General features: G+C 62.0%; 51 protein-coding genes, 1 tRNA gene and 1 pseudogene (2 of these 53 only partly in view). 26 read left to right on the top strand and 27 right to left on the bottom strand.

What is annotated here, in order from left to right; all coding sequences use genetic code 11:
• Positions 1–693 carry the 5' portion of a type II secretion system F family protein gene (locus tag HAQ05_RS04160; RefSeq protein ID WP_190417697.1) on the bottom strand. It extends 525 nt beyond the left edge of the window, so the window shows 693 of its 1,218 coding nt (coding positions 1–693); it begins with the start codon at positions 691–693; its stop codon lies off the left edge, out of view.
• Between the two features lie 3 nt (positions 694–696).
• Entirely contained in the window at positions 697–2,394 is a 1,698-nt protein-coding gene (pilB, locus tag HAQ05_RS04155; protein ID WP_190417695.1) for a type IV-A pilus assembly ATPase PilB, read from the bottom strand.
• 218 nt (positions 2,395–2,612) lie between these two features.
• Here pilB and HAQ05_RS04150 point away from each other — a divergent pair, with 218 nt between their 5' ends.
• The 5 genes and pseudogenes from HAQ05_RS04150 (at position 2,613) to HAQ05_RS04130 (ending at position 6,375) form a co-directional block, all read left to right on the top strand.
• The gene (locus HAQ05_RS04150) at positions 2,613–3,008 is read left to right on the top strand and encodes a pilin (protein ID WP_190417693.1); all 396 of its coding nucleotides are present in this window, start codon (positions 2,613–2,615) and stop codon (positions 3,006–3,008) included.
• Positions 3,009–3,251: 243 nt separating this feature from the next.
• A tRNA-Thr gene (locus HAQ05_RS04145) sits at positions 3,252–3,327 on the top strand.
• 637 nt (positions 3,328–3,964) lie between these two features.
• Positions 3,965–4,231, top strand: coding sequence for a hypothetical protein (locus HAQ05_RS04140; protein ID WP_190417918.1), 267 nt, complete (start codon positions 3,965–3,967; stop codon positions 4,229–4,231).
• Entirely contained in the window at positions 4,228–4,518 is a 291-nt protein-coding gene (locus HAQ05_RS04135) for a DUF3077 domain-containing protein (RefSeq protein ID WP_190417689.1), read from the top strand. Before HAQ05_RS04140 ends, HAQ05_RS04135 begins: the two co-directional genes overlap by 4 nt.
• Positions 4,519–5,151: 633 nt before the next feature.
• Positions 5,152–6,375: pseudogene (locus tag HAQ05_RS04130) on the top strand (IS3 family transposase).
• 132 nt (positions 6,376–6,507) lie between these two features.
• On the opposite strand, the gene HAQ05_RS04125 reads toward HAQ05_RS04130, so the two are convergent.
• The gene (locus HAQ05_RS04125; protein WP_190417691.1) at positions 6,508–7,569 is read right to left on the bottom strand and encodes a hypothetical protein; all 1,062 of its coding nucleotides are present in this window, start codon (positions 7,567–7,569) and stop codon (positions 6,508–6,510) included.
• A 951-nt stretch (positions 7,570–8,520) separates the two neighbouring features.
• Between HAQ05_RS04125 and HAQ05_RS04120 the strand changes: the two genes are divergently transcribed.
• The 3 genes from HAQ05_RS04120 (at position 8,521) to HAQ05_RS29040 (ending at position 9,543) form a co-directional block, all read left to right on the top strand.
• The gene (locus HAQ05_RS04120) at positions 8,521–8,787 is read left to right on the top strand and encodes a hypothetical protein (protein WP_190417916.1); all 267 of its coding nucleotides are present in this window, start codon (positions 8,521–8,523) and stop codon (positions 8,785–8,787) included.
• A complete protein-coding gene (locus HAQ05_RS04115; RefSeq protein ID WP_190417689.1) occupies positions 8,784–9,074 on the top strand; it encodes a DUF3077 domain-containing protein in 291 nt (96 codons plus the stop codon). Before HAQ05_RS04120 ends, HAQ05_RS04115 begins: the two co-directional genes overlap by 4 nt.
• Before the next feature lie 337 nt (positions 9,075–9,411).
• Positions 9,412–9,543 (top strand): hypothetical protein, encoded by a 132-nt coding sequence (locus HAQ05_RS29040; RefSeq protein WP_274601971.1) that lies wholly within the window; start codon positions 9,412–9,414, stop codon positions 9,541–9,543.
• Positions 9,544–9,634: 91 nt separating this feature from the next.
• Here HAQ05_RS29040 and HAQ05_RS04110 read toward each other — a convergent pair whose 3' ends face one another.
• The 3 genes from HAQ05_RS04110 to nadC all read right to left on the bottom strand — a co-directional run bounded on the left by HAQ05_RS04110 (position 9,635) and on the right by nadC (position 11,665).
• On the bottom strand, positions 9,635–10,114 hold the full coding sequence (locus HAQ05_RS04110) for a GNAT family N-acetyltransferase (protein ID WP_190417687.1): 480 nt from the start codon (positions 10,112–10,114) through the stop codon (positions 9,635–9,637).
• 105 nt (positions 10,115–10,219) lie between these two features.
• Complete coding sequence (locus HAQ05_RS04105; RefSeq protein ID WP_190417685.1) at positions 10,220–10,765, bottom strand: cupin domain-containing protein; 546 nt, start codon at positions 10,763–10,765, stop codon at positions 10,220–10,222.
• A 51-nt stretch (positions 10,766–10,816) separates the two neighbouring features.
• Positions 10,817–11,665, bottom strand: coding sequence for a carboxylating nicotinate-nucleotide diphosphorylase (gene nadC / locus HAQ05_RS04100; protein WP_190417684.1), 849 nt, complete (start codon positions 11,663–11,665; stop codon positions 10,817–10,819).
• Between the two features lie 352 nt (positions 11,666–12,017).
• Here nadC and HAQ05_RS04095 point away from each other — a divergent pair, with 352 nt between their 5' ends.
• From HAQ05_RS04095 to ampE, 3 genes are all read left to right on the top strand, one after another.
• A complete protein-coding gene (locus tag HAQ05_RS04095; RefSeq protein WP_190417682.1) occupies positions 12,018–14,261 on the top strand; it encodes a DUF1631 domain-containing protein in 2,244 nt (747 codons plus the stop codon).
• 77 nt (positions 14,262–14,338) lie between these two features.
• On the top strand, positions 14,339–14,905 hold the full coding sequence (gene ampD / locus HAQ05_RS04090) for a 1,6-anhydro-N-acetylmuramyl-L-alanine amidase AmpD (protein WP_190417907.1): 567 nt from the start codon (positions 14,339–14,341) through the stop codon (positions 14,903–14,905).
• On the top strand, positions 14,902–15,735 hold the full coding sequence (gene ampE, locus HAQ05_RS04085) for a regulatory signaling modulator protein AmpE (RefSeq protein WP_190417680.1): 834 nt from the start codon (positions 14,902–14,904) through the stop codon (positions 15,733–15,735). Before ampD ends, ampE begins: the two co-directional genes overlap by 4 nt.
• Before the next feature lie 39 nt (positions 15,736–15,774).
• Here the strand turns inward: ampE and rhlB are convergent, their stop codons facing one another.
• Positions 15,775–17,217: an ATP-dependent RNA helicase RhlB gene (gene rhlB, locus HAQ05_RS04080; RefSeq protein ID WP_190417678.1), complete on the bottom strand. Its 1,443-nt coding sequence runs from the start codon at positions 17,215–17,217 to the stop codon at positions 15,775–15,777.
• 88 nt (positions 17,218–17,305) lie between these two features.
• Positions 17,306–17,962 (bottom strand): alpha/beta hydrolase, encoded by a 657-nt coding sequence (locus HAQ05_RS04075; RefSeq protein WP_190417676.1) that lies wholly within the window; start codon positions 17,960–17,962, stop codon positions 17,306–17,308.
• A gap of 455 nt (positions 17,963–18,417) precedes the next feature.
• Here HAQ05_RS04075 and HAQ05_RS04070 point away from each other — a divergent pair, with 455 nt between their 5' ends.
• From HAQ05_RS04070 to HAQ05_RS04035, 8 genes are all read left to right on the top strand, one after another.
• Positions 18,418–19,446 carry an amino acid ABC transporter substrate-binding protein gene (locus tag HAQ05_RS04070; RefSeq protein WP_190417674.1) on the top strand — a complete coding sequence of 343 codons (1,029 nt, stop codon included), beginning with the start codon at positions 18,418–18,420 and terminating at the stop codon, positions 19,444–19,446.
• 155 nt (positions 19,447–19,601) lie between these two features.
• Positions 19,602–20,780 carry an amino acid ABC transporter permease gene (locus HAQ05_RS04065; protein ID WP_190417672.1) on the top strand — a complete coding sequence of 393 codons (1,179 nt, stop codon included), beginning with the start codon at positions 19,602–19,604 and terminating at the stop codon, positions 20,778–20,780.
• 10 nt (positions 20,781–20,790) lie between these two features.
• Complete coding sequence (locus HAQ05_RS04060; protein WP_190417670.1) at positions 20,791–21,888, top strand: amino acid ABC transporter permease; 1,098 nt, start codon at positions 20,791–20,793, stop codon at positions 21,886–21,888.
• An 11-nt stretch (positions 21,889–21,899) separates the two neighbouring features.
• Complete coding sequence (locus HAQ05_RS04055) at positions 21,900–22,658, top strand: amino acid ABC transporter ATP-binding protein (RefSeq protein WP_190417668.1); 759 nt, start codon at positions 21,900–21,902, stop codon at positions 22,656–22,658.
• Between the two features lie 86 nt (positions 22,659–22,744).
• The gene (locus HAQ05_RS04050; protein ID WP_190417666.1) at positions 22,745–23,410 is read left to right on the top strand and encodes a FadR/GntR family transcriptional regulator; all 666 of its coding nucleotides are present in this window, start codon (positions 22,745–22,747) and stop codon (positions 23,408–23,410) included.
• Between the two features lie 26 nt (positions 23,411–23,436).
• Positions 23,437–24,681, top strand: a complete 1,245-nt coding sequence (locus HAQ05_RS04045; protein WP_238936454.1) for a CynX/NimT family MFS transporter — start codon at positions 23,437–23,439, stop codon at positions 24,679–24,681.
• Positions 24,674–24,958: a GIY-YIG nuclease family protein gene (locus HAQ05_RS04040; protein WP_190417662.1), complete on the top strand. Its 285-nt coding sequence runs from the start codon at positions 24,674–24,676 to the stop codon at positions 24,956–24,958. Before HAQ05_RS04045 ends, HAQ05_RS04040 begins: the two co-directional genes overlap by 8 nt.
• Positions 24,959–25,069: 111 nt before the next feature.
• The gene (locus HAQ05_RS04035) at positions 25,070–26,005 is read left to right on the top strand and encodes a glutathione S-transferase family protein (protein WP_190417660.1); all 936 of its coding nucleotides are present in this window, start codon (positions 25,070–25,072) and stop codon (positions 26,003–26,005) included.
• A gap of 23 nt (positions 26,006–26,028) precedes the next feature.
• On the opposite strand, the gene yejK is transcribed toward HAQ05_RS04035, so the two are convergent.
• The gene (gene yejK, locus HAQ05_RS04030; RefSeq protein WP_190417658.1) at positions 26,029–27,033 is read right to left on the bottom strand and encodes a nucleoid-associated protein YejK; all 1,005 of its coding nucleotides are present in this window, start codon (positions 27,031–27,033) and stop codon (positions 26,029–26,031) included.
• A gap of 384 nt (positions 27,034–27,417) precedes the next feature.
• On the opposite strand from yejK, the gene HAQ05_RS04025 reads away from it, so the two are divergent.
• Positions 27,418–27,699 carry an HU family DNA-binding protein gene (locus HAQ05_RS04025; RefSeq protein ID WP_190417656.1) on the top strand — a complete coding sequence of 94 codons (282 nt, stop codon included), beginning with the start codon at positions 27,418–27,420 and terminating at the stop codon, positions 27,697–27,699.
• A 78-nt stretch (positions 27,700–27,777) separates the two neighbouring features.
• Here the strand turns inward: HAQ05_RS04025 and rlmF are convergent, their stop codons facing one another.
• The 5 genes from rlmF to HAQ05_RS04000 form a co-directional block, all read right to left on the bottom strand.
• Positions 27,778–28,695: a 23S rRNA (adenine(1618)-N(6))-methyltransferase RlmF gene (gene rlmF, locus HAQ05_RS04020; protein WP_190417654.1), complete on the bottom strand. Its 918-nt coding sequence runs from the start codon at positions 28,693–28,695 to the stop codon at positions 27,778–27,780.
• 49 nt (positions 28,696–28,744) lie between these two features.
• Positions 28,745–31,591 carry a valine--tRNA ligase gene (locus tag HAQ05_RS04015; RefSeq protein ID WP_190417652.1) on the bottom strand — a complete coding sequence of 949 codons (2,847 nt, stop codon included), beginning with the start codon at positions 31,589–31,591 and terminating at the stop codon, positions 28,745–28,747.
• A gap of 314 nt (positions 31,592–31,905) precedes the next feature.
• On the bottom strand, positions 31,906–32,370 hold the full coding sequence (locus HAQ05_RS04010) for a DNA polymerase III subunit chi (protein WP_190417645.1): 465 nt from the start codon (positions 32,368–32,370) through the stop codon (positions 31,906–31,908).
• Between the two features lie 10 nt (positions 32,371–32,380).
• Positions 32,381–32,809 carry a DNA polymerase III subunit chi gene (locus HAQ05_RS04005; RefSeq protein WP_190417643.1) on the bottom strand — a complete coding sequence of 143 codons (429 nt, stop codon included), beginning with the start codon at positions 32,807–32,809 and terminating at the stop codon, positions 32,381–32,383.
• 40 nt (positions 32,810–32,849) lie between these two features.
• Entirely contained in the window at positions 32,850–34,337 is a 1,488-nt protein-coding gene (locus HAQ05_RS04000) for a leucyl aminopeptidase (protein WP_190417641.1), read from the bottom strand.
• 256 nt (positions 34,338–34,593) lie between these two features.
• On the opposite strand from HAQ05_RS04000, the gene lptF reads away from it, so the two are divergent.
• Together lptF and lptG are read left to right on the top strand one after the other, a co-directional pair.
• Positions 34,594–35,706 (top strand): LPS export ABC transporter permease LptF, encoded by a 1,113-nt coding sequence (gene lptF / locus HAQ05_RS03995; RefSeq protein WP_190417639.1) that lies wholly within the window; start codon positions 34,594–34,596, stop codon positions 35,704–35,706.
• Complete coding sequence (gene lptG / locus HAQ05_RS03990) at positions 35,703–36,764, top strand: LPS export ABC transporter permease LptG (protein ID WP_190417637.1); 1,062 nt, start codon at positions 35,703–35,705, stop codon at positions 36,762–36,764. Before lptF ends, lptG begins: the two co-directional genes overlap by 4 nt.
• Positions 36,765–36,960: 196 nt before the next feature.
• Here lptG and HAQ05_RS03985 read toward each other — a convergent pair whose 3' ends face one another.
• The 13 genes from HAQ05_RS03985 to gap all read right to left on the bottom strand — a co-directional run bounded on the left by HAQ05_RS03985 (position 36,961) and on the right by gap (position 52,485).
• Positions 36,961–37,173, bottom strand: coding sequence for a cold-shock protein (locus HAQ05_RS03985; protein WP_003227496.1), 213 nt, complete (start codon positions 37,171–37,173; stop codon positions 36,961–36,963).
• 289 nt (positions 37,174–37,462) lie between these two features.
• The gene (gcvT, locus tag HAQ05_RS03980; RefSeq protein WP_190417635.1) at positions 37,463–38,584 is read right to left on the bottom strand and encodes a glycine cleavage system aminomethyltransferase GcvT; all 1,122 of its coding nucleotides are present in this window, start codon (positions 38,582–38,584) and stop codon (positions 37,463–37,465) included.
• Between the two features lie 32 nt (positions 38,585–38,616).
• The gene (locus HAQ05_RS03975) at positions 38,617–39,993 is read right to left on the bottom strand and encodes an L-serine ammonia-lyase (protein WP_190417633.1); all 1,377 of its coding nucleotides are present in this window, start codon (positions 39,991–39,993) and stop codon (positions 38,617–38,619) included.
• Between the two features lie 136 nt (positions 39,994–40,129).
• Positions 40,130–42,985, bottom strand: coding sequence for an aminomethyl-transferring glycine dehydrogenase (gene gcvP / locus HAQ05_RS03970; RefSeq protein ID WP_190417631.1), 2,856 nt, complete (start codon positions 42,983–42,985; stop codon positions 40,130–40,132).
• Between the two features lie 10 nt (positions 42,986–42,995).
• Complete coding sequence (gene gcvH, locus HAQ05_RS03965) at positions 42,996–43,373, bottom strand: glycine cleavage system protein GcvH (protein ID WP_190417629.1); 378 nt, start codon at positions 43,371–43,373, stop codon at positions 42,996–42,998.
• Between the two features lie 234 nt (positions 43,374–43,607).
• Positions 43,608–45,116, bottom strand: coding sequence for a sigma-54-dependent transcriptional regulator (locus HAQ05_RS03960; RefSeq protein ID WP_190417627.1), 1,509 nt, complete (start codon positions 45,114–45,116; stop codon positions 43,608–43,610).
• Between the two features lie 58 nt (positions 45,117–45,174).
• Positions 45,175–45,534, bottom strand: a complete 360-nt coding sequence (locus HAQ05_RS03955) for a DUF5064 family protein (RefSeq protein ID WP_190417625.1) — start codon at positions 45,532–45,534, stop codon at positions 45,175–45,177.
• 331 nt (positions 45,535–45,865) lie between these two features.
• Positions 45,866–46,261 (bottom strand): YbaN family protein, encoded by a 396-nt coding sequence (locus HAQ05_RS03950; RefSeq protein ID WP_190417904.1) that lies wholly within the window; start codon positions 46,259–46,261, stop codon positions 45,866–45,868.
• Between the two features lie 52 nt (positions 46,262–46,313).
• A complete protein-coding gene (locus HAQ05_RS03945; protein ID WP_190417623.1) occupies positions 46,314–46,898 on the bottom strand; it encodes a biliverdin-producing heme oxygenase in 585 nt (194 codons plus the stop codon).
• 130 nt (positions 46,899–47,028) lie between these two features.
• Positions 47,029–49,530: a TonB-dependent receptor gene (locus HAQ05_RS03940; RefSeq protein WP_190417620.1), complete on the bottom strand. Its 2,502-nt coding sequence runs from the start codon at positions 49,528–49,530 to the stop codon at positions 47,029–47,031.
• A 315-nt stretch (positions 49,531–49,845) separates the two neighbouring features.
• Positions 49,846–50,784 carry a FecR family protein gene (locus HAQ05_RS03935; RefSeq protein ID WP_190417618.1) on the bottom strand — a complete coding sequence of 313 codons (939 nt, stop codon included), beginning with the start codon at positions 50,782–50,784 and terminating at the stop codon, positions 49,846–49,848.
• Between the two features lie 104 nt (positions 50,785–50,888).
• The gene (locus tag HAQ05_RS03930; protein ID WP_190417616.1) at positions 50,889–51,401 is read right to left on the bottom strand and encodes a sigma-70 family RNA polymerase sigma factor; all 513 of its coding nucleotides are present in this window, start codon (positions 51,399–51,401) and stop codon (positions 50,889–50,891) included.
• Between the two features lie 82 nt (positions 51,402–51,483).
• Positions 51,484–52,485 carry a type I glyceraldehyde-3-phosphate dehydrogenase gene (gene gap, locus HAQ05_RS03925; protein WP_190417613.1) on the bottom strand — a complete coding sequence of 334 codons (1,002 nt, stop codon included), beginning with the start codon at positions 52,483–52,485 and terminating at the stop codon, positions 51,484–51,486.
• Positions 52,486–52,764: 279 nt separating this feature from the next.
• Between gap and edd the strand changes: the two genes are divergently transcribed.
• The 4 genes from edd to HAQ05_RS03905 all read left to right on the top strand — a co-directional run.
• Positions 52,765–54,594 carry a phosphogluconate dehydratase gene (gene edd / locus HAQ05_RS03920; protein WP_190417605.1) on the top strand — a complete coding sequence of 610 codons (1,830 nt, stop codon included), beginning with the start codon at positions 52,765–52,767 and terminating at the stop codon, positions 54,592–54,594.
• Entirely contained in the window at positions 54,591–55,541 is a 951-nt protein-coding gene (locus tag HAQ05_RS03915) for a glucokinase (RefSeq protein WP_190417603.1), read from the top strand. The genes edd and HAQ05_RS03915 overlap by 4 nt, the downstream gene beginning before the upstream one ends.
• Before the next feature lie 99 nt (positions 55,542–55,640).
• The gene (locus tag HAQ05_RS03910; protein ID WP_190417601.1) at positions 55,641–56,360 is read left to right on the top strand and encodes a response regulator; all 720 of its coding nucleotides are present in this window, start codon (positions 55,641–55,643) and stop codon (positions 56,358–56,360) included.
• Between the two features lie 22 nt (positions 56,361–56,382).
• Positions 56,383–57,251, top strand: the 5' portion of a protein-coding gene (locus HAQ05_RS03905) for an ATP-binding protein (protein ID WP_238936458.1). The gene runs 550 nt beyond the window's last position; only the first 869 of its 1,419 coding nucleotides appear in the window; its start codon is at positions 56,383–56,385; its stop codon lies off the right edge, out of view.

Here is a 57,251-nt window from a genome sequence, read left to right as displayed (position 1 = left end):
ACCAATCAAAATAATGTACCACCAGGCCTGGATTACCTCGGACAAGTTGATGACCATCTGGGTAAACGCCGGCAGTTCTGCACCGAAGCCCTGGAAAACTGCCTTGAACTGCGGCACCACTTTGATCAGCAAAATACCCGACACGATCATGGCCACCACCAGCACGGCAATGGGGTAGGTCATGGCCTTCTTGATTTTCGACTTCAGCGCTTCGGTCTTTTCTTTGTAAGTCGCCACCCGGTCGAGCAAGGTCTCCAGCGCGCCGGCCTGCTCGCCGGCGTCGACCAGGTTGCAGTACAAATCATCGAAATACTTGGGGTGCTGGCGCAACGCGTGGGCGAAGGTGCTGCCGGAGGCGACTTCGTTCTTCAGCCCCAGCACCAGTTTAGTCATGTTCGGGTTATCCACCCCTTCGGCGATAATGTCGAACGACTGCAGCAGCGGCACGCCGGCCCTCATCATCGTGGCCATCTGGCGGGTGAAAAACGCGATGGCCAGCGGTTTAATGCGTTTGCCCTTGCCGAACAGCGGGGCGCTTTTTTTCTTGATCTTGCCTGGGTTGATGCCTTGTTTGCGCAATTGTGCGCGTACCAGTGCCAGGCTCTGGCTGGTCATCTCGCCGGTAACCTTGGTGCCCCTGCGGTCCAGGCCTTCCCAAGCGAAGGTGGTGATTTTTACTGCCTTTGCCGCCATGTATTAATCCTTGGTCACCCGGTTGACTTCTGCGAGGCTGGTAACCCCTTGCATGACCTTTGCCAACCCGGACATGCGCAAATCATTGAAGCCCTCTTTGCGCATCTGCGTTTCGATGTCGATGGCGTTACCGGCCTCCATGATCAGCCGTTGCAGGCTGGGTGTGACCCTGACCACTTCGTAGATACCCTGGCGCCCTTTGTAGCCCAGGTTGCACTGGTCACAGCCCACCGGTTCGAAGACCTTGAAGGTGCCAATCGTGTGCGCGGGGAAACCCTCGGCCAACAGCGCCTCGCGGGGGATATTCGCTTCTTTTTTACACTCCGGGCAGAGTTTGCGCGTCAGGCGCTGGGCAATGATCAGGTTGACCGAGGTGGCGATATTGAAGCTGGCCACACCCATGTTTTGCAGGCGGGTAAGGGTTTCCGCGGCGCTGTTGGTGTGCAATGTAGAGAGCACCAAGTGCCCGGTTTGCGCGGCCTTGATGGCGATCTCAGCGGTTTCGAGGTCGCGGATCTCACCGACCATGATCACATCCGGGTCTTGCCGCAAGAATGAGCGCAGCGCCGTGGCAAAGTCCATGCCCTGGCGCGGGTTCACGTTGACCTGGTTAACGCCTTCCATGTTGATTTCCACCGGGTCCTCGGCGGTGGAAATATTGATATCCACGGTGTTGAGGATGTTAAGCCCGGTATACAGCGACACCGTTTTGCCCGAACCCGTCGGCCCGGTGACCAGGATCATCCCTTGGGGCTGGCGTAGCGCCTGCAGGTACAGTTCCTTTTGCGCAGCCTCATAGCCGAGGGCGTCGATCCCCATTTGCGCGCTGGACGGGTCGAGGATCCGCATCACGATTTTTTCGCCCCACAGCGTGGGCAGGGTGTTCACCCGAAAATCGATGGCCTTGCTTTTGGAGATACGCAGTTTTATGCGCCCATCCTGGGGCTTGCGCCGTTCGGAAATATCCAGGCTGGCCATCACCTTCAACCGCGCGGCGATCCGCGCCGCCAAATTCACCGGCGGGCGGGCCATCTCACGCAAAATGCCATCGGTGCGAAAGCGCACGCGGTAGGTTTTTTCATAGGGCTCGAAGTGCAGGTCTGACGAACCGCCACGGATGGCATCGAGCAGCATTTTGTTCACAAAGCGCACCACCGGCGCATCGTCGGCGTCTTGCGTCACCGGCTCGTCACGGTCGATGCCGTTGGCGTCGATGTTTACCCCATCGAGGTCCGCATCGGCCAAATCTTCCAAGCCTGTAGCGTTGCTGTCGAAGTAGCGTTCGATGGCGTCGCTGAGCTTGTCGTCCTCGACCAGGATACTTTCGGCGGCAAGCCCGGTACTGAACTGGATATCCGTGATGGCCTGGTGGTTAGTCGGGTCCGCCAGGCCCACGAACAGCTTGTTGCCGCGCTTCCACAGCGGCAGCGCACGGTGCTGGCGAATCAGTTTTTCACTCACCGCAGCCTTGGGCTGCGCTTCGCGGTCGAGGCTGCTGAGGTCGAACAACGCCACCCCGAATTGGTCCGACGCCACCTCGGCCACCACCCGCCCAGGCACCACTTTGTTCTGCACCAAATAATGAACCAAGGACACGCGGCTGCGCTGCGCTTGCAGGTAAGCCTGCTGCGCGGCTTTTTCCGTTAGGAGCTGAGACACGACCAGTTGCCTGGCCAAGCCGCTAAGGGCGATATCGTTCATCTGAGGGTTCCGGGCTACGGCGTGTGGCGTGAGTTATAGCGTAGTCGAGCGGAAGTGCCAAATTGAGGGATGAGGTGACAAAATTTGTCAGACATGGCGCAGAGTTGCTAGCCAATAGGATATCCGAACCTAATAATGTGGGCTTTCCCGGTATGAGTGCGCTGGCACAGGCCTTGCTTTCTCCAGCGAAAGAGGCCCCATGTACCTAGGAGAGATAAATGAAACACCAAAAAGGCTTTACGCTCATTGAGCTGATGATCGTTGTCGCGATTATCGGTATTCTCGCGGCTATTGCTATCCCTGCATATTCAAAATACCAGGCTAGGGCAAAGGCTACTGCGGCCTTGGCGGAAGTTTCGGCACTCAAAACTAACTATGAAGATCTGTTAAATTCCGGAACTGCTATCTCAGCAACTGCAATTGGTGCGCAGGCAGACTCTGGAAACTGCACGTTCACCTTTACTACCGCTAACGCGATCGTTTGTACTGTGAAGAATCCGCCTACGGCGATTGCTGGCTCGACCATTACCCTCACTCGTGATGATACTAGTGGCTGGGCCTGTACGACTACCAATATGGGCGATGACTATCGTCCAAAAGCGTGCACTCAATAGTTAATTCTGATCCCGACCATTCGAAATTGCATAACTTAGCTCAACTGCCAGGTTGTGCACACTTTGAATAGAGGGGGGCGGTAGCCGGCAAGCGGCCAATTGAATTTGGAAACCAATAACTAATAGCCATCCTCTGTCAAGATGGGTGGCTATGGTCATAGAGCGCTAACGGGAATTTAAACCCTTGCCTGGACCAAGGCTTGCGTGCAGACGTCGGTGATGCTAGCTTTCGCTCCCGAAAACGCCGGTGTAGCTCAGTCGGTAGAGCAGCGCACTCGTAACGCGAAGGTCGCAGGTTCGATTCCTGTCTCCGGCACCATCACCCCCTCCGCAGCAAACCTCATTTAATTCGTCAGTACACCTCAAAGGTCCAGGCATACAGGCTCCGACCGGGTCTATGTCTTTTTGTATCGCAGAAAGCGTATTGCCCGCCTCATCAACCCAGCGCCGACCAGCAGATTAGCCGGCTGGGACCAGGACCAATTGACCAAGGCCGAACGCGATCTGGTATCGGCATTGGAGCTTCGCGACGTGCTGCTGGTGGACCAGGGCAAAATACGTTCTCCGAACGCAAGGCCGCGTTGGCTGGCGGCGTATTGGTAGCGCTTCACGGCCAAATGCTTTCAGGAGTGCCACCGCATGATGGCACCAATGAATCGCCCTAGGCGGCCGAAACCAGCGGTTGCAGGCCATCGCGATGCTCGGTATTGTTCACCCGTCACATTGCTGACAACGGGTTTAGCGGCCCGGGCAAATCAAGGCGCAACAGCGCCCAGACCACGACTGCGAGCGCTTTTTTTGCGTCTGCAGTCTCGTGTTATGGCGGCTGTGTGTGTGGGAGGCCTTCGGGTCTGCAGGTTTCCTTGATTCCCTGTCCGCTAACCCGCGCACATGGCTGCCACCCTATTCGTTTAGCGGCGAATCGTGGCAGCTCCCCAAATCAAGGAGCTATACCCATGACCCGCATCTTCGCGCCCAAAGTTCGCAAACTCACCCACCGCCGTATGGCATTGGCAGCCCTGCGAGCGAACAGCAGCCGTTCCGTTCTCCTTACCCGCTACAACGACCAAATGGCCCGCCCACACGCCGTGGCCTTCGCCTCGATGGCGAACTCGAAGATGCCCATCGAGAAGGTCCGCGAAACTCCCCACTTGGGCACCGCCAGCGCGACTGCTTACGCGGAGCTGATCGAAGCCCTGCTGGCCAAGGCGGGTGGCCAATGAGCACGCGCTTGGTCACCACCGAAAACGACTTCTGCCCAGTCGGCCCAGTTGATAAACGGCTGAATCTGTTCAAAGTGACCGATGGCATTGATGCCGAACAGGCGCTGGAGAAGGTATCCGCCCTGCTGAAAGTCATCGCGGGCAGCATCGAGGACGCGGCGATGGGCACAATCGAATTTGATGGGCAGCACGCCTGGCTCGCACTTCACGCTGCCGAAAGCGCCAAAGCGATCATTGATGCGCTGTGGTACGCCCTGCAATTTGACGCTCGGGAGAGCGGGCAATGATCACCTTCGCCACGCACACGCCGGGCGAGCTTCCCGTGGGATTGTCTGCCGTTTGTTCGGCAGGATCATGGGAAGCAAGGTGCTGGGGTGTACCGCTGACGCGGTGGATTCATCAGCGGCGGTGAGGCGGGCAACGCTATCGCGCAGATTGATCTACGATACTTTCGCGACGGGCGCGAAACCCAGTGGCACTTGGCGGGTTTTTGTTCCAATCGACCCTTGAAGCCCTCAAGGTGTGCGCAACCGCCGCGGAACGGGACGCGCTCAAAGGCCATGGGGCGGGGGGATCAAGGAGATTGATCGGCCGGCACAACAGGGGCATTCATAGCTCTCTGGGCCCGAGGCCGGGTCAGAGCCGCAGCTCATCAACCGAGCAAAAAAGTGAAGGGCCCCCGAGATGTCTCAGGAGCCCAGCGCCGGCCGCGTAGTCGCAACCCATTTAAGGGGAAATAAGCAAAAAGCCTTCGCATTGTCCATGCTCACGGTATCAGCGGTACCGCTCTTGCTTCGCCCCGCACGTCTCGCCCCACGATGCGGTATCTGCAAGACTCCCACGTGACCGCTGAACGAGCCCCTTGAAAGACAGGACACCGTCTCCCCCTTAGGATAAGGGGTAGGCAAACGGTTATGTTTATGACTAACAGCAACAATAAGGGTGGCGGGAAACTGCTTGGCCATGAGCGCCGGCGGCGCTGGAGCCTAGAGCAGAAACTGGCCATGGTTCGCGAGAGCCTGGAGCCGGGGCAAAGCGTCTCGGTAGTCGCTCGGTTTAACGGCATCAATGCCAACCAGCTTTTTCTGTGGCGCAAGATCTACCAGGGAGGCAGCTTGTCGGCGGGCAGTGCCGGCGAGGCTGTAGTTACGGCTTCTGAGCTCAACGACGCACTCAAGCAGATTCGCGAGCTTCAGCGAATGCTCGGCAAGAAGACCATGGAAGCCGAAGTGCTTAAAGAAGCAGTGGAGATTGCTCGCTCGCGAAAATGGATTGCGCACTCACCCTTGTTGCCGGGGGACGACCAGTGAAGCTGGTCAGCGAAGTCTCGGTGTGCCGCGCATTCAATTAACTGTTCGGCTCAAGCAGGTCACGCAACCACACGTTCGTTGCAAGCGACTACTGGACGATGTGGAGTTGGTGCCCGAGATTCGTGAACATCTCGGCGATTTGCTCACCTACGGTTATCGCCGGATGTGGGGCTTGTTGCGTCGTTCGCGAGAGCTCCTGATGCTTCCGGCGGTCAATGTAAAGCGGGTATATCGCGTGATGCGCGATCATCAGCTACTGCTCGCTCGTCGAGCTAAACAGCCGGGGGTTGCCCGCAAACACGAGGGGCGAGTCGCTGTTGCTACCAGCAGCACCCGATGGTGTTCAGATGGTTTTGAATTCCGCTGCGACGACGGCGCGAAGTTAAGCGTGAGCTTTGCCCTGGACTGCTGCGACAGAGAGGCGATTGGGTGGGTTGCCAGCTCGACGGGCTACAGTGGCGATGATGTTCGTGATCTGATGCTGGAGAGCGTGGAGAAGCGATTTGGCGATCAATTGCCCAACACGCCAGTGCAGTGGCTAACTGACAATGGTTCGGCATATACCGCAAAGCAGACCCGGTTCTTCGCATAACAGATCGGCTTGCAGCCTGTGACTACGCCAGTTTGCAGCCCACACAGCAATGGTATGGCGGAGAGCTTCGTGAAGACCATCAAACGCGATTACGTGGCGCGCATGCCACGACCGAACCGTGAAACGGCATTACGGAACTTGGCAATTGCCTTCGAGCACTACAATGAGCAGCATCCACACAGCGCACTAAAAAATACCGTTCTCCCAGAGAATTCAGGCGGATGAAAACGGCATCAAGTTAACGGGGTGTCGGTGTCCGATTTTGTAGGGGCCAGTCCATTTTCGAAGCGCCGCTATTATCCGGCGAGTTATGGACGGCTAGATCCAGTGAGTCGGTTCGACTAGTCCGAGGGCCCACGTTGAAATCAGTGCGGTCAAGGCGTTCTGTACGGAACTTTGGATAGGCTGACATTGGTGGACGTATAGCCTGCATGTCTAAGAAAAGTTTCCACGCTTTTTGCTACTAGCTCTTGATGTGGTGTAGGCCCGATAATAATTTCGCGCAGCGGTAGCAGACCCCCGTGCTTCTTCACAGCAAGATGGTCGCCGGTGCGGAGGTAGGGAATGATTCCGAGTGGGCTAACGCGAAATTTTAAGCCACCTTCATAACGTTTAGCTTGTTGATATGAGAGGACGATCCGAGCCTCGGATTCGTTTTTAAAGGCGCGATCTTTGAAGCCAAGTATGGAGCCAGAGATCTTCGAGTGAATTTGCTCAATGTAATCTTTGTCATGATCACATGGCCATGCAGTGCCCATTGCGCGGCGATCAACAGAGTACTCACGTTCAAAGCCTCTCAGCACTGATAGCAAAAGCACGCGCTTTGGTATTTCATCGTAGATCGCTTGGAATGGCATATGATCGGGCCCGAAAAACAGCGGGGCTTCTCTACCGGTAACCTCGCCCAAGCATATACATACACCGCCCGCACCATAACCACGCCATTGCCCAAGATCATCCCGAACGGTTGAGAAGCAGGTGACTAAATGACCATCCTGCCTTGGCGAGGCGAGCAGCTCATCGACCGCAAGGAGTACATTCGCAAAAGCAGCATCACTGGTGCGTCTCGCTTTATATTGTAAGATGTGGCCTGCCAGCCTACTTCCATTCAAGCTTTCTTCCGTGTCGTTCATGAATCGGTTGTCTGAGGCCCAAAAACCATTCTCTTCAATGATACCCTTAAGGCCAGCAAGCGACGTGTAGTGATGGAGGCTCCGCGAGCTAAAAAGAATATTTTCCCTTTTGGCGCGGAGCAATACTCGGGGGTCCTTGAAGTCGGCGTTACCCCAAAAAGCGTTCAGGAACCCAGTGCGGTAGGGTTTTCCACCGATGATCCTTACGTCGCCAATTTCTGAGTTTTCTGTGGGGTTTTCCGGAACCTTCGCCAATTCTTCCAGCCTTCCATGTGAGATGTTAAGTAAACGGGGGGCGTTCAAAAACTACCTTAAATGAACAAGTTCATGCCCGCAGTGCGTGCATCCGCTGACGTCGGTAGCACGATACCCAATCTTACTAGACTTGGGCGCTGGTCGACGAGTCTGGATCGCCCAATCGAACAACTGCCTGGTGTGGTCGCAGGGGCACGGCTTATACTGCGTCTTAGTGGAATTCAAAGCCGCCACGCTGCAAACCCCTGACCTCACCACTTTAGGCTTGAGTACCTCATTGAGTACCTTTAATTTTATAGAGATTGGAGTAATCATCTTATCGTAAGGCTTTGAGTGTTTAGGTTCTATTCCTGTCTCCGGCACCATCACCCTGCGCAGCAAACCTCATTTAACTCCTCAGTACGCCTCAAAGCCCCCAGGCATACGGGTTCCGACCGGGTCTATGTCGTTTTGTACTGTAGAAAGCGTATTGCCCGCCTCCCCACCCAGCGCCGACCAGCACGTTAGCCGGCTGGGACCAGGACCAATTGACCAAGGCCGAACGCGATCTGGTATCGCTGTTGGAGCTTCGCGACGTGCTGCTGGTGGACCAGGGCAAATACGTTCTCCGAACGCAAGGCCGCGTTGGCTGGCGGTGTATTGGTAGCGCTTCACGGCCAAATGCTTTCAGGAGTGCCACCGCATGATGGCACCAATGAATCGCCCTAGGCGGCCGAAACCAGCGGTTGCAGGCCATCGCGATGCTCGGTATTGTTCACCCGTCACATTGCTGACAACGGGTTTAGCGGCCCGGGCAAATCAAGGCGCAACAGCGCCCAGACCACGACTGCGAGCGCTTTTTTTGCGTCTGCAGTCTCGTGTTATGGCGGCTGTGTGTGTGGGAGGCCTTCGGGTCTGCAGGTTTCCTTGATTCCCTGTCCGCTAACCCGCGCACATGGCTGCCACCCTATTCGTTTAGCGGCGAATCGTGGCAGCTCCCCAAATCAAGGAGCTATACCCATGACCCGCATCTTCGCGCCCAAAGTTCGCAAACTCACCCACCGCCGTATGGCATTGGCAGCCCTGCGAGCGAACAGCAGCCGTTCCGTTCTCCTTACCCGCTACAACGACCAAATGGCCCGCCCACACGCCGTGGCCTTCGCCTCGATGGCGAACTCGAAGATGCCCATCGAGAAGGTCCGCGAAACTCCCCACTTGGGCACCGCCAGCGCGACTGCTTACGCGGAGTTGACCGAGGCCCTGCTGGCCAAGGCGGGTGGCCAATGAGCACGCGCTTGGTCACCACCGAAAACGACTTCTGCCCAGTCGGCCCAGTTGATAAACGGCTGAATCTGTTCAAAGTGACCGATGGCATTGATGCCGAACAGGCGCTGGAGAAGGTATCCGCCCTGCTGAAAGTCATCGCGGGCAGCATCGAGGACGCGGCGATGGGCACAATCGAATTTGATGGGCAGCACGCCTGGCTCGCACTTCACGCTGCCGAAAGCGCCAAAGCGATCATTGATGCGCTGTGGTACGCCCTGCAATTTGACGCTCGGGAGAGCGGGCAATGATCACCTTCGCCACGCACACGCCGGGCGAACTTCCCGTGGGATTGTCTGCCGTTTGTTCGGCAGGATCATGGGAAGCAAGGTGCTGGGGTGTTCCGCTGACGCGGTGGATTCATCAGCGGCGGTGAGGCGGGCAACGCTATCGCGCAGATTGGTCTACGATACTTTCGCGACGGGCGGCACTGCTACGGGTCAGCCGCCCAGCGCAATTGTGGTATCCGCAAGCGGCGCTTCCTGAGCCAGCTTCAGCAGTTCTTGATACCGCCCGACGGCTGCCCCCTTTAGCTGCTGCCGATGCAACCGATAACAGGGTGTTGAATCCACAGCCTCGGAGCAGGTCATGAAGAAAGCTATCATCGTGTGCTGGGTAAGCCTGTTGTCGGTCGCCGCTGTATCCGCCCAGGCCTGCCCCAAGGGCACGCACCCCGTTGGCGGTACCGGCTCACATCATAAGGGCGGCTTTTGCCAGTAACCCGCCGGAAGGCACTCGCGTCGGCGGGCTCTTCCAGTAACGCTTCGTACCGGCATGTACCGCCATTAACGGGGTTTTCGATGGCATACCCTCACCCCTGCGCAAAATCACGCAGCGCCTGCCCATCCAGCCGGTAGCGCACCCATTCATCCTGGGGTAGGGCGCCGATCTTGCGGTAGAAGCCGATGGCCGGCTCGTTCCAGTCCAGCACGCTCCATTCCAGGCGCCCGCAGCCGCCAGCGACCGCTTCGCGGGCGATGTGCTGCAGCAGGGCGCGGCCGGCACCGCTGCCGCGTTGTTCGGGGGTGATGTACAGGTCTTCGAGGTAGATGCCGTTGCGGCCGAGCCAGGTGGAATAGCTGTAGAAGTACACCGCATAGCCGATCGGCTGGCCGGCGCGTTCGCACATCAACGCCCGGGAGGGTGCCCCGGCCGCGAACAGGCTGTGGCGGACGTCGTCGAGGTTGGCCACCACTTCGTGCTCAGCCCGCTCGTAAATTGCCAGCTCCTTGATAAAGGCATAAATGCGTGGCGCGTCGTCGGCGTGGGCGGGGCGGATGGTCAGGGGCATGGGAATGTCCGTATAAAAGAAGGCGCGTATCCTAACGTGACCGCCACCCCCTAGCCAGCGCGATGCGCGGCTCGCCGCCAAGCCATGGCTGGCCTGTACAGGCGTTTAGAAATTCGCCGGGGTGTTGGCGCTGACGATCTCGGCCTCGTCCTGGCCGATGTTCTTGAAGCTGTGCGGCAATGTGGTGGGGAAGTAATAGCCGTCGCCCGCCTGCAGGATGCTCACCTCGCCGTTGATGGTGAGTTCGATGGTGCCACGGGTGACCAGCCCGCATTCCTCGCCTTCCGGGTGCACGATGGGCTCGCCGCTGTCGGCGCCGGGCGCGTAGAGTTCGCGCAGCATGCGCATGTGCCGGTCTTTCACGGTGGCGCCCACCAGCAACAGGCGCAGGCCGCGCCGGCCGAGGTCTGGCTGGTTGCCAGAGCGGTAAATGTAGGGGTTTTGCGCCGGTGTTTCATCGGTGGCGAAGAAGTCCGCCAGCGACATCGGGATGCCCTCAAGCAGTTTTTTCAGCGAGCTGACCGAAGGGCTCACACGGTTCTGTTCGATCAACGAAATGGTGGCGTTGGTCACGCCGCTTCTTCTGGCCAGCTCGCGCTGGGATAACTGGTGGCGTTCGCGCACCCTCTTCAGTCGTGGCCCGATGTCCATAGCACCCTTGTGGTTTGAATGGTGAAAACGCCCGGGTGGTTCGCCCCCCGGTTATAGCGCCAAGCGCATCGACAGGTCGATGGCTTTTACATTCTTGGTCATGGCGCCGATCGAAATGTAATCGACGCCGGTTTCGGCGATCACCGGTAAGCTGGCGTGGTCGATCCCGCCGCTGGCTTCCAGGCGCGCCCGCCCCGCCGTGCGCCGTACCGCTTCGCGCAGGTCGGCCAGGCTCAGTTCGTCGAGCATGATGATATCGGCGCCCCCCTGCAAGGCTTGGTCGAGTTCGGCCAGCGATTCGACTTCGACTTCCACTGGCTTGCCCGGGGCGATGCGCCGCGCCGCGGCAATGGCCGCTTCAATGCCGCCGCAGGCCGCGATGTGGTTTTCTTTTATCAGGAATGCGTCGTACAAGCCGATACGGTGGTTGTGGCAACCGCCACAGGTTACCGCGTACTTTTGCGCCAGGCGCAGCCCTGGCAGGGTTTTGCGGGTGTCGAGCAACTTCACCTGGGTGTGGGCCACCGTATCCGCCAGGTCGCCCGCTTGGGTGGCCACGGCGCTGAGCAATTGCAGAAAGTTCAGCGCGCTGCGTTCGCCGGTGAGCAGCGAGCGCGCCGGGCCTTCGAGATGAAACAATGCCTGGTTGGGCTGGGCGCGCTCGCCATCGGTCACGTGCCAGTGCACCGCGACGCGTGGGTCGACCTGGCGAAACACTGCGTCTACCCAGGCGGTGCCCGCGACCACGCACGCTTCGCGGGTGATCACCGTGGCCGTGGCCAAGCGCTCGGCGGGAATCAACTGTGCGGTGATATCACCACTGCCTACGTCTTCGAGTAACGCGCGGCGTACATTGGCGTCGATTTCGGCGGTAAGGTCGGCCAAGCGCAGGTTCGGCATAACAGGCTCCAACAAAATGTGCAGCGGATTATAAGGCAGTGATCCCGTTGCGCGAACCTTCGGCATGGCTTGGCAATCGTGCGCTGTGCATTTGGTCGGGTTGTTTGAGCAAAACATATTTTTGAATGTCTATCACCTTGCTAAAGTCTACCCGCTGCCCCGATAAGCCTCCGCGCCTTGCCGGGTCACAGCGCCTGCGGTTTGGCGACATGGCATTGACGTTTTTTCATGGGTCATGAAACAAAAGCCCATTTCTCTGCTCAAAGGGATCGGCCGGGTACAGTGTCCGGCAATAGGGCGTGCTAAACCTTACATTCATACCTGTCATGACCTGTCGAACAAGGAGTCGAGCATGCCAACCGACGGCAAAGTGGTGCCTTTAAATGCTGCGGCCCAACAGGCCAGCAATGCATCGCTAGCTCGTTTGCCGGTCGTGGTGCTGCAAGTGCGCGATAAAGCGGCGCAGCAACTCAAAGATGGGTTACAGGCGCTGTTCGACAACGCCGACGACACGCTCTTCGAGATGGCCGACAAGGCGCATAGTAATGCGGAGCAGAATATTTTCTTCGAAGCCATGCGTGATTTGCGACTCAAGCGCAAGAACATAGAGCGCGGGTTTCTCGAAAAATTCTATGAGGAATTCGTTCGGGTCGGCCAATATGACGTGGGCCTGGCGCGTTCTGCACCGATGACCTACGACAAATTGGCCCTGGTGCCGAACGACGAACTCGAACGCACGGTGGCCCTGGACGCAATGGTCAGCAAGGTGCTGGCTCGCGATGGCTTCGCCCTGACACAGCTCACCACACGCCTGAATACCTTGATACCCCGCACCCTCACGGACGAAACCAACCCGTTGGGCCCGGCGATGCTGTGCGACTATTTCATCCAGGCCGGGCGAAACCTAGGCGTGGAGATCAAGGTCAAGCTGATCATCCTCAAGCTGTTCGACAAGTACGTACTCACCGACACCGACCATTTGTATTTCGACGCCAACCAGTTGCTGATCGCGACCGGTATTTTACCTGAACTCAAGGCCGCCCCCAGCCGCCGTGCCGAAGACCGCCCGTTGCGCAAGCGCAGTGCCGATGCCGAGGCCGAGGCCGGAGCCCAGGCCCCGGAGCAGGCGCCCAGCGCGAATGCTGCGGCCGCCGCACTGGACCAAAGCGTGCGTGAGGTATTCTCGGCCTTGCAGGAACTGCTGCGTGCGCTGCGCGGCACCGTGGCGCCGAAGCTCGAAACCTTGGCCGACGCCCAGCCTATTTCCACCAGCGACTTGATGCGCTTGCTCTCGCACCTTCAGCAATACGTACCGGCGCAGCCACTGACCTACGAAGATTATGACCTGCGCCAGCAACTTGAGCAGTTGCTGACCCGGGTGAGTGTGAAAAGCGGGCGCACCCGTGTGGTGGGCAACGTAGATGAAGACGTGATCAACTTGGTCGCGATGTTGTTCGAGTTCATTCTCGCTGACCGTAACCTTCCCGATTCGCTGAAAGTGTTGATCGGCCGGTTGCAGATCCCGATGCTCAAGGTCGCGGTGGTCGACAAGAGCTTTTTCAGCCGTGGCAGCCACCCGGCGCGGCGTTTGCTCAATGAGATCGCCCAGGCGGCGATGGGCTGGAGCAGCCGGGATGACTACCAGCGCGACGCGCTGCATGGGCGCATCGAGCAGATCGTGCAGCGCCTGCTCAACGATTTCGTCGATGACCCGGCGTTGTTCTCTGAGCTATTGGTAGACTTTTTAGCGTTTACCGCCGACGAACGCCGCCGCAGCGAGTTGCTCGAACAGCGCACCCGCGACGCCGAGGAAGGGCGTGCGCGGGCAGAGCTGGCGCGCTTGCACGTACAGTTCGAGCTCAACCGCCGGTTACTCGGCAAAACCCTGCCACAGGTGGTGGTGCGATTGCTCGAAGAGGCTTGGAGCAAGGTATTGCTGCTGACGTGGCTCAAGCACGGCGATGCCTCGGCGGAATGGGCGCTGGCCCTGGAAACGATGGACGACCTGATTTGGAGCGTCGAGCCGCACAACGAGCCCCAGGCGCGGCTGCGGTTGCTCGAACTGGTGCCGGGCCTGCTCAAGTCACTGCGCGAGGGGCTGACCAGTTCAGCGTTCGACCCGTTCGCCACCAGTGAATTTTTCAGCCAGCTCGAAACCTTGCATGTGCAAGCCATCCAGCGCGCTGCGCAGCCGAGCAGTTCACTGTTGGCCCCGGACGACGACACGCTGCTGGTGCGCATAGACAGCGAAATCGTGCTGGAGGGCCAGCAACCGCAGGCCGTGCCGGAGCCTACCTCGGTGCTGGCGGCGGATGACCCGGCGCTGGCGATGGTCGACGCCATGCGCCCGGGCACTTGGGTCGAATTACAGGAAGACGCCGAGCACCGGCTGCGTTGCAAGCTCACCACGGTGATTGCCAGTACGGGCAAGTATATTTTCGTTAACCGCACCGGCATGAAAGTACTGGAGCGCTCCCGCGCTGCGTTGGCCCAGGCCGTGCACGATGGCAGCCTGCGGGTGCTCGACGACAACCTGTTGTTCGACCGTGCCCTCGACGCGGTGGTCGGCAAGCTGCGGTCGCTCAAGTCAGCCTAACCGCGCACTCCACAGCGCTGGCGCAACACGGCATACTGGGCGCCCAGGCGTTTACCCAAGGACCTTCCATGCCGCCTATCGGCCTCGACCCGAGCAGTGGCTGGTGCGACGGTGCCCAGCATTGCCCCTCACCGAACTTCAACGCGCGCCCGGGCGGCGAAGTGTCGTTGCTGGTGATCCACAACATCAGCTTGCCACCGGGGCAATTCGGCACGGGAAAACCTGCGCAGTTGTTCCTCAATACCCTCGACCCGGGTGAGCATCCCTATTTTGAAGGCATCGCGCACCTGCGGGTGTCTGCGCATTTTTTGATCGAGCGTAGCGGTGCGTTGGTCCAGTTCGTGGGCTGCAACCACCGCGCCTGGCATGCCGGTACGTCGAGCTTCGAAGGGCGCGAGGGCTGCAACGACTTTTCACTGGGTATCGAACTGGAAGGCACCGACCACGAGCCGTTCACGGCGCAGCAGTATGCCTGCCTGCAGGCGCTCAGCCTTGAGCTGTTGGCCCATTACCCGCAGATCACGCTGGCCCGCATCACCGGGCACAGCGACATTGCCCCGGGCCGTAAGACCGACCCGGGGCCGTATTTCGACTGGGCGCGCTATCGCCGTGCGCTACAGGCCGCATTGGAGGAGGGCCGATGAGTTTTCTGGTTTTGCTGGTGATCGTTTGGGTAGAAAAGCTTTCCCCACTGCGCCAACGCCTGCAGCGCGACGGCGTGTTTCTCTCCGAGCTACGGCGGTTGCAAGGGCACCGGCTATTGGGCCGTGAGCCATGGCTGTTGCTGCTGGTGCTGGTGGGCGTGCCGGCAGTGGTATTGGGCCTGCTGCTTTGGGTATTGATGCCGGTGGCTTACGGCTTGCTGGCGCTGCCGTTGCACCTGTTGGTGTTGGCCTACAGCCTGGGCCGTGGCGACCCTAAAGTGGCGCTGGGGCCACTGCGTGACGCCTGGCGGCGCGAAGACGACACCGCCGCGCTGCACGTGGCTGAGCGCGACATGACGGTTACCGCACAGCAGCCCAACGAGTTGCCGCAGCAAGTGCAGGGTTGGCTGCTGTGGCGGGCGTTGGGCAGTTTTTTCAGCGTGGTGTTTTGGTACAGCTTGCTGGGGCCGGTAGCCGCATTGGCCTATCGGCTGTTGGCGTTGGTGGCCGAACACGCCGAGCAACCCGGCCTGCGCGAGCGCGCCGGGCAATTGCTGCACGCCCTGGATTGGCTGCCGGCCAGGCTTTTGGCGGGCAGCTTTGCGCTGGTGGGGAACTTCATGGCCGTGACTCGCTACCTGCTGCACGAACTGCTGCACTGGCCACTCAGTGCCGCAGCCCTGGTCGGGCGCGCCGGCCAACTCGCCGCCGACCTTGAACCCCTGCAAACCAGCACTGAAGCCGTGGCCGGGCTAGATGCGCTCTGGGCATTGCTGCAGCGCGCGGCGGTGTTGTGGTACGCGGTGCTGGCGGTGGCGACGCTGGTTTAATGCGGCATGGGCCGCACGCTGGCAGCGCTCAACGTGCGGCTATACGGCTTGGCGTTTCTTCTCTACCGGCCTTAACAGCTCGTCCGGTGGCATTTCACAAGCGATCTTGCGGCCCAGCAGGGTTTCGATGGCCGGCAGTTGGTAGGCGTCGTCTTCGCCCGCAAAGCTGATCGAAACCCCGCTGCTGCCGGCGCGGCCGGTACGGCCGATGCGGTGTACGTAGTCGTCTGGGTCTTCGGGCAGGGTAAAGTTGATCACGTGGCTGATGCCGTCGATGTGGATGCCACGGCCGGCGACGTCGGTGGCCACCAGCACGCGGACCTTGCCTTCGCGGAACGCTTCAAGGGTTTTGATGCGTTTGTGCTGGGGTACATCGCCACTGAGTTGCGCGGCATTCACGCCATCGCGCACCAGGCGCTCTTCGACCCGGCGCACTTCGTCCTTGCGGTTGGCGAACACCATCACCCGTTCCCAGCCGTTATCGTTGACCAGGTTATATAGCAATTTGTATTTGTCGGCGCCGGCCACTGCGTACACGTGTTGCTCCACCGTTTCGCTGGCCACGTGCTCTGGCTCGATCTCGACCACGGCCGGTTCCACCGTCCACTGCCGGGCCAGGTTCATCACGTCTTCGGTAAAGGTGGCGGAGAACAGCAACGTTTGGCGTTCGCTCTTGGGCGGGGTTTGCCGGATGATCTGCCGAACCTGGGGGATGAAGCCCATGTCGAGCATGCGGTCCGCTTCGTCGAGCACCAGTACTTCGACCATGTCCAGGTGCACTTCGCCCCGTTGGTGGAAGTCCAGCAGGCGCCCCGGGGTGGCCACCAGGATGTCGCAATAACGGCGTTCCAGCGCCTTGAGCTGTTTGTCGAAATCCATGCCGCCGACGAAGGTCATTACGTTCAGCGGTGCAAAGCGGGTCAGTGCCTCGGCATCCTTGGCGATCTGCACCACCAATTCGCGGGTGGGCGCGATGATCAGCGCGCGCGGCTCGCCCATATAGCGCTCTTTGGGCGCCGGCGTTTGCAGCAGTTGCTTGATGATCGAGATCAGGAATGCCGCGGTTTTGCCGGTGCCCGTTTGGGCACGGCCAATGGCGTCTTTGCCGCGCAGGGTGTGGCCGAGCACCTGGGCTTGAATGGGCGTGCAGTAGGGAAACCCCAAGGCGTGGATGGCTTGCATCAGCTCGTTGCCCAGGGCGAAGTCATGGAAGCGGGTTTTGCCTTCTTGCGGTTCTACGGCGAAGTCTTCGGGCTTCCAGGTGGGTGGGGTAGGCTTGGCCGCGCGTGGGGTACGCTCGCGCCGGGGGCGTTCGGCCTTGGCGGGCACCGGGGCAGGGCTGGGAGCTATTGCCCGCGGTGGGGCTTCGGTGGCCGCCGTGGCTGCCGGGGCGGATGGCTGAGCGGATGCGGCCGGTGCAGGTGCGGTGGCGAGTGGCTCAGCCTCGCCCCTGCCGAACATTTTCTTGAGTGCCTTGAGCACGGTCTTCTCATCATTTGATTAAGGAATGTACGCCGGGCAGTGTAATGCAAGAATCGGGCGCGGCGTAGTGCTGGCCGCACCAGTGGCGTCAGCCCAAGCGCGCGTGCAGCCAGTCGGCAATGTCTCGGATCTGCTCGATCACCACCTCGTGGTCCATCGGGTACTCGCGCCACTGTGCGTCCACCCCCGCGGCTTGCAGCCGTTGCCACGCGCTATGGCCCATGTCGCGGGCAACCACGGTATCGACGCTGCCGTGCATGCACAGTGCCGGAATCCGGCGCTGCTGGTCAGACAACGCTATGCTGTCGGCAAAGGTTGGCGCGTAAGTAGAGAGCGCCATCACCCCGCCGAGCGCGCGATCGGCCTCAAGGTAAGCGCAATGCAGTACCACGGCGCCGCCTTGGGAAAAACCGGCCAGTATCAAACGCTGTGGGGTGATGCCCTGGGCCTGCTGCTCGTCGAGCAAGGTCAGCACCTGGTGCGCCGAGGCTTCCAATTGAGGGCGGTCGATGGCGCGGGCCGGGGCCATGGCGAGGATGTCGTACCAGCTCGGCATCTCGTAGCTGCCGTTGATGGTCACCGCGCGGGTGGGCGCCTGGGGCAGCACGAAACGGGTGCTGGGCAAACGCTCCTGCAGCAGTTTGGCAACCGGCTCGAAATCGTGGCGGCTGGCGCCTAAGCCATGCAACCAGATGACACACGCGTCGGCGCGGCCGGTGGGGTCCAGAATCAACGGTGGGGTCATGGGTGCTCCATAAAGGTGCGCCTGTTACCGAAAAAGTGCATTGCAACGGGGCGCGATGTGTAAATAACTGAATAAGATGTCGCAAGGGTACAACTTTAACGCTTGACGTGCACCGAATGGCTTTTTACGGCGGCCCTGGTATGGCCTTTGCTACGGCAAAGCGGAGCAGGCCCGCCTCGATTGCCGGTAACACTCGCCGTAGAGACTGGGCGGTGCCCATAAGCCGTTACGCTTGCATTGTGGACGCGCCATAGCCACTGCGTTAACGTGCCTGCGGGCGCCATACGGCGCAACGGGAACAGTGATTTAAACGTAGAAAGGCGCACACCTTTCCTGATCGCTTCAAGCTCGTTACGTCGCTTGACCCAAAAATAAGCCAGCACGGGTCGAATATGCCTCACAAAGGTGCGGCGAAATACAAGCTCGGACACAACAAGAGCCCATTGGAGGTTTGAATGAAGATGTTGAAATCCACCCTGGCAGTACTGACCACCGCCGCCGTGTTCGGCGCCAGCGGTTTCGCTCAGGCAGGGGCTACCCTCGACGCCGTGAACAAAAAGGGCTTCGTGCAATGTGGCGTGAGCGATGGCTTGCCGGGCTTCTCGGTACCTGACGCTTCCGGCAAGATCGTTGGTATCGACGCAGACGTATGCCGCGCCGTGGCCGCGGCGGTATTTGGTGATGCGAGCAAGGTCAAGTTCAGCCAGCTCAACGCCAAGGAACGCTTTACCGCACTGCAGTCCGGTGAAATCGACGTGCTGTCGCGCAACACCACGTGGACCAGCTCGCGTGACGCCGGCATGGGCTTGATCTTTGCCGGGGTCACCTACTATGACGGCCAGGGCTTCTTGGCCAGCAAAAAACTGGGGGTCAAGAGCGCCAAGGAGCTGGATGGTGCCACGATTTGCATCCAGGCCGGTACCACCACCGAGCTGAACGTGTCCGATTACTTCCGCGCCAATGGCCTGAAGTACACGCCCATTACGTTCGAAACCTCCGATGAAAGCGCCAAGTCGCTGGAAAGCGGCCGTTGCGACGTGCTGACTTCCGACAAGTCGCAGCTGTTCGCACAGCGTTCCAAGCTGGCTAACCCCGGTGATTACGAAGTGCTGCCGGAAACCATCTCCAAGGAGCCGCTGGGCCCGGTAGTACGTAAAGGCGACGACGAGTGGCTGAACATCGTGAAGTGGTCGCTGTTCGCCATGCTCGACGCCGAAGAGGCCGGTGTCACCTCCAAAAACGTCGAGGACATGGCCAAAAACAGCACCAACCCGGACGTGCGCCGTATGCTCGGTACCGACGGCGAGTTCGGTAAAGACCTGCAATTGCGCAAAGACTGGATCGTACAGATCGTCAAGCAAGTGGGTAACTACGGCGAAATGTTCGAGCGCAACCTTGGCGCGGGTACCACGCTGAAAATCACCCGTGGCCAGAACGCCCTGTGGAACCAGGGTGGCCTTCAGTACGCACCGCCCGTGCGCTAATGGACCGTTCGAAGGGCAACCCCGGGGTTGCCCTTCGGGCCGGGGTGATCAGTTGAAGCGACAAGGCAGGCGCAGGGAAGCACTCGCAGTGCGCCTGCCCTGCCTTGTTGCTTAAGCTCACCCCGTTGTTCGCACGTTTCTAACTGGGGCACTTCATGCAAAACCATACTGGCGCACCCAAGGGCTCATGGTTGACCGATCCGCGCATACGCGCCTGGGTATTCCAGGTTGTCACCGTGGTGGTGGTCATCGGCCTTGGCTGGTACCTTTTCCATAACATGCAGGTTAACCAGCAGCATCGGGGTATTACCTCGGGCTTCGGGTTCTTGAACAATTCCGCCGGCTTCGGCATCGCCCAGCATCTGATCGACTACACCGAGGCAGATACCTACTGGCGCGTGCTGGTGATCGGCATTCTCAATACGTTGCTGGTCAGCGTACTCGGCATCATCCTAGCCACGGTTCTGGGCTTTACCCTGGGTGTGGCGCGGTTGTCGAAAAACTGGCTGATCAACAAGGTGGCGACCGTCTACATCGAGACGTTCCGCAACATCCCGCCGTTATTGCAGATCCTCTTCTGGTATTTCGCCATTTTCTTGAGCCTTCCAGGCCCGCGACAGGCGCACGGGATGCTCGACATGTTTTTCGTCAGCAGCCGTGGCCTGAACATGCCCGCCGCGTTGCTGGCACCCGGTTTCGGCCCGTTCGTGGTGGCGGTGGTGGTGGCGATCGTGGCAACGGTGCTGATGGCGCGTTGGGCCACCAAGCGCTTTGAGCAAACCGGCCAGCCGTTCCATAAATTCTGGACGGGCCTGGCGATCATGATCGTAGTGCCGGCTTTGGCGGCACTGCTGTTCGGTGCCCCGGTGCACTGGGAAATACCGGCGATCAGGGGCTTCAACTTCGTCGGCGGCTGGGTGTTGATCCCTGAGCTGCTGGCCGTGGTGCTGTCGCTGAGTGTGTACACCGCCGCGTTCATTGCTGAAATCGTGCGCTCGGGTATTGGCTCGGTCAGCCATGGCCAAACCGAAGCTGCGCACTCATTGGGCCTGCGTAACGGGCCCACCCTGCGCAAGGTGATCATCCCGCAGGCAATGCGTGTGATCGTGCCGCCGCTGACCAGCCAGTACCTGAACCTGATGAAGAACTCGTCGCTGGCCGCCGCGGTGGGTTACCCAGAAATGGTTTCGCTGTTCTCCGGTACCGTACTGAACCAAACGGGCCAGGCGCCCGAGGTGATGGCTATCACCATGACGGTGTACCTGGCGATCAGCGTCAGCATTTCGCTGCTGATGAACGCTTACAACAAGCGCATTGCGCTGATCGAGCGGTGAGGATGCAAGCATGACCACCCATCAATTCAAACCCGACCTGCCGCCACCGGTAGCAACCGTGGGCGTCTACGCGTGGTTGCGGGCAAACCTGTTTTCAAGTGTGCCCAATACGCTGCTTACCCTGGTGGCGCTGTACCTGATCTGGCTGATCGTACCGCCGTTGCTGAGTTGGGCGATTTTCCAGGCTACCTGGCTGGGGGATAGCCGCGAGCAGTGTACCCCGTCGGGTGCCTGCTGGTTGTTCATCGAGCAGCGTTTCGGCCAATTCATGTACGGCTACTACCCACCGGAACTGCGCTGGCGCGTGGACCTGACCGTGCTGCTGGCGGTGGTCGGTGCCGCGCCGTTGTTCGTTGCGCGGTTTACCCACAAGCTCAGGTACGGCATCGCTTTCCTGGTGCTCTATCCGATCTTGGCGTATTGCCTGCTGAGCGGCGGCATGCTGGGCCTGGAGCACGTGCCGACCACCCAGTGGGGTGGGCTGATGCTCAACCTGATCCTCGCCACGGTGGGCATTGCCGGCGCGTTGCCGCTGGGCATCCTGCTGGCCCTGGGCCGGCGCTCGAAGTTGCCGGCGGTGAGGGTGGTCTGCGTGACCTTCATCGAATTCTGGCGCGGTGTGCCGCTGATTACCGTGCTGTTCATGGCCTCGGTGATGCTGCCGCTGTTTTTGCCCGAAGGCATGAGCTTCGACAAAATGCTGCGGGCGTTGATCGGCATCATTCTGTTCGAGTCCGCCTATGTGGCCGAAGTGGTCCGCGGTGGCATGCAGGCCATACCGAAGGGCCAATATGAAGCCGCCGCGGCGATGGCCTTGGGGTACTGGCGCAGCATGTTCCTGGTGGTGCTGCCACAGGCGCTGAAGCTGGTAATCCCGGGCCTGGTGAACACCTTCATCGCGCTGTTCAAAGACACCTCGTTGGTCTACATCGTTGGCCTGTTCGAGTTGCTCAACAGTGTCAAGCAAGCGTCCGCCGACCCTAAATGGCTCGGTATGGCCACCGAGGGCTACGTGTTCGCCGCCCTGGTGTTCTGGATTTTCTGTTTCGGTATGTCCCGCTATTCCATGCACCTGGAACGTAAGCTGGATACTGGCCATAAGCGTTAGGAGTCGACCCGATGAGTGATATCAAGCAACCTGGCGCCGATGGCATCATCCGCATGGAAGCGGTGAACAAATGGTACGGCCAGTTCCATGTGCTCAAGGACATCAACCTGAATGTGCGTCAGGGCGAGCGCATCGTGCTGTGCGGGCCCTCCGGCTCGGGCAAATCGACCACCATCCGCTGCATCAACCGCCTCGAAGAGCACCAGAAGGGCAGCATCGTGGTCGATGGCACCGAGCTGACCAACGACCTCAAGCAGATCGAAAACGTTCGCCGTGAAGTGGGCATGGTGTTCCAGCACTTCAACCTGTTCCCGCATTTGACCATTCTGCAAAACTGCACGTTGGCACCGATGTGGGTACGCAAGATGCCGAAGAAGGAAGCCGAGGAAATCGCCATGCATTACTTGCAGCGCGTGCGCATTCCCGAGCAAGCCCACAAATACCCGGGCCAGCTCTCCGGTGGCCAGCAGCAGCGGGTGGCGATCGCCCGTGCATTGTGCATGAAACCCAAGATCATGCTGTTTGACGAACCCACCTCGGCATTGGACCCGGAGATGGTCAAGGAGGTGCTCGACACCATGGTGGGCCTTGCCAACGACGGCATGACCATGCTGTGTGTGACCCACGAGATGGGCTTCGCCCGCACCGTGGCCGACCGGGTGATCTTCATGGACAAAGGCGAGATCGTTGAACAGGCCAAGCCGGACGACTTCTTCGACCGGCCGCAGAATGAACGTACCCAACTGTTCTTGGGGCAGATCCTGCACTGATGGCCTGCCGGCCCGTCGGCACCGGGTTGCTACCCGCTGCCGGCGGGCTTACCCTTATGGGCAAATTCATCCGATGATTGGACGAAATGCCTTCCGCGGCCTTGATTAAACGCTCCTTGGTCGACCAAGCGCTGGAACAACTGCGCGAGCGCATCGGCCAGGGCCAGTGGCAACTGGGCGAGCGGCTGCCTACGGAACCTGAGCTTGCCCAGGAATTGGGCATCAGCCGCAATACCGTACGCGAAGCCATGCGCATATTGGCCTTCACCGGCTTGGTGGAGGTGCGCCAGGGTGACGGCAGCTACCTGCGGGGGCGCGCCGACCCGTTCGATGCGCTCAAGGCGATGTCGGGGTGTACCCTCGAACACGCACGGGAAACGCGCCGCATCATTGAGGTCGAAGCCATCATGCTGGCCGCCGAGCGCCGCACCGAGCAAGACTTGGCTGAGCTGCGTACGGCGTTGGAGCACAGCGGGGCCCACTACCATTACGACCTTGAGCGTTACATCGCCTGCGACATGGTGTTTCACCAACGCCTGGTGGATGCCGCCCATAATCCCATGCTCAGCCAGCTGTATCGCTATTTCAGCCAGGTGGTGGCTGAGTCGCTGCGCCGGGTGCTGGCCCCTGAGCAACGCCCGCAAGAGGTGTTCGACCTGCATGTGCAGATGGTCGACGCGCTCGAAGCCCGCCACACCGCGCTGGCCGCGCAGTTGTGCCGGGCCTTGATCGACAACCGCCCGGCCCACTGATAATAACGACGATGCGAGACTTTTTTATGCCTGCCAACACCTGTACCCAGGGTGCCGATTCACGGGCTGCCCGCCGCCCCCCCGAACCTTATGCTCCGCCGACGCGCCCATGGGTATTGCTCGTTGCGTTGGTGCTGGTGGCGCTCAACCTGCGCCCGGCGTTGTCCAGCTTGGCTCCCCTGCTTGGGCAGGTGTCTGCGGATGTGGGCTTGTCTGCCTCGGCCGCAGGCTTGCTGACCACGCTGCCGGTGCTTTGCTTGGGTGTGTTTGCGCCGTTGGCGGCGCTGCTGGCGAGGCGCTTGGGCGCCGAACGCGTGGTGCTCATGGTGTTGGTCGCGCTGGGCGCAGGTATTGCGCTGCGCACCCAGTTTGGGGCGGCCGGCTTGTTCATCGGCAGCCTGCTCAGTGGCGCCAGCATCGGCATCATCGGTGTGTTGCTGCCAGGTATCGTCAAGCGTGACTTCCCGCGCCACGCGGGCACCCTGACCGGCGTCTATACCATGGCGCTGTGCCTGGGCGCCGCGTTGGCTGCCGGCGCCAGCGTGCCGTTGGCCGACGCACTGGGCGGCAGTTGGCGCTTTGGCCTGGGCTTTTGGATGGTGCCGGCGTTGCTGGCGGCGCTGGCCTGGTGGCCGCAGGCCAAGGGCGGGGCCGCTGCGCGCCACCCGCATCGCCCTGTGCGCGGGCTGTGGCGCGCGCCGCTGGCCTGGCAGGTGACGTTGTACATGGGCTTGCAATCGTCGCTGGCGTACATCGTATTCGGCTGGTTGCCGTCGATGCTGATCGCACGAGGGCTGAGCGCCGAAAGCGCGGGCTGGGTCACTTCCGGGTCCATTCTCGTGCAGTTACCCAGCGCGCTGGCCGCCCCCTGGTTGGCCACCCGTGGGCGCGACCAGCGCCTGGCGGTGGTGTGGGTGATGTCGTTGACGCTGGCCGGCTTGTTCGGTTGCTTGTATGCGCCACTGAGTGGCCTATGGGGCTGGGCGGTGGTGCTGGGGTTGGGCCAGGGCGCGATGTTCGCCGTGGCGTTGAGCCTGATCGTGCTGCGCGCGGGCGATGCCCACGTGGCGGCGGCGTTGTCGAGCATGGCCCAGGGGGTGGGCTATACCCTGGCGGCCATGGGGCCATTGGCCGTTGGCCTGGTGCATGACCTCACCGGCGGTTGGCAGGCGGTGGGCTGGTTATTCGGTGGTATCGGTTTGGCGGCGATCGCTTGCGGCCTGGGCGCTGGCCGGGCGCAGGTATTGCAGGTGGAGGCGGGGCATGGCTGAGCAGTTGGTGGGGCCACCACGGCCGTGGTTCGTGTACTTGGTGCGGGCGGCCAACGGTGCGTTGTACTGCGGTATCAGCGACAACCCCGCACGGCGCTTCGTGGCCCACCAGCGCGGGCGCGGTGCGCGGTTTTTCGCCTCCAGCCCAGCGGTGGCCTTGGTGTATGTAGAAGCCTGGCCGAGCAAGGCCGAGGCCTTGCGCCACGAGCGGCTGATCAAGGGGTTGCGCAAGGCGGCCAAGGAGGCGTTGGTCGCGGCTTACAGGCCGGTACCCTAACGGCCAAACGGCGCCCCTTGGCAGATCCCACGTTTACTGCGATGGTGTGGCGGTAAGCCGTTATGGCAAGCGCAGCGTAGGTCTTACCCAATAACAAAGGTGCCGCCCCCGATGAATGAGTTGATCCTCCACCATTACCCCGCCTCGCCCTATGCTGAAAAAGCCCGGTTGATGCTCGGCTTCAAAGGCTTGTCGTGGCGTTCGGTCACCATCCCGCCGATGATGCCCAAGCCTGACCTCACCGCGTTGACCGGGGGGTACCGCAAAACACCAGTGCTGCAGGTAGGGGCCGATATCTATTGCGATACGGCCCTGATCGCCCGGCGCATCGATGCCGAAAAAGCCTTGCCAGCGCTGTTTCCCGCCGCGCTCGATGCGCTGGTCAGTGCGTTCGGCGCCTGGGCCGGCCAGGTGGTTTTTCCACGCGCGGTGGCATGGGTGTTCCAGCCGGAGTCCGCAGCGGTTCGCTTTGCCCGTTTCAATGATGAACAACGCCAAGCCTTCCTGGCAGACCGCGCCAAGCTGTTCAGCGGAGGCATCGCCCAGCGCCAGGCCCTGGAGCAGGTGCGCCAGGAATGGCCAGCGTTGATGGGCCGCCTCGAACATCAGATAGCCCACGCCAAGGGCGATTATCTGTTCGGTGCCGCCACCTACGCCGACTTCGCCTTGGCCCATTGTTTATGGTTCCTCAAGGGTACGCCGGTCACCGCGCCGCTGGTGGATGCTTACCCCGAAACGGCGGCGTGGCTCGGCCGGGTGTTGGGCTTTGGGCACGGTGCGCCGAGCGAGCTGGCCAGTGCCGATGCCATCGAGATCGCCAAGGCAGCGGCCCCGGCGGCCTTGCCGGAAGGCGCGAACGAAGACCCCAATGGCCTTAAGCTCGGGGCGGAGGTACAGGTTGCAGCCACCGACTATGGGGTAGAGCCGGTATTGGGCGAGCTGGTGTACAGTGGCACCTATGAAGTGATCATCAAGCGTGTGGACGAGCGCGCTGGCACGGTGCACGTGCATTTTCCGCGGCTGGGGTTCGCGGTGGGCCGCGCGTGATCCAGGCCAGGTACGCAGACCGGTTACTTTCGGCGCTTGAGCTGGTCTGCCAGTTGGGTCGGCACGCCCTTGATGGTCAGTGTGCCGGCCTCTTCGTCGTATTCGATCTTCGAGCCCAGCAAGTGAGCTTCGAAGCTGATGGATAACCCCTCGGCGCGGCCGGTGAAGCGGCGGAATTGGTTGAGGGTACGTTTATCCGCGGGAATCTCCGGCGACAAGCCATAGTCTTTGTTGCGGATATGTTCGTAGAAAGCGCGGGGGCGGTCTTCGTCAATTAATTCCGAGAGCTCTTCCAGTGTCACGGGCTCGCCCAATTTGCTTTGCGTGGTGGCATACGCAACCAAAGTGTTGGTTTTCTCCCGTGCGGCTTCTTCGGGCAGGTCCTCGCTTTCTACGTAATCGCTGAACGCCTTGAGTAGGGTGCGGGTTTCGCCGGGCCCGTCGATGCCTTCCTGGCAGCCGATGAAATCGCGAAAGTAATCCGACACTTTTTTACCGTTTTTGCCCTTGATGAACGAGATGTACTGTTTGGACTGCAGGTTGTTGCGCCATTCGGACAGGTTGATGCGCGCCGCCAGGTGCAATTGCGACAGGTCCAAATGGCGTGAGGGCGTCACGTCCAATTCTGCGTTCACCGCCACCCCCTCGCTGTGGTGCAACAGGGCGATGGCCAGGTAGTCGGTCATGCCTTGCTGGTAGTGGGCAAACAGTACGTGGCCACCGACGGAAAGGTTCGACTCTTCCATCAACTTTTGCAGGTGTTGAACGGCCTCGACGGTAAAGGCCGTAAAGTCTTGTTCATCCTCCAGGTACGCTTTGAGCCAGCCGCTGAACGGATAGGCACCCGACTCGCCATGGAACAGGCCCCACGCTTTGCCTTGCTTGGCGTTGTAACTTTCGTTGAGGTCTGCGAGCAGGTGCTCGATTGCCTGCGACTCGCCCAGTTCTTTGTCCCGGGCATGCAGCACGGCCGGGCTACCGTCGGGCTTTTTGTCGATCAGGTGAACGATGCAGTGGCGAATCGGCATGGCTTTCTCGGCGAGGTCAAAAGGGCAAGAGTTTAACGCAACGGCTGCGTGGGCCGGGCCACTGTGCCGCATGGAGTTGCTGTTTTGGCTGTTTTTCGGTCATGAGATCAATTTTATTTAATATTTATGGGAATAAAGGCGGATATTTGCCACACGCTGTGCTAGCTTTGCCCGGTCTAGCGGAGCGGGTCGGCAACCCCCGGAATCCGCGCCGTATAGCCCTGTAGAGGCGTGCTCGCTCGCGAACCAAATACCGTTTTGCGTATCTATATGCCCGACCATCGAGGCAGTAGGCCAGGTATTTGGCTTTGCATTGTAAGTCCGCCCCGCGGCTGGCGTTGCGCTCTGCACTCCACTTGTTTTATTACATAAAGGAACATCGACATGGCATTGACCAAAGACCAATTGATCGCCGACATCGCCGAAGCGATTGACGCTCCGAAAAACACCGTCAGGGGCGCGCTTGAGCAAGTGGGCCAAATCGTTGCGGATCAGTTGGAAAATGGCTCCGAAATCACCCTGCCAGGCATCGGCAAGCTGAAGATAACCGAGCGCCCGGCGCGCACTGGCCGCAACCCTTCGACCGGCGCTGCGATCGAAATCGCTGCCAAGAAGGTCGTAAAGTTCGTACCGGCCAAGGTGCTGACCGACGCTATCAATAAGTAAGCCTGCGGGCTTACCGCAAAAACCGCGCCCCGCACTGCGGTGGCGCGGTTTTTTATTGCCTGCGCTATACACACCACACTAGATGCCGGCCGGGCCGAAGCTCCACGCCAAGAACCGGCTGCGCTTTTGCCCTTGGCCCATTTCGCCGACCTCGACATGGCGGGCACCTGCCCGTTGCAGGCGGGCCTTCAGGGGCGGCAGGTTGGCCGCTTTTGACACCAGGCTGCTGAACCATTGCACGTGCTTGGCAAACCCCACGCTCTCATCGATGAGTTGGCTGATGAAGGCCAGTTCCCCCCCTTCGCACCACAGTTCGTTGCTTTGGCCGCCGAAGTTGAGCGCCGGTAGTGGGCGGGCGGGGTCAAGCTTGCCAAGGTTGCGCCACTTGCGCTCGCTGCCGCGGCTGGCCTCGCCCGCTGAGGCATGAAAGGGCGGGTTGCAAAGGGTAAGGGTGAAGTGCTCAGTGGCGCCGATCACACCATTGAGGATGTGCCGGGGGTTGCCCTGTTGGCGCAGTTCAATGGTTTTTGCCAGGCCGTTGGCCTGGGCCAGGGTGCGCGCCGAGGCCAGTGCCACGCTGTCGATGTCGCTGCCGACGAATGCCCAGCGGTAATCGGCGTGGCCCAGCAACGGGTAGATGCAGTTGGCGCCGACGCCCACATCCAGCACCCGCACCTGCGCCCCACGGGGGATTTTCCCGCCGTTATGGCGGGCGAGCAGGTCTGCCAAACCGTGCAGGTAGTCGGCCCGGCCCGGTACGGGTGGGCACAGGTAACCGGGGGGGATGTCCCACCAGGCGATGCCATACAGGGCCTTGAGCAGGGCGCGGTTGAATACCTTCACCGCCGCTGGGTTGGCGAAATCGATGCTTGGCTTACCATAGGGGTTGCTGATCACGAATTCGCCCAGTTCAGGGCATTGGCGTATTAACGCCGGGAAGTCGTAACGGCCCTGGTGGCGGTTGCGCGGGTGCAGGTTGGGTTTGTCGGGGCTCATGGCGGCAATGGCAGGGCAGCCTGCCCCCGCAGGGGCGAGGCCGCGATAGTTAGAGGCTGGCGATACGCGTGTGTTGCTCGGCAAGCTTGGCCAGGGCTTGTTCGGCCTCAGCGAGCTTGGCGCGCTCTTTTTCGATCACCGCAGGCGGCGCCTTGTCGACGAACGCGGCGTTCGAAAGCTTGCCGCCGACGCGGTGAACCTCGCCTTGTAGCCGCTGGATTTCTTTGTCCAGGCGCGCGAGCTCGGCACCCTTGTCGATCAATCCGGCCATGGGCACCAGCACTTCCAACTCGCCGACCAGCGCGGTAGCGGCCAGGGGTGCCTCTTCGCCCGCACCCAGCACGGTGAACGACTCGATCTTCGCCAGCTTGCGCAGCAGCGCCTCGTTCTCGGCCAGGCGGCGCTGGTCGTCGGCATTGGCGTTTTTCAGGTACAGGGCCAGCGGCTTACCGGGGCCGATGTTCATTTCGCCGCGGATATTGCGAACACCCAGCATCAGGCCCTTGACCCATTCGATGTCACGCTCGGCATCGGCATCGATACGGCCCTCGTCGGCCACCGGCCACGGCTGCAGCATGATGGTTTTGCCCTCGATGCCGGCCAGTGGTGCGATGCGTTGCCAGATCTCTTCGGTGATGAACGGCATGAAGGGATGCGCCAGGCGCAAGGCGACTTCGAGCACCCGTACCAGGGTGCGGCGGGTGCCGCGCTGGCGTGTTGCCGGTGCGTTTTCGTCCCACAGCACCGGCTTGGACAGCTCCAGGTACCAGTCGCAATACTGGTTCCAGATGAACTCGTACAGCGCCTGGGTGGCCAGGTCGAAACGGAACTGCTCAAGTTGGCGGGTCACTTCGGCTTCGGTGCGCTGCAACTGCGAGATGATCCACCGGTCGGCCAACGACAGCTCGTAGGCTTCGCCTTTTTGCCCGCAATCTTCGCCTTTGTCGAGCACGTAGCGGGCGGCGTTCCAGATCTTGTTGCAGAAGTTGCGGTAGCCCTCGACCCGGCCCATATCGAACTTGATGTCGCGGCCTGTGGAGGCCAGCGAGCAGAAGGTAAAACGTAGCGCATCGGTGCCGTAGCTGGCGATGCCCTCGGGGAACTCGGCGCGGGTTTGCTTGGCGATCTTGTCGGCGAGCTTGGGCTGCATCAAGCCGCTGGTGCGTTTTTCCAGCAGGGCGTCAAGGGTGATGCCGTCGACGATGTCCAGCGGATCAAGTACGTTGCCCTTGGATTTCGACATCTTTTGCCCTTGGCTATCACGCACCAGGCCGTGCATGTATACCGTCTTGAACGGCACTTGTGGGCTGCCGTCGTCGTGCTGGACCAAGTGCAGGGTGAGCATGATCATCCGGGCGACCCAGAAGAAGATGATGTCGAAACCTGAGACCAATACATCGGTGGGGTGGAAGGTTTTCAGGGCCTCGGTTTGTTCCGGCCAGCCCAGCGTGGAGAAGGTCCACAGGCCCGAGCTGAACCAGGTGTCGAGCACGTCGTTATCTTGCGCCAGGGCGGTGCTGGCCGGCAGGGCATGCTTGGCACGCACTTCGGCTTCGTTGCGGCCCACATACACGTTGCCGGCCTCGTCGTACCACGCTGGAATGCGGTGGCCCCACCACAACTGGCGGCTGATGCACCAGTCCTGGATGTCGCGCATCCACGAGAAGTACATGTTTTCGTACTGCTTGGGCACGAACTGGATGCGGCCATCTTCGACGGCGGCGATCGCCGGTGCTGCCAGCGGCTTGGTCGACACGTACCACTGGTCGGTCAACCAGGGCTCGATCACGGTGCCGGAGCGGTCGCCTTTCGGCACCTTCAGCGCATGGTCGTCGACGCTGAGCAACAGGCCCAGAGCGTCCATCGCCGCGACGATACGCCGGCGCGCCTCGAAGCGGTCGAGGCCGGCGAATTCGCCCGGCAAGGCGTTATCGAGGGTGTGGTTGACGCTGCCATCGAGGTTGAACACCTGTGCGGCGGCCAGCACTTGGGCATTCTTGTCGAAAATGTTGATCAGCGGCAGGTTGTGGCGCTTGCCGACTTCGTAGTCGTTGAAATCATGGGCCGGGGTGATTTTCACGCAGCCGGTGCCGAACTCAGGGTCGCAATAATCGTCGGCGACGATCGGGATGCGGCGGCCGACCAGCGGCAGCTCGACGAACCGGCCGATCAGGGCTCGGTAGCGTTCGTCTGTGGGGTTCACCGCCACGGCAGAATCGCCGAGCAGGGTTTCCGGGCGCGTGGTGGCGACGATCAGGTAGTCTTTACCGTCGGCGGTTTTCGCGCCGTCCGCCAGGGGATACCGCAGGTTCCACAGGTGGCCTTTTTCGTCGTGGTTTTCCACTTCAAGGTCAGAGATGGCGGTGTGCAGCTTGGTGTCCCAGTTAACCAGGCGCTTGCCGCGATAGATCAAGCCGTCTTCGTGCAGGCGCACGAAGGCTTCCTTGACCGCCTCGCTGAGGCCGTCGTCCATGGTAAAGCGCTCGCGGGTCCAGTCTACCGAAGAGCCCAGGCGGCGGATTTGGCGGCTGATGTTGCCACCGGATTGGCCTTTCCATTCCCAGACTTTCTCGAGAAATTTTTCCCGCCCCAGGTCGTGGCGGTTTTGGCCTTTGGCTTCGAGCTGGCGCTCGACCAGCATCTGGGTTGCGATGCCGGCATGGTCGGTGCCGGGCTGCCACAGTGTGTTGCGGCCTTGCATGCGCCGAAAGCGGATCAGTGCGTCCATGATCGCATTGTTGAACCCGTGGCCCATGTGCAAGCTGCCGGTCACGTTCGGCGGCGGGATCATGATGGTGTACGACTCGCCAGCACCCCGGGGCGCGAAATAGTTTTGCGACTCCCAGGTGGTGTACCAGGCAGTTTCGATAGCGTGGGGCTGGTAAGTCTTGTCCATGCGTGGCAGGCCCTGTTTCGGCATTGATTCTGAAAGCCGCACAGTATACCGGGGAAGCCTGTGCGGGTGTAGGCGCAGCGCGCACGCGCCAAGCCGGTGTTAGGGCTCGCCTCGAAGGCCGGGCAGCGCGGGGGCGCCGGTTGTGGCAAACGGCGTAACGACGGAAAAAAGCCTCCGGCCAAAGTGGCCAGGGAAAGCCGGGGAGGGGAGCGTGCGGCCGGAGGAAATATTTCACACTGGGGGATGAAATCACCGGCATAGCCTAGCGCGTAGTGCGCCCCGCAAGCATTAGGGCGCACTCCTAAAGTGGGGGGTCAGGGGTTGAGCAGGCGCTCCATGCGCGCTTCGAGGCGCCGGCGAATCTCGGTTTCGATATGTGGGGTGAAGTCGTTGATGACATCCTGCATGATCTGCTGGGCGGCGCTGCGCAGGTCGGCATCCAGATGCAGGAGCGTATCCTGGCGATTACGCTCCGGCGTGGCCGTGGTGGCCGTGGTGGCCGCGGCGGCCGGCTCAGGGTGCGGGTGGGCGTCAGGTTCTGGCCCGGCCAGTTGGAACACCGGCGCCGGTTTGGCTTCGGGGTGTTCGGGGTTGGGGGCCACTTCGTCGTACAGCAGGGGAATCTGTTCGTCGTCGTAGCTGCGCGGCGGCTCCGGGGCCGTATCCACGGCCTCGGTGAGCAGAGGCGGCTCCAGGGTGTCGTCGCCCAGCAGGGCGCGGATAGACTCCAGGTCGTCGAGCAGTTGGGCGGATTCGGGCAGCGGTGGGGTCTTGCTCATCGGAAAGCGCTCAGATGCGTGGCAGGCGGTGATTTTGCAGAGCATAGCCGCGTTCGCGGTAGAAACGGAAACGTTCCCGCGCAGCTTGGCGAAGCGCCGGCTCGTCGGGCACGATTTCTGCCAGCCGGGCGAAACCTTCATGGCCGTCTGCGAGCCCTGCGGTGAGGTTTACCAACAGGTCATGGTGCTCGCCACTGGCTGTGCCGACCGCCAGTGCCACCGCAGCCTGGGCATCTTCACTGTGCAGCGAGTGAGGCACGAAGGCTTCGGCTTTGAACTGCCAAAGGCGCGCATCCAATGCTTGGCATTGTTCGGCACTGGCGCACAGCACGTACACGCGGTGGCCAAGGCGCCAGGCTTTATCGGCCAGCTTGCAGGCGAAATCCAATGCATCGTGCGGGTGTGCACTGGGTAGCAGGTAAAAGTCGACCTGTGGCATTGGCGAGAAGGGCACCGCGCCAGCGGCGCCCTCGGCAGGTTCAGGCGCCAGCACGGTCGAGCAGGTATTGGGTGAGCAACGGCACGGGGCGGCCGGTGGCGCCTTTGTCTTTACCGCCGCTGACCCACGCGGTACCGGCGATGTCGAGATGGGCCCACTCGAAGGCCTTGGCGAAGCGCGACAGGAAGCAGCCGGCGGTGATGGTGCCACCCTTCGGCCCGCCAATGTTGGCGATGTCGGCGAAGGGGCTGTCGAGTTGCTCTTGGTATTCATCGAACAGCGGCAGCTGCCAGGCGCGGTCGTCCGCCTGCTTGCCGGCGGCGAGCAATTGCTCCACCAGGGTATCGCTATTGCCCATCAGGCCGGAGGTGTGCGCGCCCAGGGCGACCACGCAAGCCCCGGTGAGGGTGGCGATGTCGACCACCGCCTTGGGCTTGAAGCGTTCGGCGTAGGTCAGGGTGTCGCACAGCACCAAACGGCCTTCGGCGTCGGTGTTGAGGATCTCCACGGTTTGCCCGGAGAGCGTGTTCACGATGTCGCCGGGGCGTGCCGCCTTGCCGCTGGGCATGTTTTCGGCGCAGGCCATCAGGCACACCAGGTTGATCGGCAATTGCAGCTCCAGCACGGCGCGCAAGGTACCGAACACGCTGGCGGCGCCGCACATGTCGAATTTCATTTCGTCCATGCTGGCGGCCGGTTTGATGCTGATGCCGCCGGTGTCGAATGTGATGCCCTTGCCCACCAGCACATAAGGTTGCTCGGCCTTTTGGCCGCCTTGGTACTGGGCAACGATCAGCCGCGGCGGGTTGTCACTGCCCTGGCCGACAGCCAGGAATGACCCCATGCCCAGTTGGGCCAGTTTTTTCTCATCGAGCACTTCAACCTTCAGGCCCTTGTGGTCCTTGCCCAGCTTGGTTGCCAACTCGCCCAGAAACACCGGATTACACACGTTCGGCGGCAGATTGCCCAGGTCCCGTGCCAAGGTGCTGCCCATCACGATTGCCGTGGCGTGGGCCACTGCACGTTCAGCGGCGGTGGCGTTGGCCTTGGCGGCGACCCAGGTGATCTTCTTCAGCGCCCGTGGCTCGGCTTTCTTGCTTTTGTAGCGATCGAATACGTAGTGACTGTCGAGCAGGGTTTCGGCGGCCAAGCGGGTTTTGGCATAGGTGTCACGGCCCTTCACCTCGACTTCGTCCAGCGCCACCACCGCATCGCCACCACCCAGGCCCTTCAGCGTGCCGGCGATGCTGGCCAGCGCCTTGCGCCATGGGCGGTCACCCAGTGCCTCGGCGCCTATGCCCACCAGCAGCACGCGTTCGGCCTTGAGGTTGGGAATGTTGTGCAGCAGCAAGGTTTGCCCCGGCTTGCCGGAGAGGTCACCGCGCTTGAGTACCGCGCTGATCGCCCCGCCACTGAGTTCATCGAGTTTGCTCGCGACCTTGCCCAAGGCGCGGTTCTCGCCCACCGCAACCACCAAGGTGGCGGTTTTCAGGGTTTCGGGGTTGACGCTCTTTACGACCAATTCCATGTGGGGTCCCTATCTAGAGGTTTTGCTAGAGGTTCTACGGCCGGCCTGGCAAGGCTGTGGCCACGAAGTGCCAAAGCGCCCAGTTTGATCCCGACCGGCGGAGCCTGACAACCCCGTAGCGGCTCTGTTAATCGACAGGGAGGGGCAATCACAGGATAATGCGCGCAAATTTTGCCTGGCCGCGTCCATAGCTGTCAGTGTGCGGCCGGTTCGCGTAGTCTTTCGATCCCTTGCCGTCATCCCGGGAGTGTCTGGTTTGATCGTTTTCCGTTATTTGTCCCGTGAAGTGTTGGTGACCCTCAGTGCCGTTAGCGCGGTGCTGTTGGTGATCATCATGAGCGGGCGGTTTATCAAATACCTGGCCCAGGCGGCCAGCGGGGCTCTCGACCCGGGTGTGCTGTTCCAGATCATGGCCTTTCGCTTGCCGGGTTTTTTGCAGTTGATTCTGCCGCTGGGGCTGTTCCTGGGCATTTTGCTGGCTTATGGCCGGCTTTACCTCGAAAGCGAGATGACCGTGCTGTCGGCCACCGGCATGAGCCCACGGCGCTTGCTGGGCATCACCATGGTGCCGGCGGCACTGGTGGCGTTGCTGGTGGCATGGCTGAGCCTCAGCCTGGCGCCGGCCGGGGTCACACGGGTGCAGCAGATCCTCAACCAGCAAGACGCACTGACCGAATTCGATACCTTGGAGCCTGGGCGTTTTCAGAGCCTGCGTGACGGCACCCGGGTGACCTATACCGAACGGCTGTCCGAAGACCGGGTGCGCCTGGGCGGCGTGTTCATTTCCGAGCGCAAAGACCCTACCGCCAGCAAGCAAGAGCCGCAGATCTCCTTGTTGGTCGCGGAGAAAGGCCGCCAAGAAATGCGCCCCGACGGCAGCCGCTACCTGATCCTCGACAACGGCTACCGTTATGACGGCCTGCCGGGCCATGCCAACTATCGGGCGATCAAGTACGACACCTATGGCGTGATGCTGCCCAAGCCCGATGCGAGTGAGGACATCACTGCCCGAGAGGCTACGCCTACCGCCCAATTATGGGGGTCTGCCGACATAGCCGACCGCGCCGAGTTGCAATGGCGGTTGTCGCTGCCGTTGCTGGTGTTCGTGGTGGCCTTGCTGGCCGTGCCGCTGGCCAAGGTCAACCCTCGCCAAGGCCGCTTCCTCAAGCTGTTGCCGGCAATCCTGTTGTACATGGCGTACCTGACGGCCCTGATCGCCGTGCGCGGGGCGCTGGAAAAAGGCCGGACACACATGGGGCTGTGGTGGGTACACTTGTTGTTCCTCGTCATCGGCCTTGCGATCTTCTATTGGGCGCCGCTCACGCACCTGCGCGCCAAACGGCGTAACCGCCTGGAGGCCGAACAATGAAGAAGCTCGACGGTTACATCGGCCGCAGCGTGCTGGTGACCATCCTCGCTGTGTTGGGCATCATCCTCGGCCTGGCCTCGTTGTTTGCTTTCATCGACGAAATGAGCGATGTGAGCCCTACCTATTCGGTGCTCGATGCGGCTCACTACGTGCTGCTTACCGCGCCACGCCGGCTGTACGACATGCTGCCGATGGCCGCCTTGATCGGCTGCCTGATCGGCCTGGGAAGCCTGGCCAGCAGCAGCGAGCTGACCATCATGCGAGCGGCTGGGGTGTCCATCGGCCGCATCGTCTGGGCGGTGATGCGGCCGATGCTGGTGATCATGGTCGCAGGCTTGCTGATCGGTGAGTACGTGGCGCCGCCGGCGGAAAACCTGGCGCAAGCGGCACGTTCGCTGGCCCAGGGCGGGGACGACGCACAAAGTGGCAAGCGTGGCCTGTGGCACCGCCAGGGCGATGAGTTCATTCACATCAATACCGTGCAACCCAACGGCCTGCTCTACGGCGTTACCCGTTACCACTTCGACGACCAGCGCCACCTGCAAAGCGCCAGCTTCGCCAAGCGTGCGCAGTATGACCAGGATCATTGGCAACTCAATGATGTAACCACCACGCAGTTTCTCGACGGCCGCACCCAGGTGGTCACCGCGCCGCAAGAGCGGTGGGATGTCGAACTTACGCCGCAGTTGCTCAGTACCGTCGTGCTGGCGCCCGATTCGCTGTCCATCAGCGGCCTGTGGGGGTACATCCACTATCTGTCGCAACAGGGCCTGGCCAACAGCAAGTACTGGCTGGCGTTCTGGACCAAGGTGTTGCAGCCATTGGTGACCGCGGCGCTGGTGCTGATGGCCGTATCGTTCATCTTTGGCCCGTTGCGCTCGGTAACGCTGGGCCAGCGTGTGTTTACCGGCGTGTTGGTGGGCTTCGCGTTCCGCATCGCGCAAGACCTGCTCGGGCCGTCGAGCCAGGTGTTTGGCTTTCCGCCTTTGCTGGCGGTGGTGCTACCGGCGGCTATTTGCGCGCTAGCCGGTGGGTGGTTGCTGCGGCGGGTAGGGTGACGCTAATGGGGCGAGCGGCGGCAATGCAGGCCAGCCCAAAAGGGCGCCGCCAAAAGGGCGCAGCCGGCTTCGGAAGCACACGATGGGGCTTAGGCGTTGTGCCACTAAAGGCTGATAGCCCTAGCGGCAGGCCGCAGGCACCAAAAAACCCCACTTGCTCCGCAACCGGGGTTTTTTGCAATGGGCCTAGGGCTTATTAGGCTTCGGCTTGAACTTCGTCAGCTTGCATACCTTTTTGGCCTTGCACAGCGACGAATGTCACCTTCTGGCCTTCTTTCAGGCTTTTGAAGCCGTTGCCTTGAATGGCGCGGAAATGCACGAACAGATCCGGGCCGCTCTCTGGAGTGATAAAACCAAAACCCTTTTCGTCGTTGAACCACTTGACGGTACCGGACTGACGCGTACTCATTGTCTTATTTCCTTGAAGCTTAATTGAGTTCAGCTTCTTTCTAATTGGAAAGATAACTGTCGCTGGGGTTGCAGGAAATCAAAGACGTCGAGCGGGTTGTAGCAAAGCATGTAGCTACTGCCCAGGCCACGCACCATTGCGACCCATGCAAACACAGTGAGGATGACTCTACGCCAACTCCTGTTACAAAAACAAGCCCTGTCAAGGGCCGTTTTTGTACCTTTTTTATCACCTTCGCCGGCGTCGATATCGGCGCTGCACGGGGGCTCGCGGCCCCCCGGGGCGCGTTTCAGCCGCGATGGTAGCGGGGGGTGACGAAGGGCATTTTCGCCACCAGCAGAGGTACTTGCTTACCCCGCACCGTGGCATACAGCGGCGTGCCAACGGCGCTGAGGTGAGCCGCCACATAACCCATCGCCACCGGCCCGCCCAACGTGGGGCCAAAGCCACCGCTGCACACGTGGCCGACCACGTGGCCTTGCGCGTCGGTGATTTCTGCCCCTTCGCGCACCGGCGTGCGCTCTTGCGGCAGCAGGCCCACCCGCTTGCGCTCGGCGCCACTGCGTTGCTGGTCGAAGATCACCTGCGCGCCTGGGAAGCCACCTTCGCGTGCGCCACCTTGGCGGCGAACCTTGGAAATGGCCCAGGCCAGGTTTGCTTCGACCGGGGTTGTGTCGGCACCCATGTCGTGGCCATACAGGCACAGCCCCGCCTCCAAGCGTAACGAATCCCGTGCGCCCAGGCCGACCATCGCCACTTCGGGTTCGGCCAGCAGGCGCCGGGCAAAGGCTTCGGCTTCTGAGGCTGGTAACGAAATCTCGAAGCCGTCCTCGCCACTGTAGCCAGAACGGCTTACATAGCAGGGCTGGCCGCCCAGCACCACGGTGGCCACTTGCATGAAGGTCATGCTGCCCACTTGCGGCGCCAAACGCTGCAGTACGGCCGCGGCCGCCGGGCCCTGCAGTGCCAGCAGCGCGCGGCTTTCGAACAGCGCCTCGATGCCGCATTGCCCGGCCAAGTGCGCTTGCAGGTGAGCAAGGTCGGCGTCTTTGCAGGCCGCATTGACCACCAGCAGCAATTCGTCATCGGCCAGGCGCGCGACCATCAGGTCGTCCAGGATGCCGCCTTGTTCGCCCGTGAACAGCGCGTAGCGTTGCAGGCCCACGGGCAGCTCGACGATATCGACCGGCACCAGGGTCTCCAGCGCGGCCGCGGCCTGGGGGCCGCGCAGGCGCACCTGGCCCATGTGCGATACATCGAACAGGCCGGCCTGGGCGCGGGTGTGCAGGTGTTCTTTCATCACACCGAGTGGGTATTGCACCGGCATCTCATAGCCGGCGAACGGCACCATGCGCGCGCCCAGTTCCAGGTGCAGTGCATGCAGTGGCGTGTGTTTGAGTACTTCAACCATCGTCAGCTCCTAAGGTTAAATCGGGTTCGCCGTCAGCATTCGATGATGTTGACGGCCAGGCCGCCGCGGGCGGTTTCCTTGTATTTGCTTTTCATGTCGGCGCCGGTTTGGCGCATGGTGCGAATGACTTTGTCGAGCGACACGTGATGTACGCCATCGCCACGCAAGGCCATGCGCACGGCGTTGATTGCCTTCACCGAGCCCATGGCGTTGCGCTCGATACACGGCACCTGCACCAACCCGCCGATCGGGTCGCAGGTGAGCCCCAGGTTATGTTCCATGCCGATCTCGGCCGCATTCTCGACCTGCGCGGGGCTACCGCCGAGGGCCTCGCACAGCCCGGCGGCGGCCATCGAGCAAGCTACCCCCACCTCTCCCTGGCAGCCCACCTCGGCTCCGGAAATCGAGGCGTTCTCTTTATAGAGAATGCCGATGGCGGCGGCGGTGAGCAGGAACCGCACCACGCCGTCTTCGCTGGCGCCCGGGCAGAACCGCCGGTAGTAATGCAACACCGCTGGCACAATGCCGGCAGCGCCGTTGGTAGGCGCGGTGACCACGCGCCCGCCGGCGGCATTTTCTTCATTGACCGCCAAGGCGTACAGGTTGACCCAGTCGAGCACCGCCAGTGTATCGCGCAGCGCTGCCTCGGGTTGGCTACACAGTTGCCGGTGCAGGGCCGCGGCCCGGCGGCGCACCTTCAGGCCCCCGGGGAGGATACCCTCGTTGCGACAACCGGCGGCCACGCAATCTTGCATCACCTGCCAGATGTGCAGCAGCCCTTGGCGGGTTTCGGCTTCGCTGCGCCACGCCGCTTCGTTGGCCAGCATTACTGAAGACATCGCCAGCCCGTGCGCCTGGCAATGCGCTAACAACTGCCTGGCGGTGGTGAACGGCAGCGCCAACGGGGTACGGTCGGCCACGATGCGGTCGTTACCGGCGGCGCTTTCATCGACCACGAAGCCGCCGCCCACCGAGTAGTACTCGCGGCTGCGAAGCTGCAGGCCGGCCGCATCGAAGGCCCGGAACACCATCCCATTGGGGTGGTAAGGCAAGGGTTTGCGGATCAACGCCAGGTGTTGTTTTTCGTTGAACGCGATGCTGTGTTCGCCCAACAGGTTCAGCCGCTGGGCCTTGCGGATCGCCTGCACCCGCGGTTCTACGCTGGCGGTGTCGACCGTGTCGGGCTGTTCGCCCTCCAGGCCCATTAGTACCGCTTTGTCGCTGCCATGGCCCTTACCGGTTGCGCCCAGCGAGCCGTACAGCTCTACCCGCAGGTGTTGCACCCTGGCCAGTAGCCCGTCGCGCCGCAAGCCTTCGGCAAAGCGCGCCGCCGCCCGCATCGGCCCAACGGTGTGCGAGCTGGACGGGCCGATACCGATCTTGAACAGGTCGAACACAGACAGCGACATGGGTGTGCTCCAGGTAAACATCGCATGGGCCCAGGCGCCCACGGTAGCGCTTTGCCGCGACATGCAGGCGAAGCGCACCGGGGCGTTATCACCCCTCGCCGCAGGGGCGGCGGGGCCCTCCCGGGGCGTGTTCGGTTCAGGCGTCTTGGTAGGCCTCGATAGGCGGGCAGGCGCACACCAGGTTGCGGTCGCCATAGACGTTATCGACGCGGCCCACCGGCGGCCAATACTTGGCCTGGACCAACGAGGGCAAGGGGTAGGCCGCCTGTTCGCGGCTGTAGCCATGTGCCCACTCCTTGACCAATTCGGCGGCGGTGTGCGGGGCGTTCTTCAGCGGGTTGTCGTCTTTGTCCAAGGTGCCGGCCTCGACTGCGCGGATTTCCTCGCGAATGCGGACCATGGCATCACAAAAGCGGTCCAGTTCTTCGCGCGATTCGCTTTCGGTGGGCTCGATCATCAACGTGCCCGCCACAGGGAACGACATGGTGGGGGCATGGAAGCCAAAATCGATCAGGCGCTTGGCCACGTCATCCACGCTGATACCGCTGCTGTCCTTGATCGGCCGCAGGTCGAGGATGCATTCGTGAGCGACCAGGCCGTTGCTGCCGGTGTAAAGCACCGGGTAATGCTCTTCGAGGCGGCGGGCGATGTAGTTGGCGTTGAGGATGGCCACCTGCGAGGCGCGCTTGAGGCCCTCGCTGCCCATCATGCGGATGTACATCCAGGTAATCGGCAGGATGCTGGCGCTGCCGAACGGCGCGGCTGCCACCGCCCGGGCAGGCTGTGCCAGGTGCCCGTGGCCGGGCAGGAACGGCGCCAAGTGGGCCTTCACGCCAATCGGGCCGACGCCTGGGCCACCACCGCCGTGGGGGATGCAAAAGGTTTTATGCAGGTTCAGGTGCGACACGTCGCCGCCGAACTTGCCCGGTGCGCACAGGCCCACCATGGCGTTCATGTTGGCGCCATCGATGTACACCTGGCCACCGTTGGCGTGGATGATCTCGCAGATCTGGCCGATACCCTCCTCGAACACGCCGTGGGTGGAAGGGTAAGTGATCATCAAGGCGGCCAATTGTTCGCGGTGCTGCTCGGCCTTGGCGCGCAGGTCGGCAATGTCGACGTTGCCACGGGCGTCGCAGGCGGTGACCACCACCCGCATGCCGGCCATGTGCGCGGTGGCAGGGTTGGTACCGTGGGCTGAGGAAGGTATCAAGCACACATCCCGCTGCGGCTCGCCCCGGCTGTGGTGGTAGGCGCGGATCGCCAGCAGGCCCGCGTACTCGCCTTGCGAGCCGGCGTTCGGTTGCAGCGACACGGCATCGTAGCCGGTGGCCTGGCACAGCATGGTTTGCAGCTCGTCGATCATTTGCTGGTAGCCCTGGGCCTGTTCGGCTGGCACGAAGGGGTGCAGGTTGCCGAACTCGGCCCAGGTGATCGGCAGCATCTCGCTGGCGGCATTGAGCTTCATCGTGCAAGAACCGAGCGGGATCATGGTGCGGTCCAGGGCCAGGTCCTTGTCGGCCAGCTTGCGCAAATAGCGCATCAGCTCGGTTTCGCTGTGGTAGCGGTTGAACACCGGATGGGTGAGGAACGCCGATTGCCGGCGCAGGCCTTCAGGCAGGCGTGCATCGCAGCGTTCGAGCAAGGCCTCGACGTTCGGTTGTGGACCGCCGAACAGCGCCCACAATGCTTCCACGTCGGCTTGGCGGGCGGTTTCATCGAGTGAGATGCCCAGGCGTTCGGCATCGACTTCACGCAGGTTGATCCCGTTACCGCGTGCCTTGGCCAGCAGCGCCGCGGTGCGTGGGCCGGTGCGCAGGGTCAGGGTGTCGAAGAACGTGTGTTGTTCCACCACTTCGCCCATGTCGGCCAAGCCCGCGGCCAATAGTACGGTCAATGCATGGGTGCGCTCGGCGATCTGCTTGAGGCCCGCCGGCCCGTGGTATACCGCGAACATGCTGGCGATGTTGGCCAGCAACACTTGCGCGGTGCAAATGTTGCTGGTGGCTTTCTCGCGCCGGATGTGTTGCTCGCGGGTTTGCATGGCCAGGCGGTAGGCCGGCTGGCCGTGGCGGTCGATCGACACACCGACCAGGCGGCCAGGCATGTCGCGCTTGTACCCATCGCGGGTAGAGAAGTACGCCGCATGGGGGCCACCGAAGCCCAGTGGTACGCCGAAACGCTGGGCACTGCCAATGGCTACATCGGCGCCCAATTCACCCGGGGGGGCCAATAGGGTCAAGGCCAGCAGGTCGGCCGCCATCGCCACCAGCGTTTGGCTGCTGTGCAACCGTTCGATCACGCCTTGGTAGTCGAACACATCGCCGTGGCTGGCCGGGTATTGCAGCAGGGCGCCGAAAAACGCGCTGGTGTCACCCAGTTCGCGCTCATCGCCCACCACCACCTCGATACCCAGCGGTTCGGCACGGGTGCGCAGCACCGCCAGTGTTTGTGGGTGGCAATGCCGCGAGGCGAAAAACGCTTGGGCGGTTTTGTTCTTCGACAAGCGTTTGCAGAACGTCATGGCTTCGGCGGCCGCGGTGGCTTCGTCGAGCAACGAGGCGTTGGCGATGGGCAAGCCGGTGAGGTCACTGACCAGCGTTTGGAAGTTCAGCAAGGCTTCCAGGCGGCCTTGGGAAATTTCCGGTTGGTAAGGGGTGTAGGCGGTGTACCAGGCGGGGTTTTCCAATAGGTTTCGCAGAATCGGCGCCGGCGTGTGGGTGTTGTAATACCCTTGGCCGATCCAGCTTTTGAGCAACTGATTGCGCCCAGCGATAGCCTTGAGCGCAGCCAGGGCGTCGGCTTCGCTTTGCCCTTGGCGGGGCGGCAGCACGCTGGTGCCCTGGATGCTGGCCGGGATCACCGCAGCGGTGAGCGCGTCGAGCGAGTCGAAGCCCAAGGTATTGAGCAGGGCCTGTATGTCGCTGGGGCTGGGGCCGATGTGCCGGGCGATGAATTCGTTATCGGTGGTCAGGGCGGTACGAATGGGCATGGCGGTCTCCTCAACCCTGGTTGGCGATCAATTGATCATAGGCCGCCTGGTCGAGCAGGTCGGCCATTGCGCTGGCATCGTCGGGCCGAAAGCGGAAAAACCAGCCCTCGCCCAGCGGCGCTTCGTTGGCCCGCTCAGGTGCCTCGGCCAGCAATAGGTTGGCCTCCAACACGGTACCGGCCAGCGGCATGTTGATGCTGCTGGCAGCCTTCACCGATTCCACCACCGATACCTCGGCACCCACGGCATAAGCGCGCAATTCGGGCAACTGTACATACACCACATCGCCCAGCGCCTGTTGGGCAAATTCAGTGATGCCCACGGTGACGCTGCCGTCGCTTTCGGCGCGCAGCCATTCGTGTTCAACGGTGAAACGCAACTCGCTCATGCAAACTCCTAAAGGCGAACGCAGCCCAGCCGGGCCGGATGCACTTTGTTTGCAAGTTAGTTGCCAAGTGGCCAAAGGCGCTATTTCCGGGGCGTTGGCCGGGGCGAGGCCCCAGGGTGCCTGTAAAGAAAACGTTACGACAGGCAGCCCGGGAGCAGTACCACAGCGACAAAGCCTTGGCTGGCAGCGACATGCCTTAGGGTGTAAAGAAATCACTACGATGTAGCGAAATCTTTACGATGCGCCGGGGATGCCGTATTTACGCAGGCGATTGGCAATGGCCGTATGCGACGTGTGTAGCCGCTGCGCCAATTGCCGGCTGGAGGGGTGCTGGTCGTAGAGCTTCTGCAGCAGTGCTTTTTCGAAATCGCCCACCGCCTGCTCCAGGCTGGTGACGTCGCGCTCGGTAGGGGGGGTGATGGCGGTCCCGGCGATGTCCAGGTCGGCTAGGCCCACCACGTTGCCCTCGCCGATGGCTGCCGCGCGGAATATCACGTTTTGCAGTTGGCGAACGTTGCCTGGCCAGCGGTTTTCCAGCAACGCCGGGTAGGTGGCCGGGGCCAGCCGGCAGATCGGCCGGCCGATCTGGGCACAGGCCTGGCGCATGAACCAGCGCGCCAATAACAGGATATCCTGGCCGCGTTCGCGCAAGGGTGGCACTTCGAGGGTCAATACGTTAAGGCGGTAGTAGAGGTCTTCGCGAAAACTGCCTTCGAGCACCCGCCGGGCAAGGTCGCGGTGGGTTGCACTGAGAATCCGCACATCGACACGGATCTCGCGGTCACCGCCCACCCGGCGGAAGCTGCCATCGTTGAGAAAGCGCAATAACTTGGCTTGTAGGTAGGGTGACATCTCGCCGATTTCATCGAGAAACACCGTGCCTTGGTGGGCCATCTCCACCAGGCCCGGCTTGCCGCCCCGTTGTGCGCCGGTGAAGGCGCCGGGGGCATAGCCGAACAGCTCACTTTCGGCGAGGTTCTCCGGCAATGCCGCGCAATTCAGCGCCAGGAACGGCGCATTGCGCCGTGCGCTGGCGGCATGGCAAGCCCGCGCGACCAGCTCTTTACCGGTGCCGGTTTCGCCGTGGATCAACAGCGGCGCATCGAGCACCGCCACCCGCTGCGCCCGGGCCTTGAGTTGGGCAATGGCCGCCGATTCGCCGAGCAGGGCATCGAACCCTTCGGCGTGGTCATGGTGCAAGGCGGCCAAGCGCTCGCCCATCCGGTTGGGCGGGTAAAGCGTGACCAAGGCCCCGGCATGGGCAATGGGTGTGGCATCGAGCAACAGGCTTTCGCCCTTGATCGTGACTTCCCGCAGCGGCAGCCGAAAGCCTTGTTCGTGTAGGGTGCCGAGCAATGCTGGGTCTTCGCACACCTGGGCAATCGAGGCGCCGGCGGGGTCGGCGCCATACAGCGAGGCCATCGCGGGGTTGGCCAGCACCACCTTGCCGGCGCCATCCAGGGCGAGTACCGGGTCGGCCATGGCCGCCAGCAGGGCATCGAGCTGCAAGTGGCGGCGTTGCCCCGGCAGGATGTCGACCACCGTGACCGCTTGCACGCCGCGTATGGCCAGCAATGCGCCGCGCAGTTCGCCCAGCACCTCGGGGCTGAGGGTGGGCGCGTCGATATAAACGTTCGGCGGCACCATTTCCACGGCGTCGAGGTTGAGGTTGCGGGCGCCGAGCAGGGCAAGCACCTCTTGGGTGATGCCGACGCGGTCGTGAAAACTGACGTGAATACGCATGGTGCAAGCCGCAGTGGTCGAAGGCTGCGATTATGCCTCGAAAGTGGGCGCCGCGCCGTCAAAGCTTGTCGAGGCGCTCGGCTGAAAGGCCCTCGCCGGGCTTGATCTCGAGCTGGCGGCGGATGTCTTCGAACATCTCGTCGTACTGCTTGTGCAGGCTCAATGGCACCACCTGGGTGGGCGGTAGGCCATTCTGGCGGGCTACGTGATCCACGTGGCTGGCGAAGTTGAAAGCCAGTTCGCGCGGCAGTTCGAAGTGTTCGTCCACCGGTTTGCCGGCAATGTCGCCCAGCACGCTGAAGTGCACGGCGCGGCCATGCTCACTGTGTTGCACTTCGTAGCGGATATGAAGACTGTAGGCGACATCTTTGCGCTGTACGGGGAGGTGTTCGAGGTGCAGGTGACCGGGTTGGTACATGGGCCTGGCTCCTGGGGCGCGGAAGGGATAAGCCGCTCTACCTTAGCGCATTTCACACCTTGAAGGGGTCTACCCAACGGATTTGTTCGACAGCCAGCGCTTGGCCCTGCTGCACCGCCCGGTTACGGTGTCAGCCAGTTCCTATCGCGGTGTTTGAGGCGCTCGCACCAGCGGTGCCGCATGAATATTACTGCCGGGCAACACCCCCAGCGGCAGAAGGTGCCGCCCCGTCTGAGGCACCGCACTGATGCCCCTGGGGCGCCGTTCGCCGGTTGATCAGAGCTCGGCAATCGGCGGGGGCGGGCCGTGCTTGAGCCCAGCCGACAGGGGGTTATTCGGTGGGTGGCTCCGGCCGCGACCAGAGCCACAGGTTGACCAGCACCATGCCGGCGATGGCAGCATAGATCGGCCAGTAGTGGCGCAAGGTCAACCACATGATGATCGCGCATAGCAGCATGCTCACCGTAGCACTGACCTTGGCCTTACGCGCGATACGCTTGCCGTCGTGCCAATTTTCGATCATCGGGCCGAATAGCTTATGGTTAGCCAGCCAACGGGCAAGCCGCGGCGAACTGCGAGTGGCCGCCCAGGCGGACAACAGCACGAACTCGGTGGTCGGCAGCCCCGGAATGAAAATGGCTACGATGCCGATGCCCAGGCTCACATAAGCGAGCGCCCCGTACAGGGTACGGGCGAGGCGGGAGCGGGTGGGCGGAACGTAGGGCATGATACTGGCCTGTGCATCGATGGCCGCGCCGCCACCAGGTTGCGCGGTGCGCTCAAGCCGGTGCGGTGTGGGCATAGGCTTGGCGCAACAAAACGGTAAAACGTTCGAAAGCAGCGCCCGCCGCGTGCTCGGCCAGGGTGTCTTCGTGTTCGCTCAGGGCCAACCCGTCGAGCATCCGGGTGAAGCGCTTCCAGCCTTCGGCGCGGCCGCCCGCGGGTTCGCCCAGGTGGCGGGCCCCGAAGCTCTCGGATAAACCCAGGGCAGCAGCACGCTTGATCAGGAACGCGGCGCCGAGTTTCGACCCTTCGGAGACAAAAAGCCAGCCCAGCGCAGCGGCCACAGGCAGGTCACCCAAGGTATCGGCCTCAGCCGGGGGGATTTCCATGCCCAGGTCGATGAGGTCATCGGCGGCCTGCTGGGCGCGGCAGCGTTCGGCCAGGTCGGGGATCAAAGCCACCAGCCGCGGGTCGCGGTAGAGCGGTTGCAGCGCCCTTTGAAAACGATACTGTGCCACCACGAAGTGGGCGAAGTGTTCGCGGCTGTCAAACGGGGTGTAGGATTTGACCAGCGCGTCGAGCTGTTGGTGAGGCGCATGGATAGCGCGGTTCAGGCGTTGTGAGCGCAATTGGGCGGGCATGGTGAAAGGCCTTATGGAAGTGGTTATCAAGAAAGACGAAGCAACGCGCCGGGAACGTAAAAAATAGCCCTGGGCGCGCGCCTGCGCAAAACGGCACGCCACGCTGCCACGGCGTGTAGCGTGCCCGGCGTCAAATCTGCCACACCACATTTACCGCGAAGTTGCGCCCTGGCTCGGTGAGGCGGTCGAGGTTGGCTGGGGCGGTTACGGCGGCTTCGCCAAAGGCGTCGTAGCCGCGTACGCTATCCCACTGCCAGTATTTTTTGTCGCCCAGGTTGTAAACTCCGGCATTGACGGTGATGTCGTTCGTAACTTTATAAAAGCCGCTCAGGTCGAGCACGCCGTAACCGGGGGCATTGAATACGCCGCCGCCGTCCGGGGCGTGGTAGGCGGTTTGGTCGATGCGGTCTTTGCGCCGTACCACGGTCCAGTTCAATAGGCCGCCATAACGCGACTGTTCATAACCTAAGCCCAACACCCCGGTGAGTGGGTTAACGCTATTGAGTGGCGCGCCGGTGTCGTTGTTGCGGCCACGGGCATAGGCCAAGGAGCCTTGGGTGTACCAGCCGTGCGGCGTACCGAAGTGGTTGAGGTTAAGCCGCCCGCTCAGCTCTGCGCCGCGGATGGTGGCGTGCTTGATGTTGGCGCTTTTGAAGGTGGTTTCATCGTAGCCGGGGGCTATGGCGTTTTCGTCGATGAAGTCCCGGTAGGTGTTGTAAAACAGCGCCACGCTGAAGTGCCCGGCATCGAATTTACCGCGCAGCCCCGTCTCGTAGCTGCGGCTGCGCTCGGGCTTGAGGTGGGGGTTAGGTTCGACCCGGTAGCCCTGCGAGAGGTTTTCGAAACGGCCGTACAGGGCCTTGGCGGTGGGGGTGCGGAAACCCTCCGCATACTGGCCATACCCGGTGTAGTGATCGTCGAAAGCGTAGGTGATGCCCAATTTGGGCGTTAAACGGTGCCACGTCTTGGTCTTGTCGCTGTATTCGGTGTTGCCCGGGTCCTTGATCGAAGCCAGGAATTTGTCGGTCAGATCCGGCGCCAGGTGAGTGTAGTCATAGCGTACGCTCGGCAAGAAGCTCCAGGCATGCCACTGGATTCGGTCTTGGGCGAACAGGCTGTAGGTGTCGATGGTCGGGTCGGGGAAGTCGCTGGTCGGGACCAAGGTGTCGCGCGGGTCCGGGCTGGGCGCGCCCACGGCCGTACAGCCACGGCCCACCGTGGTGCACACCGCAGTGCCGGTGCGCAGGCCGGTGACCTTTTGCCGCTTGAGGGTGGTGCCATAGGTCAGCAAATGGTCGATGTCGCCGAGCGAAAGGGCCTTTTCGAACTGCGCGTCGAAAACCCACTCGCGGTCTTTATAGGTGGTTTGGCGGTGGCGTAGCACTTGGTAAGCCGGTGTATAGAGTTCATCGGTTCGCTGATCTGTTTTGCCGATCTGGTAGTTCAGGCTCCATTTGGCGTGGTCGGCCAGCAGGCTGTTCAGGCCCCTATCATGGGTGATGCCGAAACGCTCACGGGTGATGGTGTCGTTACCGGTGCGCCAGCGGTAGGCCCCTATGCCCTGGCCGCCGAAATAGGGGCCGCCGTAGGCGCTTTTTTGGTCGGTGTCGACATCGCTTTTGTAGTGTTCGTAGACCAGGCCCAAGCGGCCATCGTCGTTATAGTCCCAACCGGCTTTGGCCAGCACGCTGGTGATGTCGGCGTTTTCGGGGTTGGCCGCGGTGCGTGTGAGGCCAGTGCTGTGGTTGCCACCGTAGGTTTCGGTTTCATGGCCACTGCGTTGTGAGAAGTGCAGCAAGCCGTCGAATTCGCCGTTACGGCCGGCCACGGTGGTGGATTTTAGCCAGCTGTCGTCGGCTGAACTGTAACCGGCCTTGAGCCGGGCGCCCACCTGTTGGCCGGGTTTGATGATGTCGCTGGGGTCCAGGGTGTAGTAGCTCACCGCGCCGCCGATGGCATCGCTGCCATACAGCGCCGAGGCGGGGCCGCGTAGGATCTCGACCCGTTTGACGATTTCCGGGTCTACATAATTGCGATTGGTTTGTGCATAAGGGCCGTTGAAGTAGCTGCTGGGGATAGTCACGCCATCGACCTGGGTGAGTACCCGGTTGCCGTCGATGCCGCGAATGTTATAACCGGTGAGCCCGGCACGGTGGCCGGTGCCGCCCACCGATACGCCGGGCTCGTAGCGCACCAAGGCTTTGAGGGTGCCGCTGTTGTCGCGGTCCAGCCCCTGGCGGTCGAGCACGCTTACCGTACTGGGCACGGCATCTACCGGCTGCACGGTACGGGTGGCGCTGATGGTGGTTTGCGGCAACTCCACCGCTGCCTGGCTGCTGAGCACAACCGACTGGGCCGCCAGTTGCTGGTAACCCAGGCCAGTACCGGCGAGCAACTGGGCCAGGGCCTGCTCTGGCGGTAGCTGGCCAGCCACCCCCGGCGAGTCCACGCCGTCGGCCAGCGCAGCCGGCAACCCTACCTGCCAGCCGGTCGCCTGGCTAAACGCGTTGAGGGCGCCGACCAGTGGCTGGCGGTGAATGTGAAAGTCGTAAGTCACAGCCTGGGCCATGGCGGGCATGGCAAAGACAATAGCGGAGGCCAGCAGGCTGGCGTGAAACGCTGAAGGTTGCATCGCGGAACTCCCCAGTGATGCGAATCGTTTGCATTGACTGAGGGGTAGACGTGTGGGGGTGTTGGGGCGCGTAAAAAAGTTTCCAGCGCCGGGCGGCAGGTATGGCAGGCATTGGCTGCCCTGCCGAGATTTGCGCGAGCGCCTGCCCGCCAGTGGGAGTTTCGGCGTTTGTACAAGCATTGAGGCGTGAACGGAGCAGAGCGGGGCAAGGCACCGTGACGAGCCGTAGCAGGGCTATAGCGTGGAGCGGCAACGCGGCGCGGCGGTAAAAGCCACAATCAATAGGATGCAACCCACGGCTGAAGCGCCGCCCTACTAGTTGATGATCACCAACGCTGGAAACTCACGCAACCGCGCTTGTGTAACATGGGCCAGCGAGCGGATCACCGCCAGGGGGTCGTCGAGCTTATAGTTGCCCGTCACGGCCATGTTGCCCAACCGGGCGTTGGGGCTGACGATCCAGCCGGGGTAGTAGCGGCTCAATTCAGCCAGCACCTGCTTGAGCGGGCGGTTTTCGAATACCAGCCGGCCCCGCACCCACGCTAAATCCTGATCGGGGTTCAGCCGGGTGGTGGGACCGAACCCGGCCGGGCCCAGCGCCACCGCATCGCCCGCGCCCAGGTGGCGGCGCTGGCGGCCGTTTTGCAAATCGAGGTTACCGCGTGCCACTTGTACCTGTGCCTGGCCATCGAGGTAACGCACGGCGAAGGCACTGTCACGCACGCTCGCCTGCAATGGCCCCGCCCGCAGCTCCAGAGGTAGGGGGTGGTCGGGCACGTCGAACCAGGCTTCGCCCTGGTACAGGCTGGCGGTTTGCACGCCCCCCTCAAGGCGGCCAGACAACGCGCTTTCCGTGTTCAACAGCACCTGGGAGCCGTCCTGCAGTTGCACGCGATGGCGTTCGCCGGCGCCGGTCAGGTAGTCGGCCTTCAGCCGCAGCGGCAGGTGGGTGGTGAGCGCCACCGCCAACACCAGCAGGGCGACGGCGGCCAGCGGTATTAGCCGCGGCCGCCGCGTGGCGCGGTGCCTGCGGGGCTGCTGGCGTTCGATGGCCCGCGCCACTTCGCCGACCACCTCACCGTGCCACAGCGCAGATGCCTTGGCATAGGCATCGGCATGGCTGGGGTGCTGCGCCAGCCAGGCATCGAATTGTTGGCACTGTTCGGGGCTGGGGCTTTGCAGCACGATCAGCCAGTCCATGGCCTGGTCCAACGCCGCGGCGCTGGGCGCGCGCAAGCTGTCATGGTCGGTCATGGAGGCTCCTGGGGCGTAGCGGTGGCGCTGAGCTTAGCAAATACTCCCTTATGGCGTTCCAGAAGTTCGCGCAAGCGGCCAACGGGTAAAACGCCGCGGCTGTTTTACGCCATCCGCTGGGCGACGCCCATGCAGATCGACATGATCAGTTTCAGCTCTTTCTGCACCGTACTCGGCGAAACGCCCAGGTGCTCGGCGATTTCCACGTAGCTGTGGCCCTGCAAGCGGCCAAGGGTAAAGATCTTCTGCTGGCGCGGGGTAAGGTTGGCCAGGCTACTACTTAGGCGCTGTAACAGCCGCTCGGCGTGGGCGGCCTCCTCGGCGCTGCTGCTGTCCTGGGCAACATTCAGCACCACCTCATCGGCCACATCGTGCGCCACTGTGCGTCGGTGCCGCTGGGTGGCGCGCAGGTGGTCGAGCGCCAGGTTGCGGGCCGTTTGGAATACGAACGGCTCGAGGCGGGTAACACTGCGCTCGGCCAGGGCCCGGCTGACCCGCAGGTAGGTTTCGTGCAGCAGATCTTCGGCGGTGCAGGGGTTGCGTACCAGCCGCTGCAGCGCCCGCAGCAGGCTGGGGCGCTGGGTAATGAACAGGCTGTCGAATTGAGACTGGCTCACGAGTGTACCCGGCCGGATAAAGGTAAATGATAATGCTTATCATCTGCCGGGCTCGTCAAGCGGTATCGGGTATTGAATGCTCCTATTTCGCATCGCACAGCGCTAGGCAGTTGTCCAACATGCGGTTGGAGAAACCCCATTCGTTGTCGTACCAGGCCATCACTTTGAGCAGTTTGCCGTTAGCCTTCGTATGGTTGGCGTCGAAGATCGACGACAGCGGGTTGTGGTTGAAGTCAATGGAAACCAACGGCAGGTCGTTGTAGCCCAGCACCGCCGATTGCTCGGCAGCCGCCTTGAACACCGCGTTCACGTCGTCGGCGCTGGCCTGGCGCGCCAGGTTAACGGTCAGGTCTACCAGCGAAACGTTGATCACCGGCACCCGTACCGCCATGCCAGTGAGTTTGCCGGCCAGTTCCGGCAACACCAGGCCGACCGCCTCGGCCGCGCCAGTTTTGCTGGGGATCATCGAATGGGTGGCCGAGCGCGCCCGGAACGGGTCGCTGTGGTACACATCGATGAGGTTTTGGTCATTGGTGTAGGCGTGGATAGTGGTCATCAACCCCTGCTCGATGCCGAACTCGCGGTGCAGCACCTGGGCAACCGGGGCCAGGCAATTGGTGGTGCACGAGGCGTTGGAGATCACCTGGTGCGATGCGCGCAGCACCTCGTGGTTCACCCCATACACCACGGTGGCATCGGCGCCCTTGGCCGGTGCCGAGATGATCACCTTGCTGGCGCCGGCGGCCAGGTGAGCGGCGGCTTTATCCCGTGTGGTGAACAGGCCCGTGCATTCGAATACCACATCCACCTGCTGGTTTTTCCAGGGCAAATCGGCCGGGTTGCGGATGGCGCTGACCGTGATGCGGTCGCCATTGACCGTCAAGCCCTCGGCATCATGCTCTACCGTGGCGTCGAAGGCACCGTGAACTGTGTCATATTCGAGCAGGTGCGCATTGATCTTGCTGTCACCCAGGTCATTGATGGCGACGACTTGCAACTGCTGGCGGTAGCCTTGGGTATACAGTGCCCTGAGCACGTTGCGGCCGATGCGCCCAAAACCGTTGATTGCGATGCGAATGGTCATTGGCAGTACCTACTGTCAGATGGGTGAGTCGTGCCCCCGCCGGGCCATGGTCACAAATCTGTTTGTTATTGGAATTACAAGATTATTCGCTTAGAAATAGAAAACAAGCCCTTTTGATGGCAGTATTTTGTTTTATCTACAACGAGTGACCGGTGCGGCATAAGGTTTCGATCTGCAGCGAGGGATGAAGTTGAATCGTTTCAACGACCGTCGATCACCTCTGTGCAGTCAATTTCCGCGGCACGCCACCAGGTCACCCCCCTTAGCCTGGAGTCCCACATGCATCCCCGCGTCCTCGAGGTCACCGAACGGCTGGTGCAACGCAGCCGAGCCACTCGCCAGCGTTACCTACAGATGATCGACGCCGCTGCCAGCGATGGCCCGCAGCGCGGTAAGCTGCAATGCGCCAATTTCGCCCACGGGGTTGCCGGTTGTGGCGCCGACGACAAACACACGCTGCGCTTGCTCAACGCCGCCAATGTGGCGATCGTGTCGGCCTATAACGACATGCTGTCGGCGCACCAGCCTTATGAAACCTACCCGGCGCTGATCAAGCAGGCGTTACGCCAGGTGCATTCGGTGGGGCAGTTCGCCGGGGGCGTGCCGGCCATGTGCGACGGGGTAACCCAAGGCGAGCCCGGTATGGAGTTGGCGATCGCCAGCCGGGAAACCATTGCGTTGTCTACCGCGGTAGCGCTGTCGCACAACATGTTCGATGCTGCGTTGTGTTTAGGGATCTGCGACAAAATTGTGCCCGGGCTGATGATAGGGGCGCTGCGCTTTGGCCATCTGCCGACGATTTTCGTGCCCGGTGGGCCGATGCCATCGGGGCTTTCCAACAAAGAAAAGGCCGAAGTACGCCAGCGCTATGCCGAAGGCAAGGCCAGCCGTGAAGAGCTGCTGGCCTCGGAGATGAAGTCTTACCATGGCCCTGGCACCTGTACGTTCTACGGCACCGCCAACACTAACCAGTTGGTGATGGAAGTGATGGGGCTACACCTGCCGGGCAGCTCGTTCGTGAACCCGAATACCCCGCTGCGCGATGCCTTGACCGTCGAGGCGGCGCAGCAGGTGACCCGCCTGACCAAAGCCAATGGCGACAGCTTCATGCCTTTGGGGCGTATCGTCGATGAGCGCGCCTTGGTCAATGCCACGGTGGCCCTGCATGCCACTGGCGGTTCCACTAACCACACCCTGCATCTGCCGGCCATCGCCATGGCGGCCGGTATCGAGCTGACCTGGCAAGACATGGCCGACCTGTCCGAAGTGGTGCCGACCTTGTCGCACGTGTACCCCAACGGCAAGGCCGACATCAACCACTTCCAGGCCGCCGGTGGCATGGCGTTTCTCATCCGGGAGCTGCTCGGTGCAGGCTTGCTTCATGAAAACGTCAACACCGTCGCCGGCCCCGGCCTGCAACGCTACACCCAAGAGCCGTTCCTGGCGGGTGGCGAGTTGGTGTGGCGCGAAGGGCCTGCGCAGAGCCTCGATGAAACCATTTTGCGGCCCGTGGCGCGGCCATTCTCCACCGAAGGCGGTTTGCGCGTGATGGCCGGCAACCTCGGCCGCGGGGTGATGAAGGTCTCGGCGGTGGCGCATGAACACCAGGTGGTCGAGGCCCCGGCACGGGTGTTCGAAGACCAGGCGCAACTGGCCGATGCGTTCAAGGCCGGCGAGTTGGAGCAGGACGTGGTGGCGGTGGTGCGCTTTCAAGGGCCAAAGGCCAATGGTATGCCCGAACTGCACAAAATGACGCCGTTTCTTGGGGTGCTGCAAGATCGCGGCTTCAAGGTGGCACTGGTCACCGATGGGCGGATGTCGGGCGCCTCCGGTAAGATCCCGGCGGCGATCCACGTATGCCCCGAGGCGGTCGATGGTGGCCCCCTGGCGTTCGTGCGCGATGGCGATATCATCCGTGTCGACGGGGTGAACGGCACATTGCAAGTGCTGGTCGAACCCTCCGAGCTGGCTGCTCGGGAACAGGCTCAGCCATCCGTCGACAGCAGCGTGGGTTGCGGGCGTGAGCTGTTCGGCTTCATGCGCATGGCGTTCAGCTCGGCAGAGCAGGGGGCTAGCGCGTTCACATCGGCTTTGGGAGCCTTGAAATGACATTGGCACTGGTGGGCGATATCGGCGGCACCAACGCACGCTTTGCCCTGTGGGAAAACGACGCGTTGCACTCGGTGCAGGTATTTTCCACCGCGGATTACACCAGCCCCGAACAGGCCATTGGTGAGTACTTCAAAGCCAAGGGGCTCGCGCTTGGGGCGGTTGGCCAGGTATGCCTGTCGGTGGCCGGGCCGGTCGATGGCGATGAGTTTCGCTTTACCAACAACCACTGGCGCCTCAGCCAAAAGGCCTTTTGCAAGACGCTTCAGGTGGCGCACCTGCGCCTGGTCAACGACTTTACCGCCATGGCGCTGGGCATGACCCGGCTCAAGGAAGGGGAATACCGTAGCGTGCGCGAAGGCCGTGCCGACCCCAGCCGCCCGGCGGTGGTGATCGGCCCGGGCACCGGGCTGGGCGTCGGCACCTTGCTCAACTTGGGTGAGGGGCGCTGGATGGCCCTACCCGGGGAGGGCGGGCACGTTGACTTGCCCGTGGGCAATGCCCGCGAAGCGCGGTTGCGCCAGCACATCGAGGGCTTGATCGGGCATGTCAGTGCCGAAACCGTCTTGAGCGGTGGCGGGTTGCTACGGTTGTACCAAACGATCTGCGCCGTCGACGCTCATGTACCGAAATTCGCCACGCCCGCCGAGGTGACCCAGGGCGCACTGGGCGGCGACCCCGTCGCATTGCAGACCATTGACCAATTCGCGCGGTTTTTGGCGCGGGTGGCGGCCAACAACGTGTTGACCGTCGGCGGCCGGGGCGGGGTATACATCGTGGGCGGGGTGATCCCGCACTTTATCGAGCTGTTCCTCAATAGTGGGTTCAACGACGCCTTCGACGACAAAGGCTGCATGAGCGATTACTTCGAGGGTATTCCGGTGTGGGTGGTCACGGCCCAGTTCTCCGGGTTGATCGGTGCTGGGGTAGCGCTAGGGCAACCGTGAATGAATGGCCTGGGCGCTCGACAACGGCCGGGCCAACCCCTAATCTGCGCACAACAAGAATAGCGGGCACGATGCTCCACCATCTCGCAGGGCTGAACCTTGACCACTGCTGGCAAATCCATCCTGCTGGTCGACGACGACCAGGAAATCCGTGAGCTGCTGCAGGCCTACCTGGGCCGCGCCGGGTTCGGCGTGCGTGCCGCGGCCGACGGTGAACAGTTCCGAACCCAATTCAACCAAAGTGCCCCGGACCTTGCCATCCTCGATGTGATGTTGCCGGACGAAGACGGCTTCAGCTTATGCCGTTGGGTACGCCAGCACCCACGCCAGCCCCATGTGCCGATCATCATGCTCACCGCCAGCTCCGACGAGGCCGACCGCATCGTGGGCCTGGAGCTGGGCGCCGACGATTACCTGGGCAAGCCGTTCAGCCCGCGCGAGTTGCAGGCACGGATCAAAGCACTGCTGCGCCGTGCGCAATTCGGCCAGGGCCCGGGCGGCGATATACTGGCGTTCGACGACTGGCGGCTCGATACCATCAGCCACCGGTTGTTCCACATCGATGGCGAAGAGGTGATGCTCTCGGGCGCCGACTTCGCTCTGCTCAAATTGTTTCTCGACCACCCCCAGCGGGTTCTCGACCGTGACACGATCGGCAATGCCACGCGCGGGCGTGAGCCGATGCCACTGGATCGCATCGTCGATATGGCGGTGAGCCGCCTGCGCCAGCGCCTGCGCGATACCGACAAGCCGCCGCGGCTGATCCGTACCGTGCGTGGCAGCGGTTATGTGCTGGCGGCCCAGGTTGCGCCTGCTTAGGCCGCGTTCGCTGCTGGGGCGCATGCTGCTGCTGACGGTACTGGCAGTATTGCTGGCCCAAGGGCTTTCCAGCGCGGTGTGGCTGTCGCAGTTGCGCGCCAGCGAGCGCGAAGGGCTGGTCAACAGTGCCCGCAGCCTGGCCCGCTCGATGGCCGCCAGTGCTGGTTATTTTCGCTCATTGCCGGTGGCCTACCGGCCGCTGGTACTGGACCAACTGCGCAGCATGGGCGGCACCCGGTTCTTTACCTCGCTCAACGACCGCGCCTTGGCCATGCAGACCCTGCAGCCCACACCCCGTAGCCGGGCGGTGATCGAAGCGGTCAGCCAAGTGCTGCAGCACCAGCTAGGCAATGAGCTGGACATCTCCGTGGTATTCGTAAGCCCCGATGAACTGCGCCTATTCAACAGTGGCCTGAAGCTTGATGAGTTGCCCCGTTCGTGGGCGTATTACGCGCTGACCTTGGAGCCGCTGAACCCGCCGGTGCTGGTCACCCAAATTCGTTTGAACGAGGGCGAATGGCTGTTTATCGCCTCACTGCTGCCCGAGCCCTATACCAGCCTCGAAGAAGAACATTTGCCCAGCTCCCAGGTGTGGTTCCTGATGCTCACCGGCGCTTTTTTGCTGGTGGCCATCGGGCTGCTGGTGCATTGGCAAAGCCGCCCACTCAAACGCCTGGCTCGCGCCGCGCGCGACCTATCGCTGGGCGATGACGCGGTGCCGTTGGATGTGAGCGGGGGCGGCAGCGAAGTGGTGGAGGTGGGCCGGGCGCTGAACACGCTGCGCCAGCGCATCAGCCGCTACCTGACCGAACGCAGCCAATTGTTCAGTGCCATTTCCCATGATTTGCGCACGCCGATCACGCGTTTGCGCCTGCGTGTGGAACTGCTCGA

The sequence above is a fragment of the Pseudomonas typographi genome (assembly GCF_014694385.1).
Taxonomy (GTDB): Bacteria; Pseudomonadota; Gammaproteobacteria; order Pseudomonadales; family Pseudomonadaceae; genus Aquipseudomonas; species Aquipseudomonas typographi.
Note: the sequence above shows the minus strand (reverse complement) of the source record. Positions and strands in the feature narration are given on the sequence as shown.

Coding starts and splice junctions, on each gene's coding strand:
- pilB (WP_190417695.1), bottom strand. CDS start 2,394: ATGAACGATATCGCCCTTAGCGGCTTGGCCAGGCAACTGGTCGTGTCT.
- HAQ05_RS04150 (WP_190417693.1), top strand. CDS start 2,613: ATGAAACACCAAAAAGGCTTTACGCTCATTGAGCTGATGATCGTTGTC.
- HAQ05_RS04140 (WP_190417918.1), top strand. CDS start 3,965: ATGACCCGCATCTTCGCGCCCAAAGTTCGCAAACTCACCCACCGCCGT.
- HAQ05_RS04135 (WP_190417689.1), top strand. CDS start 4,228: ATGAGCACGCGCTTGGTCACCACCGAAAACGACTTCTGCCCAGTCGGC.
- HAQ05_RS04120 (WP_190417916.1), top strand. CDS start 8,521: ATGACCCGCATCTTCGCGCCCAAAGTTCGCAAACTCACCCACCGCCGT.
- HAQ05_RS04115 (WP_190417689.1), top strand. CDS start 8,784: ATGAGCACGCGCTTGGTCACCACCGAAAACGACTTCTGCCCAGTCGGC.
- HAQ05_RS29040 (WP_274601971.1), top strand. CDS start 9,412: ATGAAGAAAGCTATCATCGTGTGCTGGGTAAGCCTGTTGTCGGTCGCC.
- HAQ05_RS04110 (WP_190417687.1), bottom strand. CDS start 10,114: ATGCCCCTGACCATCCGCCCCGCCCACGCCGACGACGCGCCACGCATT.
- HAQ05_RS04105 (WP_190417685.1), bottom strand. CDS start 10,765: ATGGACATCGGGCCACGACTGAAGAGGGTGCGCGAACGCCACCAGTTA.
- nadC (WP_190417684.1), bottom strand. CDS start 11,665: ATGCCGAACCTGCGCTTGGCCGACCTTACCGCCGAAATCGACGCCAAT.
- HAQ05_RS04095 (WP_190417682.1), top strand. CDS start 12,018: ATGCCAACCGACGGCAAAGTGGTGCCTTTAAATGCTGCGGCCCAACAG.
- ampE (WP_190417680.1), top strand. CDS start 14,902: ATGAGTTTTCTGGTTTTGCTGGTGATCGTTTGGGTAGAAAAGCTTTCC.
- HAQ05_RS04075 (WP_190417676.1), bottom strand. CDS start 17,962: ATGACCCCACCGTTGATTCTGGACCCCACCGGCCGCGCCGACGCGTGT.
- HAQ05_RS04070 (WP_190417674.1), top strand. CDS start 18,418: ATGAAGATGTTGAAATCCACCCTGGCAGTACTGACCACCGCCGCCGTG.
- HAQ05_RS04065 (WP_190417672.1), top strand. CDS start 19,602: ATGCAAAACCATACTGGCGCACCCAAGGGCTCATGGTTGACCGATCCG.
- HAQ05_RS04060 (WP_190417670.1), top strand. CDS start 20,791: ATGACCACCCATCAATTCAAACCCGACCTGCCGCCACCGGTAGCAACC.
- HAQ05_RS04055 (WP_190417668.1), top strand. CDS start 21,900: ATGAGTGATATCAAGCAACCTGGCGCCGATGGCATCATCCGCATGGAA.
- HAQ05_RS04050 (WP_190417666.1), top strand. CDS start 22,745: ATGCCTTCCGCGGCCTTGATTAAACGCTCCTTGGTCGACCAAGCGCTG.
- HAQ05_RS04045 (WP_238936454.1), top strand. CDS start 23,437: ATGCCTGCCAACACCTGTACCCAGGGTGCCGATTCACGGGCTGCCCGC.
- HAQ05_RS04040 (WP_190417662.1), top strand. CDS start 24,674: ATGGCTGAGCAGTTGGTGGGGCCACCACGGCCGTGGTTCGTGTACTTG.
- HAQ05_RS04035 (WP_190417660.1), top strand. CDS start 25,070: ATGAATGAGTTGATCCTCCACCATTACCCCGCCTCGCCCTATGCTGAA.
- yejK (WP_190417658.1), bottom strand. CDS start 27,033: ATGCCGATTCGCCACTGCATCGTTCACCTGATCGACAAAAAGCCCGAC.
- HAQ05_RS04025 (WP_190417656.1), top strand. CDS start 27,418: ATGGCATTGACCAAAGACCAATTGATCGCCGACATCGCCGAAGCGATT.
- rlmF (WP_190417654.1), bottom strand. CDS start 28,695: ATGAGCCCCGACAAACCCAACCTGCACCCGCGCAACCGCCACCAGGGC.
- HAQ05_RS04015 (WP_190417652.1), bottom strand. CDS start 31,591: ATGGACAAGACTTACCAGCCCCACGCTATCGAAACTGCCTGGTACACC.
- HAQ05_RS04010 (WP_190417645.1), bottom strand. CDS start 32,370: ATGAGCAAGACCCCACCGCTGCCCGAATCCGCCCAACTGCTCGACGAC.
- HAQ05_RS04005 (WP_190417643.1), bottom strand. CDS start 32,809: ATGCCACAGGTCGACTTTTACCTGCTACCCAGTGCACACCCGCACGAT.
- HAQ05_RS04000 (WP_190417641.1), bottom strand. CDS start 34,337: ATGGAATTGGTCGTAAAGAGCGTCAACCCCGAAACCCTGAAAACCGCC.
- lptG (WP_190417637.1), top strand. CDS start 35,703: ATGAAGAAGCTCGACGGTTACATCGGCCGCAGCGTGCTGGTGACCATC.
- HAQ05_RS03985 (WP_003227496.1), bottom strand. CDS start 37,173: ATGAGTACGCGTCAGTCCGGTACCGTCAAGTGGTTCAACGACGAAAAG.
- gcvT (WP_190417635.1), bottom strand. CDS start 38,584: ATGGTTGAAGTACTCAAACACACGCCACTGCATGCACTGCACCTGGAA.
- HAQ05_RS03975 (WP_190417633.1), bottom strand. CDS start 39,993: ATGTCGCTGTCTGTGTTCGACCTGTTCAAGATCGGTATCGGCCCGTCC.
- gcvP (WP_190417631.1), bottom strand. CDS start 42,985: ATGCCCATTCGTACCGCCCTGACCACCGATAACGAATTCATCGCCCGG.
- gcvH (WP_190417629.1), bottom strand. CDS start 43,373: ATGAGCGAGTTGCGTTTCACCGTTGAACACGAATGGCTGCGCGCCGAA.
- HAQ05_RS03960 (WP_190417627.1), bottom strand. CDS start 45,116: ATGCGTATTCACGTCAGTTTTCACGACCGCGTCGGCATCACCCAAGAG.
- HAQ05_RS03955 (WP_190417625.1), bottom strand. CDS start 45,534: ATGTACCAACCCGGTCACCTGCACCTCGAACACCTCCCCGTACAGCGC.
- HAQ05_RS03950 (WP_190417904.1), bottom strand. CDS start 46,261: ATGCCCTACGTTCCGCCCACCCGCTCCCGCCTCGCCCGTACCCTGTAC.
- HAQ05_RS03945 (WP_190417623.1), bottom strand. CDS start 46,898: ATGCCCGCCCAATTGCGCTCACAACGCCTGAACCGCGCTATCCATGCG.
- HAQ05_RS03940 (WP_190417620.1), bottom strand. CDS start 49,530: ATGCAACCTTCAGCGTTTCACGCCAGCCTGCTGGCCTCCGCTATTGTC.
- HAQ05_RS03935 (WP_190417618.1), bottom strand. CDS start 50,784: ATGACCGACCATGACAGCTTGCGCGCGCCCAGCGCCGCGGCGTTGGAC.
- gap (WP_190417613.1), bottom strand. CDS start 52,485: ATGACCATTCGCATCGCAATCAACGGTTTTGGGCGCATCGGCCGCAAC.
- edd (WP_190417605.1), top strand. CDS start 52,765: ATGCATCCCCGCGTCCTCGAGGTCACCGAACGGCTGGTGCAACGCAGC.
- HAQ05_RS03915 (WP_190417603.1), top strand. CDS start 54,591: ATGACATTGGCACTGGTGGGCGATATCGGCGGCACCAACGCACGCTTT.